This is a genomic window from Paenibacillus sp. FSL R7-0163 (assembly GCF_037969975.1).
Taxonomy (GTDB): domain Bacteria; phylum Bacillota; class Bacilli; order Paenibacillales; family Paenibacillaceae; genus Paenibacillus_AQ; species Paenibacillus_AQ odorifer.
Genome location: NZ_CP150224.1, coordinates 3,460,287 through 3,517,957 on the forward strand (window position 1 = coordinate 3,460,287; position 57,671 = coordinate 3,517,957).

General features: G+C 44.3%; 51 protein-coding genes and 1 pseudogene (2 of these 52 cut by a window edge). 5 read left to right on the forward strand and 47 right to left on the reverse strand.

The genetic code is table 11. The features are described from left to right. The 30 genes and pseudogenes from NST45_RS15490 to NST45_RS15635 form a co-directional block, all read right to left on the reverse strand. Positions 1-563: the 5' portion of a GNAT family protein gene (locus tag NST45_RS15490; protein WP_051491425.1), read on the reverse strand. Its footprint begins 40 nt before the window's first position; only the first 563 of its 603 coding nucleotides appear in the window; it begins with the start codon at positions 561-563; its stop codon lies beyond the left edge, outside the window. An 81-nt stretch (positions 564-644) separates the two neighbouring features. Further along, complete coding sequence (locus NST45_RS15495; protein ID WP_076212743.1) at positions 645-1,379, reverse strand: metallophosphoesterase family protein; 735 nt, start codon at positions 1,377-1,379, stop codon at positions 645-647. A 598-nt stretch (positions 1,380-1,977) separates the two neighbouring features. Then, entirely contained in the window at positions 1,978-2,502 is a 525-nt protein-coding gene (locus NST45_RS15500) for a hypothetical protein (protein WP_036685952.1), read from the reverse strand. A 175-nt stretch (positions 2,503-2,677) separates the two neighbouring features. Then, positions 2,678-3,100 (reverse strand): Rrf2 family transcriptional regulator, encoded by a 423-nt coding sequence (locus NST45_RS15505; protein WP_036685950.1) that lies wholly within the window; start codon positions 3,098-3,100, stop codon positions 2,678-2,680. 348 nt (positions 3,101-3,448) lie between these two features. Beyond that, entirely contained in the window at positions 3,449-4,276 is an 828-nt protein-coding gene (locus tag NST45_RS15510) for a hypothetical protein (RefSeq protein ID WP_051491424.1), read from the reverse strand. Between the two features lie 377 nt (positions 4,277-4,653). Next, positions 4,654-5,259: pseudogene (locus NST45_RS15515) on the reverse strand (4'-phosphopantetheinyl transferase superfamily protein); the annotation flags it as partial. Between the two features lie 41 nt (positions 5,260-5,300). Then, entirely contained in the window at positions 5,301-6,725 is a 1,425-nt protein-coding gene (locus tag NST45_RS15520; RefSeq protein WP_036685945.1) for a radical SAM protein, read from the reverse strand. Positions 6,726-6,743: 18 nt separating this feature from the next. Continuing rightward, positions 6,744-7,487, reverse strand: coding sequence for a hypothetical protein (locus NST45_RS15525; RefSeq protein ID WP_036685943.1), 744 nt, complete (start codon positions 7,485-7,487; stop codon positions 6,744-6,746). Positions 7,488-7,508: 21 nt separating this feature from the next. Continuing rightward, positions 7,509-8,681, reverse strand: coding sequence for an FAD-binding oxidoreductase (locus NST45_RS15530; protein WP_076100684.1), 1,173 nt, complete (start codon positions 8,679-8,681; stop codon positions 7,509-7,511). Next, complete coding sequence (locus NST45_RS15535) at positions 8,678-9,685, reverse strand: hypothetical protein (RefSeq protein ID WP_076272862.1); 1,008 nt, start codon at positions 9,683-9,685, stop codon at positions 8,678-8,680. Before NST45_RS15535 ends, NST45_RS15530 begins: the two co-directional genes overlap by 4 nt. Next, a complete protein-coding gene (locus NST45_RS15540; protein WP_162164283.1) occupies positions 9,678-9,938 on the reverse strand; it encodes an acyl carrier protein in 261 nt (86 codons plus the stop codon). The genes NST45_RS15535 and NST45_RS15540 overlap by 8 nt, the downstream gene beginning before the upstream one ends. Before the next feature lie 18 nt (positions 9,939-9,956). Further along, positions 9,957-13,298 carry a non-ribosomal peptide synthetase gene (locus NST45_RS15545; RefSeq protein ID WP_076100688.1) on the reverse strand — a complete coding sequence of 1,114 codons (3,342 nt, stop codon included), beginning with the start codon at positions 13,296-13,298 and terminating at the stop codon, positions 9,957-9,959. A 38-nt stretch (positions 13,299-13,336) separates the two neighbouring features. Continuing rightward, positions 13,337-13,624, reverse strand: a complete 288-nt coding sequence (locus tag NST45_RS15550) for a hypothetical protein (protein WP_036685933.1) — start codon at positions 13,622-13,624, stop codon at positions 13,337-13,339. A 5-nt stretch (positions 13,625-13,629) separates the two neighbouring features. After that, positions 13,630-15,294: a carbamoyltransferase C-terminal domain-containing protein gene (locus NST45_RS15555; protein ID WP_076100690.1), complete on the reverse strand. Its 1,665-nt coding sequence runs from the start codon at positions 15,292-15,294 to the stop codon at positions 13,630-13,632. Further along, the gene (gene uvrA, locus NST45_RS15560; protein ID WP_076100692.1) at positions 15,288-17,873 is read right to left on the reverse strand and encodes an excinuclease ABC subunit UvrA; all 2,586 of its coding nucleotides are present in this window, start codon (positions 17,871-17,873) and stop codon (positions 15,288-15,290) included. The genes NST45_RS15555 and uvrA overlap by 7 nt, the downstream gene beginning before the upstream one ends. Further along, positions 17,866-19,599, reverse strand: coding sequence for a hypothetical protein (locus NST45_RS15565; RefSeq protein WP_339823117.1), 1,734 nt, complete (start codon positions 19,597-19,599; stop codon positions 17,866-17,868). The genes uvrA and NST45_RS15565 overlap by 8 nt, the downstream gene beginning before the upstream one ends. An 11-nt stretch (positions 19,600-19,610) precedes the next feature. Then, positions 19,611-20,804 (reverse strand): glycosyltransferase, encoded by a 1,194-nt coding sequence (locus tag NST45_RS15570; protein ID WP_076100695.1) that lies wholly within the window; start codon positions 20,802-20,804, stop codon positions 19,611-19,613. Positions 20,805-20,806: 2 nt separating this feature from the next. Further along, positions 20,807-21,073, reverse strand: coding sequence for an acyl carrier protein (locus NST45_RS15575; RefSeq protein WP_036685924.1), 267 nt, complete (start codon positions 21,071-21,073; stop codon positions 20,807-20,809). Between the two features lie 14 nt (positions 21,074-21,087). After that, complete coding sequence (locus NST45_RS15580; RefSeq protein WP_076100697.1) at positions 21,088-22,257, reverse strand: peptidase U32 family protein; 1,170 nt, start codon at positions 22,255-22,257, stop codon at positions 21,088-21,090. A gap of 3 nt (positions 22,258-22,260) precedes the next feature. Continuing rightward, entirely contained in the window at positions 22,261-23,457 is a 1,197-nt protein-coding gene (locus NST45_RS15585; protein WP_036685920.1) for a nucleotide disphospho-sugar-binding domain-containing protein, read from the reverse strand. After that, positions 23,454-24,368, reverse strand: coding sequence for an NAD(P)-dependent oxidoreductase (locus tag NST45_RS15590; RefSeq protein WP_038570110.1), 915 nt, complete (start codon positions 24,366-24,368; stop codon positions 23,454-23,456). Before NST45_RS15590 ends, NST45_RS15585 begins: the two co-directional genes overlap by 4 nt. Positions 24,369-24,376: 8 nt before the next feature. Beyond that, on the reverse strand, positions 24,377-25,858 hold the full coding sequence (locus tag NST45_RS15595; protein ID WP_076100701.1) for a class I adenylate-forming enzyme family protein: 1,482 nt from the start codon (positions 25,856-25,858) through the stop codon (positions 24,377-24,379). A 12-nt stretch (positions 25,859-25,870) separates the two neighbouring features. Continuing rightward, entirely contained in the window at positions 25,871-26,665 is a 795-nt protein-coding gene (locus tag NST45_RS15600) for an ABC-2 family transporter protein (protein ID WP_036685913.1), read from the reverse strand. A 5-nt stretch (positions 26,666-26,670) separates the two neighbouring features. Further along, positions 26,671-27,462 carry an ABC-2 family transporter protein gene (locus NST45_RS15605; RefSeq protein ID WP_036685911.1) on the reverse strand — a complete coding sequence of 264 codons (792 nt, stop codon included), beginning with the start codon at positions 27,460-27,462 and terminating at the stop codon, positions 26,671-26,673. Then, complete coding sequence (locus tag NST45_RS15610; RefSeq protein WP_036685909.1) at positions 27,459-28,466, reverse strand: ATP-binding cassette domain-containing protein; 1,008 nt, start codon at positions 28,464-28,466, stop codon at positions 27,459-27,461. Before NST45_RS15610 ends, NST45_RS15605 begins: the two co-directional genes overlap by 4 nt. Next, a complete protein-coding gene (locus tag NST45_RS15615) occupies positions 28,463-29,611 on the reverse strand; it encodes a DegT/DnrJ/EryC1/StrS family aminotransferase (protein WP_052096964.1) in 1,149 nt (382 codons plus the stop codon). The genes NST45_RS15610 and NST45_RS15615 overlap by 4 nt, the downstream gene beginning before the upstream one ends. 12 nt (positions 29,612-29,623) lie before the next feature. After that, positions 29,624-30,481, reverse strand: a complete 858-nt coding sequence (locus tag NST45_RS15620) for a hypothetical protein (protein WP_076100702.1) — start codon at positions 30,479-30,481, stop codon at positions 29,624-29,626. Between the two features lie 26 nt (positions 30,482-30,507). Beyond that, a complete protein-coding gene (locus tag NST45_RS15625; protein WP_036685905.1) occupies positions 30,508-31,203 on the reverse strand; it encodes a hypothetical protein in 696 nt (231 codons plus the stop codon). After that, the gene (locus NST45_RS15630; protein ID WP_038570091.1) at positions 31,200-32,402 is read right to left on the reverse strand and encodes an electron transfer flavoprotein subunit alpha; all 1,203 of its coding nucleotides are present in this window, start codon (positions 32,400-32,402) and stop codon (positions 31,200-31,202) included. The genes NST45_RS15625 and NST45_RS15630 overlap by 4 nt, the downstream gene beginning before the upstream one ends. Then, entirely contained in the window at positions 32,399-33,202 is an 804-nt protein-coding gene (locus tag NST45_RS15635; RefSeq protein ID WP_249267739.1) for an electron transfer flavoprotein subunit beta/FixA family protein, read from the reverse strand. Before NST45_RS15635 ends, NST45_RS15630 begins: the two co-directional genes overlap by 4 nt. Positions 33,203-33,423: 221 nt before the next feature. Here NST45_RS15635 and NST45_RS15640 point away from each other — a divergent pair, with 221 nt between their 5' ends. Continuing rightward, complete coding sequence (locus NST45_RS15640) at positions 33,424-34,410, forward strand: hypothetical protein (RefSeq protein ID WP_076100704.1); 987 nt, start codon at positions 33,424-33,426, stop codon at positions 34,408-34,410. Between the two features lie 33 nt (positions 34,411-34,443). After that, the gene (locus NST45_RS15645; RefSeq protein WP_036685899.1) at positions 34,444-35,532 is read left to right on the forward strand and encodes a hypothetical protein; all 1,089 of its coding nucleotides are present in this window, start codon (positions 34,444-34,446) and stop codon (positions 35,530-35,532) included. A gap of 195 nt (positions 35,533-35,727) precedes the next feature. Here NST45_RS15645 and map read toward each other — a convergent pair whose 3' ends face one another. The 6 genes from map to NST45_RS15675 form a co-directional block, all read right to left on the reverse strand. Beyond that, the gene (gene map / locus NST45_RS15650) at positions 35,728-36,474 is read right to left on the reverse strand and encodes a type I methionyl aminopeptidase (RefSeq protein WP_076100706.1); all 747 of its coding nucleotides are present in this window, start codon (positions 36,472-36,474) and stop codon (positions 35,728-35,730) included. Positions 36,475-36,506: 32 nt separating this feature from the next. After that, on the reverse strand, positions 36,507-37,493 hold the full coding sequence (locus NST45_RS15655; protein ID WP_141118534.1) for a hypothetical protein: 987 nt from the start codon (positions 37,491-37,493) through the stop codon (positions 36,507-36,509). 168 nt (positions 37,494-37,661) lie between these two features. After that, positions 37,662-38,288: an SGNH/GDSL hydrolase family protein gene (locus tag NST45_RS15660; RefSeq protein ID WP_076100709.1), complete on the reverse strand. Its 627-nt coding sequence runs from the start codon at positions 38,286-38,288 to the stop codon at positions 37,662-37,664. 164 nt (positions 38,289-38,452) lie between these two features. Beyond that, positions 38,453-39,631 carry an NAD(P)/FAD-dependent oxidoreductase gene (locus NST45_RS15665; RefSeq protein ID WP_036685891.1) on the reverse strand — a complete coding sequence of 393 codons (1,179 nt, stop codon included), beginning with the start codon at positions 39,629-39,631 and terminating at the stop codon, positions 38,453-38,455. 40 nt (positions 39,632-39,671) lie between these two features. Beyond that, positions 39,672-40,115, reverse strand: coding sequence for a DUF1641 domain-containing protein (locus NST45_RS15670; RefSeq protein ID WP_036685888.1), 444 nt, complete (start codon positions 40,113-40,115; stop codon positions 39,672-39,674). A 200-nt stretch (positions 40,116-40,315) separates the two neighbouring features. Then, positions 40,316-41,158: a DUF2785 domain-containing protein gene (locus NST45_RS15675; RefSeq protein ID WP_339826178.1), complete on the reverse strand. Its 843-nt coding sequence runs from the start codon at positions 41,156-41,158 to the stop codon at positions 40,316-40,318. A gap of 221 nt (positions 41,159-41,379) precedes the next feature. On the opposite strand from NST45_RS15675, the gene NST45_RS15680 reads away from it, so the two are divergent. Then, positions 41,380-41,997, forward strand: a complete 618-nt coding sequence (locus tag NST45_RS15680) for a nitroreductase family protein (protein ID WP_036685885.1) — start codon at positions 41,380-41,382, stop codon at positions 41,995-41,997. A 110-nt stretch (positions 41,998-42,107) separates the two neighbouring features. Here the strand turns inward: NST45_RS15680 and NST45_RS15685 are convergent, their stop codons facing one another. The 7 genes from NST45_RS15685 to NST45_RS15715 form a co-directional block, all read right to left on the reverse strand. After that, positions 42,108-42,728 (reverse strand): hypothetical protein, encoded by a 621-nt coding sequence (locus tag NST45_RS15685; protein WP_339823125.1) that lies wholly within the window; start codon positions 42,726-42,728, stop codon positions 42,108-42,110. 3 nt (positions 42,729-42,731) lie between these two features. Beyond that, positions 42,732-43,616, reverse strand: a complete 885-nt coding sequence (locus NST45_RS15690) for an EFR1 family ferrodoxin (protein ID WP_036685883.1) — start codon at positions 43,614-43,616, stop codon at positions 42,732-42,734. A 567-nt stretch (positions 43,617-44,183) separates the two neighbouring features. Further along, on the reverse strand, positions 44,184-45,326 hold the full coding sequence (dnaN, locus tag NST45_RS15695) for a DNA polymerase III subunit beta (RefSeq protein ID WP_036685882.1): 1,143 nt from the start codon (positions 45,324-45,326) through the stop codon (positions 44,184-44,186). Then, positions 45,327-45,662 carry a hypothetical protein gene (locus NST45_RS15700; protein ID WP_235219526.1) on the reverse strand — a complete coding sequence of 112 codons (336 nt, stop codon included), beginning with the start codon at positions 45,660-45,662 and terminating at the stop codon, positions 45,327-45,329. 812 nt (positions 45,663-46,474) lie between these two features. Further along, the gene (locus NST45_RS15705) at positions 46,475-46,960 is read right to left on the reverse strand and encodes a DUF3888 domain-containing protein (RefSeq protein ID WP_036685880.1); all 486 of its coding nucleotides are present in this window, start codon (positions 46,958-46,960) and stop codon (positions 46,475-46,477) included. Between the two features lie 60 nt (positions 46,961-47,020). Then, entirely contained in the window at positions 47,021-47,953 is a 933-nt protein-coding gene (locus NST45_RS15710; RefSeq protein WP_235219525.1) for a phosphotransferase, read from the reverse strand. Positions 47,954-47,979: 26 nt separating this feature from the next. Continuing rightward, the gene (locus NST45_RS15715; protein WP_339823132.1) at positions 47,980-48,141 is read right to left on the reverse strand and encodes a hypothetical protein; all 162 of its coding nucleotides are present in this window, start codon (positions 48,139-48,141) and stop codon (positions 47,980-47,982) included. Positions 48,142-48,315: 174 nt separating this feature from the next. Between NST45_RS15715 and NST45_RS15720 the strand changes: the two genes are divergently transcribed. Next, positions 48,316-49,530 (forward strand): MFS transporter, encoded by a 1,215-nt coding sequence (locus NST45_RS15720; protein ID WP_038574369.1) that lies wholly within the window; start codon positions 48,316-48,318, stop codon positions 49,528-49,530. A 75-nt stretch (positions 49,531-49,605) separates the two neighbouring features. Here the strand turns inward: NST45_RS15720 and NST45_RS15725 are convergent, their stop codons facing one another. Then, positions 49,606-50,316, reverse strand: coding sequence for an SAM-dependent methyltransferase (locus tag NST45_RS15725; protein WP_038570073.1), 711 nt, complete (start codon positions 50,314-50,316; stop codon positions 49,606-49,608). Between the two features lie 388 nt (positions 50,317-50,704). Beyond that, the gene (locus NST45_RS15730; protein ID WP_076100718.1) at positions 50,705-51,598 is read right to left on the reverse strand and encodes a LysR family transcriptional regulator; all 894 of its coding nucleotides are present in this window, start codon (positions 51,596-51,598) and stop codon (positions 50,705-50,707) included. Positions 51,599-51,729: 131 nt separating this feature from the next. Here NST45_RS15730 and NST45_RS15735 point away from each other — a divergent pair, with 131 nt between their 5' ends. Further along, the gene (locus NST45_RS15735; protein WP_076105479.1) at positions 51,730-52,470 is read left to right on the forward strand and encodes an SDR family NAD(P)-dependent oxidoreductase; all 741 of its coding nucleotides are present in this window, start codon (positions 51,730-51,732) and stop codon (positions 52,468-52,470) included. 503 nt (positions 52,471-52,973) lie between these two features. Here the strand turns inward: NST45_RS15735 and NST45_RS15740 are convergent. Together NST45_RS15740 and NST45_RS15745 are read right to left on the reverse strand one after the other, a co-directional pair. Next, a complete protein-coding gene (locus tag NST45_RS15740) occupies positions 52,974-56,594 on the reverse strand; it encodes a X2-like carbohydrate binding domain-containing protein (RefSeq protein WP_339826185.1) in 3,621 nt (1,206 codons plus the stop codon). Between the two features lie 351 nt (positions 56,595-56,945). Next, positions 56,946-57,671: the 3' portion of a DUF6612 family protein gene (locus tag NST45_RS15745; protein ID WP_076100723.1), read on the reverse strand. It continues 33 nt past the right edge of the window; only the last 726 of its 759 coding nucleotides appear in the window; the start codon falls outside the window, past its right edge; the stop codon is at positions 56,946-56,948.

Genomic DNA, 57,671 nt, shown 5'->3' on the forward strand with positions numbered 1-57,671 from the left:
AAATATTCCTCTGCCAAAATGCTGTAAATCTCCAGATCCACCAGCCCTTTACCTGACCATACATGCGCCTGCCTTAACGTGCCTTCTTTCGTAAAGCCATTTTTCAAAAGCACCCGCTTCGATCGTTCATTAAAGGGCATAACCTCAGCTTGAATTCGATTGACTTCTGCAGTCTCAAATAAATATTTCACCACTAACTGAATGGCCTGAGCTGCAATCCCTTTGCCCCAATAAGGTTCCGCCAAAAAGTAACCGATCGTCACCATATCCACCTTTTGATTAAAATCCATAACTTCGATGATACCTAGCAGTATGTAAGGGTTATTTTTGAGGAAAATCCCCCATTTCACTCTCACCCCTTTGGTAAAATCACGTTCGAAATGACCGATCATATTCTTGACTGTATCTTTATTATGTTTCGGAATAATCCCACAGTACTCAAACACTTGATCATTGCTATATATCCCAAATACCTCATTAAGGTTGCTGACTTCAATCTTTTTCAGTAATAATTGCTCGGATTCCAAAGTAGGGAATTGCTCAAATACGTGACTAAGCTTCAATTTGTTCCCTCCATTACTTTTTGATGGCTTGGATTAAGGTTGCAGTTTGATTTTTTGTTTCCTTTATTATCCTTTCCTTTATTATCCCCGGACACTTCCCCTGTACTGCGCGGTTCTAAGCTCACGAATATAAGGCTCTGTAGCTGGCATATCTGCCTCAACGGCCTGTTGAACGGCTAACTCGATGTCATAAGGCACTCTTACAAATTGCATATTTAAAGGAGCTGCTGACCCTCCCATGTATTCTCCCTCCATAATCACATAAGATGCCTGGGTTAAATCAAGCGGATTCCCCACACTGCCTACATTAAATAAAGTCTTGCCTTCTAAATGTTGAATAAAAGCATTATGAATATCCCCGTAACCTACGATATCCGCTTGTCGTTTCTCCTGGCAGAGATCAGAATAATCAAACAAAGATAATCGCTTTTCATAATCATCCCAAGGTTGAACACGTTCATACAGGCTTCGTGGCGAAGCATGAAATAATCGCACAAATTTACCACTTATCATAAACTCAATCGAAAACGGCAACGTGCTTAAATAATCAAGACGTTCTTGACCTAATAACCCGCGGCACCACCGAGCCATCTCAAAATCAACATCCTGATTCATTAAATCATCCCAGTTCCCCATAACACTGATTTCACAATTCTTTTTTATGATATCAACGGCTAGATCTGAGTTCGGTCCTTTTCCAACAATATCGCCTAAACAAAAGACTCTGCTGATTCCCCGCTGCTGGATGTCATCTAAAACGGCCGTAAGGGCCGGTATATTTCCATGAATGTCTGAGATTATTGCAATTTGCTCCACTGTAGAACCTCCGTATATATTGATCTTTAAAAAAGTTACTTATCCTAATTCTAATTGTACTGCATCAGCGACTGTGGCTCATTTATAGGGCTTTTTTGCTTCTCATTTTGCTACTTTGGATGATTTCAGCCAAATCTGAGGCATTTATACCGTACATTTCATCATTCCAGCCACTTCAGCCCATTTCTGCGGCATTTATACCGTACATTCCACCATTCCAGCCACTTCAGCCCATTTTAACGGCATTTATACCGTACATTCCACCATTCCAGCAACTTCAGCCCATTTCTACGGCATTTATACCGTACATTTCACCATTTCAGCTACTTCCGCACATTTCAACGGCATTTATACCGTACATTTCACCATTTCAGCTACTTCAGCCCATTTCTAAGGCATTTATACCGTACATTCCACCATTCCAGCCACTTCAGCCCATTTCTACGGCATTTATACCGTACATTCCACCATTCCAGCTACTTCAGCCCATTTCAACGGCATTTATACCGTACATTTCACGAGTCCAGCCACTTCCGCACATTTCAACGGCATTTATACCGTACATTTCACCATTTCAGCTATCTTGTTCTAGTCCCACTTAATCTTTTGTAAACTTTATGGATTGTAAAATATCCTCTATCCTCTTCATGTCTTCTTTATGTACTTCATCCACACTGTAAGGGAACTGCACCATAAATGACATTTCCGGTTCCTCAATAACGTAATAGATAGCTTTCCCTTTACTCCCTTCCTCTTCGAATACTTCAGTTTCGTACTTTATGGACTCTAACTCGCCTAAACTAGCTTTACTTTTTGTCAGCTCCGCCCCGTTGTTGTAATTCGTTTGGGCATCCCCGAGCCATTTGTTGACAAGCTCCATATCCTTAGGCTTAAATCCAAAGAGCATTACTCCTGGACCTTTAAGTCCCTCAGCAGGTTTATAATCAGTCGTAGAGACTATCAACCATAATGGCGCTCCATACTTCTCAGTTACAACCCAATGATCCGGATAGTTAAAGGTGATTCCAAAATTCGCATCCTCGTATTTAGTGGTATCCCTTGATTCATTACATCCGGTAATCATTACCATAATTAGTAGTATAGGCAGTAATTTCTTTAACATTCTTTAGCTCTCCCTCAATGTATGTATGTATATTATCTTTAATCCGGCTTCTAAATACAGATTCTATATTCCCTCTTACTTCCCTTCTTTGTCCATAAACCTAATTAAGCAAAAAAAGACCAGAATCACGTTTTCACATGTTCTGGCCTTCCTTCTAAGCTATGATATGGAGTAATCATAATTCAGGCATTTCATTCACAATCTGCTCCAATGTAACCTCCTGGAGAACATTCTCCATTGCTTTTTGGGCGAGTGAGAACACAGGTACAATTGCACTGGCTATATTCTTACCAACAGGACAATCGGGATTAGGATGCTCATGGACAGAAAACAACGAGTCCTCTTCCACCGCATTAACTGCCTTATAAATCTCCAGCAGCGTAATCTCGGATGCGCTACGTGTAAGCGAAGCGCCTGCGACTCCGGGGCGGGCATTTACTAGTCCTGCTTTTTGCAGCATACTCGTAAGCCGACGGATAACTACAGGGTTTGTGTTTACGCTACCAGCTATCCACTCCGAAGTGCTTTTGCCTTCTTTATTGCTGTCAATCAACGTTAATATATGAATGGCTACCGCAAATCGGGTGCTAATATTCATAGAAATCTCTCCTTCTGCCTTGCTGCAAAACATCATTCAGATGCAACTATAATAGTTACATTTCATGCGTTTGTCAAACTTTTGAGGATATGAACAACTTAAAATCTATCAATATTCTCCATATAGATTAGGATGGTATATTTTCATGAAAAAAGATCGCTGGGCAATATTTTTAATAATAACAGTTGTCTTTGAATTTATTAATATAACTTACAGTTTAATATTCGAACAATCCATAGAATGGTTTTCTTTGATTATATTAATTCTCTTTGTTTCTTTAATTGTTAAGTCTAATATAAGTAAAAACAAAAAAATGATTAAATACAACTGCCAAATGGCACTCGTATCCTAAGTATCTTTTCCTATGTGATCGAATTCCTTTAGAATCTCAGCCACCTGGGCAGCATATTTTTTACTCAGACGCGATTTGCCAAGATTACTCTTCACAATCTTAATGATTCGGGCATCTCGGCTCTTTGCAAATCTCTCCAGCATAACAAAGCCTTCTTCAGGCTCATTCGCCACAAATACACTCAAGCTGTATTCAAGTCCCTTAGATAATACACGAAAATGCTCAGCGTCCTCATGTTGCGCTCCCCCACCATCTATACTCTCCATGATTCGGGCAGCCAACTGAAGACAATATAGCGTATTTTCTTTCTTTTTTAAAAGAGGAGGATGCGCTAATGCCGCTACAAAAGCCCGTTGTTCAAGCCTGTTCGCACCTTTCTCCCACATGTCGATCAGCTGTCTAAGTAGGGTGAAATCATCCTCCCCTATACTTTGCAGCGCCATAGCAGATGCTTCACGTACCCTCCATCGCGAGTCATTCATAGCTGTCTTAATGATGTTTTGAATCACTACTTGCTGCTCTTCTCCACCGTAACTGTAATAAGCACCGAACGCCCTAATCGCACAAAACGGCAGAAACTCACGGGGATCATTCACCCCAGCTTCAGCTTCAGTAATATTAGTCCAAGAGACGAGCAGCTCCCAGCCTGTATCTGTTAGATTAGGATGCGCGAATTGTTTGGCGAAATGGTCTGAGAGCTCCAAATTCACTCGTGGTCCTGGGAGTTTACTCTCCTGCATCATCAAATCATTAAGCTGTACCCACAGCTCCTTATCGTTTACCCATTGCTGAAACGGCACTTCAATCATCTTTTGCTCAGCCATCTCTGGTCCCTCCGATAGTTATCTTCAGATTCGAACGATTCCTTGCATCGCGTATGCGAGTTTCCTGTTCCATCAATATTTGATCAAATCTCCAGCATTAATCACTCATGGACATTTTACATCACATCAATGGCTTATGCATATAACCGATGAGGGAATATTAACACCTTGGCAGAAAACTTCAAATCTAGATAAAGCGAAAACGTGCAAGACAAAAAGCAACTTATCTGTAGATAAGCCGCTTCTCTGTAACAAGTTCAATATCACCTAGGCTTAGATCGTTAAAAAGCATCCAATAGTTGCATGCAATCCTGGTGAAATTGGCATTGGTTTACCACTGAAACCTCCCCGGGAAATAAGGGGTTTTGCGCACATACGGCTAATTTATATTTCTCATCAATATGATACTGCTTAAAGTGATACAATCCGATTGCGTCATGGTTCTCCAATTGAATTCCGTTGTTTAAACGAAACGAAAACGAGTTCAATGGAAGAGATAATCCCTTCCCTATCGCTTTGATATAGCTTTCTTTAAGTGTCCAAAGGTCAAAGAACAGACTCATCCGGCCCATCTCTTCACATTCCGTCAATTGGACATATTCATCTTGCGAAAAAAAACGCTTAGCAATATTAAGATCGGCTTGCTGAATCTGCTCAATGTCAATACCGATCGGCAATTCATCCAATGCGCAAACCACCCATTCTCCTGAATGCGAAATGTTAAACTCTACAGTACCCCCCCTTTTTTTTAGGGAGGGTTTTCCGTAGACATTTGTAACAAACTCGATATCGCGGTTGTTCACTTTTAACCGTTTATTTAAGCTTACACGAACCAGCAATTCAGCAATAAGAGAATGCTGCAACGCTTCCACTCTTTTAAAGCGTTTAAGCCGCTCTCTCTTTTGTTGGGGGATGCGCCACATTAATGTTTCTAACGCAGGTTCAGATATTAGCTCAGCCACCTTCACCCCGAAAATCTCCATCGCTCATCGCTACTCCTTCAGCTCATAAGTACTTGCGAATCCTATTCATGAAAGGACAACACGTCATTCTCTATAAAAGCAGCTTTCTCTACAATTTTCCGCTTATAATTCCTTACTTTTGCATCATCTTTCTCTCCTTGAAGTGCAAAAAAACTATCCCGTGTTTCATCAGAAATTCCCCAGAATTTTTGCATCACCAAGGAAGTATGCATGTAGCTTTCTTCACCATCTTTATAAATTCCAAAATCAAAAAGCTGTTCCTTCACCTGTTCATATAGCTGTGTGCCAACATAAGGAACATTGATATTTATCACATAATTATCAGCCTTTAAGGCTTTAAAAAAAGGTAACATCTCTATATAATCTTGGTCATTGAATCCAGGGCATCCCAGTAAAATATAGGCTGTCCGTTTGATTCCCGCCTCCGCTGCCATGCGGAAAGCTTCCTCGACTTCCGTCAATCTAATTCCTTTATTCACCACTTGCAGCATCCTTTGGTTGGCCATTTCCACACCAAATTTCAAATGCACGCACCCCGACTGCTTCATCTTATCAAGGATATTCTGTCTCACACAAATGTCCACGCGCGCCTCTGCCCACCAGTGAAACTCAGGGTACTCCTCTTTTAGTTCAATCAGCAATCTAAGCATTTCTGAGGTGCGTTTGCCTAAGCCCGGCAGAAAGATCATATCTGAGAAATAAAATCCAAATACATGCATATGTTCAATGCGGTAGCGGATTTCGCTAACAAAACGTTCGGGAGACATAAAGGAGACATTGCAGCCGCGCAGCGAGGGCTGATAACAGAATGTACAGCGTTTGGGGCACCCGCGCATAGACATAATGTAGTCCCAGTCTTCCGGCTTATTTTTCTGCGCTAAATATGAATCTGTCAGTATCGGAAGATCGTTTAATTGCTGGGCCCATTTAACAGGCAGCATTCCCCTTGCATTCCCCTCTACTACAGAAACCGCAAGATCCTCGCCTTCTCCAACAATGATCGTATCCAAATCAGCCGTGTCCTTCAGCTTGGCATGTTTAAGCAAATGTCCATAACCAATACAGGTAACCTTATCTCCCCATCTCTTCTTTATCTCTTTTGCAAGGTATGCACAGGACTGAGTACTTCCAAGCTCGACAGTAGGCATTAGAACATCGCCAACACCAATAAACACATAATCAGGCTGAAAGCGCTCTAGCTCATTTATTACCATATCAAAGCTTTCATGCCCCCGAGTACAACGTTCCTGCATAAGCCAGCTGTTCATAGTCATACTGTACCGCTCTGTATAATCATGATCATCTGGAGCATTATCGCCATTAATTAACGTGACTGCATGACCCCTACGATGCAATATCTCCGCTATGTAATGCATAGCAGGACTGATCCTATTGTTTTTCGACTCAATAAGCCGGTAAAACGGGGGAATAACACAGGCTACTCTTTTACTCTGACGATCTGCCATTGATTTCGGCCTCCATTGTTAAATTTTAGTGAAACTGAGGTCTGAATCTGAGACGATGGAAGAACCGACTTTGGCAGCGGAACCGGGAAGTGTTCCAAATCTGGCACCCAAAAAACTGGCAGAGAATTGGGGCATCCAGCCATGCACATTAAAGCAGCCATTTCGGTCAAAACCGGCAATTAACATTCCCGAACGGTCGTATCTCCCTCTTGGAAGCCAAATCCAGTATTCCGAATCCGGGGTATTACCTGTCAAGAATCTCACTCTAGCCACGAAAAGAAGATACCTTTCCAAACTAAAGTTAAGATCCCCGCTGTCTTCCACTAAGTGTGCAACCTCTAGCCCTGTGTGTTTCATTAATGAAGGCGACAGTGCAGCCGATGTTCGAATCCAGCAATCTTCCTGCTCCGTTGCGGCTGTCACAAGTGGATCTTTTAAGGCCCAGCTTGAAATTCTTGTAAGCTCACCAATCTGTTCCCGTGTAATTCCCTTGGGAAAGCACAAAATAATTTCTCCATTTTCTCTCGATGAACGAATCTCTTCGCTTGTAAAAGGACAAGGCGATAGTTCGAATTTTCTGCCAATGATCTGATCTACCCCCATCCCACGATACCAGGATTCAAGCTCCAGACGCAGCATTTCGGGATCATCCGGTGAATGCTCAAGGTTTGCGGTAAACCGTTTGAGATCCGTCCGCTGAAGCACATTTGCGTTTAGCATATTATCTATAAGCTTTAACATTTGGTTCTTAGAGTTCTCCATTTCAATAAACCTCCTATACTTCTAAATCTTGTAGTATTCATTAATTTTTCTGCCTGCTGCAGTTAGCCAGCGATTGGACCGCAATGATGATATGTCTAATGTTTGTGCCGAATTCCCGGCTATTTCTTCACTGATTAGGAGTCCGGCGGCCGGGCTGTGCATAAAACCATGTCCGCTGAATCCTGACGCATGGTAAAACCCTTGGATTTTGTTATCAGCGCCCAGCACCGGATGGGAGTCCGGCGTGTCATCATAATACCCTCCCCAGCAGGATTTGATGGTTGCTTCCTGGAGACGAGGCAGCCGACGAAGAGCAGCTTCCAGATGTTTATATTCCCATTCCGGGTCTGAGTAGCTATAATCCGGATCTTCGCATCCCCCTGCAACAAAGGGCTTATTTAAGCCCGTTAACAGACCGCCTGTCTCCTTATGTAAGCCCAGCCCTTCCCCGGGGAACACAATAACGGGAAAATCGGCGGGCAGCCATGGGAGCACATCTGTAACCAACAACTGCTGATGGCAGGGGATTACCGGCAACTCAATTCCGGCTTTAGCAGCCACAAATTTGGACCAGGGGCCCGTAGCATTTACAACAACTCGCGAAGTTATCGCTCCTTCTGACGTTACCACTTGCTGTATCGCGGAACCGTCAGTAATAAAGTCCGTTACAGCGACTCCAGGATAATATTTGACACCCAGATCTCTGGAGAGCCGAATATACGTGCTTGTAATCTTATTGGGGTCGATCAATCCATCCTGCTTATTGTAAGTTGCACCGGTTACATCCTCTAGAACCAGCATCGGCAGCTTCTTTTGAATCTGCTTAGGCTCCATCCATTCCGTTTGCACACCCAACCTTTGCTGCAAAAGCATCGCATCATAAAACTCAGAAAGATTATCTTGTGCCGTGAAAATAAACATATATCCGCACTGGTCCATTTCATCCTGAACAAGGTTATACGAATCAAGCTGCTCCAGCAATCGAAAACTTAACTTGGACAATTCAATATTTATCTCCGTTGTAAACTGACTTCGCATCCCGCCTGCGCAGATAGATGTGGTTGCTCCGCCTAAACTTTCGCTTTTCTCAAGCACTACCACATCAGTTATTCCTTTTTTGGCTAAATAGTAGGCTGTACACGCCCCGACTGCCCCAGATCCAATAATAACAACTTCACATTTATCGGGTATCACCGAGAATTCTCCTTTTCTTCTATTTTGCTGGTTACAGTACTAAACTCTTTCAAAAGCGCTGACAGAAGCGCGCGCTCTTGCACATCGATACTCTCCACTGTGCGTGCAGCGATCCGCAACAGGTTAAGGTCAGGCTCAAGATGATATTTCACCAAAATGTTTCTGAGAATAAGAGTGGTTTCGTATATATCCTCATAGCCTTTCATAATGAAATCAGAAAGGTTATATCCACATTGAGATAAATATCCAAGCCTGTTAACCATGCATTTTTTGTGCTCCCAGAGTAAATGAAACGGACGAACACAATAGAAAATTTCGTTACGCGCCAACCTATCTAAATAGTCTAGCAGCGCTCCATACACCTTCATTCCCCAACACGAACCTCCATCTGTTCCCGGGCAGGTTACCATGGTTTCTGGCTGGCGTGAATAGTAATAATCCGCTAGGCTTGCGATCAGTGTAGTTGGCTCAAAATGAATCTTATCAGCTTCATTTAGCCGGACAGAGCGAATCGAACGCCGTTCGAATGCATGAGCGCGCAGCGATGATATGATCTGATCGGCGGGAAGCTCATGAAACTCGAAGATTTTATCGTAATCCGAGCCAGCAATACTAAATGTATGACTAAGATCATCATAGCCGTAAATCATAAAATTCCTTTCGAAATGAACCTTATTAAAATAGTGCTTACCTTCTATATAAAATTCATCCAAGCTTACTTCGACATACTCCTTCTCAGCCAGACAATCCAAGATCTGTTTTACAGCAACACGTTCAGGACCAAGCCTGATCTCTTTCAAATTCAGATAGGGGAAATGCCCCAAAGATTGCTCGGGTGACAGAAATTCAAGATCCATCACATCCATATTCGCTCCAAGATATAAATGAATATAATGGTTATGCAGCCAATCCATCTTTCTAGAGCAGACTTCCACTACACTGAGCAGATGAGAGCTGTTCATGCTGCTGTTCACCATAGGGTACTTGATCGGCAGGTTAGGCATCTGTGGCACATCCTTCACCATTTTTACTCCAGAGATATGCCGTTAAATCTCCAACCGTAGGAAAATGTCCTGCTACCAAAAGGTAAGGATCAAAGTCCAATTGCAACGCCCGCTCAACTTCAACAATAAATTTGATGTAAGTAAGCGAATCCATTTCCAGATCTGTGAACACACTTTCGGGCTCCAAGGAAATATCACACTTTACAAATAGGCGCAGCAATACCTCCACCCGCTGTTGTATTTGGTCCATCATATCCTCCCTGTCCATCATTTATCTCTGGCCTAATGTTCCTTCGCCTACTTGCAAAATTTCTTCCAACGACATTCCTAATTGAGATAACACTGATTTCATCAGCTGCCCCTGGGCTGCAGCAGAGGACGGTTCAGCAAGCATGTCCGCCATTCTTGCAATCGTAAATTCGCCTAGGTACAACTCCATAATGGTTATATTTGTATTGAATCTTTTGTTGACAATACTAACTAGCTTTAGAGCTAATAACGAATGGCCGCCCAGATCAAAAAAATTCTCGGCAATGCCGATCGCACGACCCTCCAAACTCAACAACTCTTGCCAGATAGATTCTATCTCTGCCTGAAACTCATTTTTAGGAAGTAGAGCGCTGCTCGCTTCTTTAAATCTCACATCAGGCAGCGGAAGCGCCTGGCGATCAACCTTACCATTTCGATTTAACGGAAATCTCTCAAGTCTCATAAAGATGCCAGGAATCATATAGGCCGGCAAATAAGCTCTCGCATAGTTTCGCAGCTCCGCAGCGGCAATCTCTTCATCGCTCACATAATAGGCAATCATAAGCTGCCCCCCGTTATTCTGCTTGAGCGGATGGACAAGAATCTCTTTGATCCGGTTGTAACGGCGAAATACGGCCTCGATTTCACCCAGCTCTATCCGCGCACCGTTGAGCTTGATTTGTTGATCTGTTCTTCCCCCATAAATAATCGTGCCGTCTTCGAGGAATTTGCCCATGTCTCCTGTGCGGTACAGACGTTCAGCAGCAGGATGTCTGGAGTAAGGATTGGGTACAAAACTGCGGTTGGTCAGCTCTTCATTTCCGATGTATCCTAGGCCCACTCCTATTCCACCAATGCATATTTCTCCGTAAACCCCAACGGGAACCGGCAGAAGATATTTATCCAGAATGTAAATTCGGAGATTGGAAATCGGTTTGCCGATCGGAACACTTGAATGGCCTCGGCTCTCCGCACAGTCCCAGCAGGTTACATCAATGGCCGCCTCAGCGGGCCCGTACAAGTTGAACAAATGCGCAGCGGATTTTGAGAAAAAAGAATCACGTAATGTGGTACTCAGCTCTTCTCCACTGCAAATGACATTTTTAAGTGAAATGCAGCTTTCTATTGGAAAGGAGTCCATAAACTGCTGCAGTAACGCCGGAACAAAATGAATCGTCGTAATATGCCTCTCGACAATCACATTCCCAATATATTCAGGATCATGCGGTTTATCCGGTCGGGCTAATACCAATTCCGCTCCATGCAGTAATGGCCACAGCAGCTCCCATACTGCCACATCAAAAGTGAGCGGTGTCTTCTGCAGCACTTTATCGGTCTCATCCAAACCAAACTGCTGCTGCATCCAAAGAAGCCGGTTGTATAATCCCTCATAGCTGTTCATCGCGCCCTTCGGGGTTCCGGTTGAACCGGAAGTATAGATAACATAGGCTAAATCGCTGGGTTCGACCGGCTCATTGTGCACAATTTCACACCTTAAGTCAGCTGAATAAGAGCTAATCCCGACGAGGACCACCTTATGCATCGGTTTAAACAGAGCCGCATATTGTTCCTGGGTGATGATCAGTGCACACGACGACTCACAAATCATATGGGCCAGACGTTTGGAGGGTAGCTGTGGATCAAGCGGCATAAATGCCCCGCCGCATTTAATTACCGCCAGAATTGAGGTGACTAGCTCAACAGATCTCTCCAAGCCCAACCCAACAAGGCTGCCACGCCCGATCCCCAATTGTATCAGCCTCGAAGCAAGCATATCTGAGGCCAGATCAAGCTCCTCATAACTCATGTTGTCTTCTTCGCTCAAAAATACAGCCCGCAGATGACTATGCTTCGCAGCTTGTTTTTTGATCTGGCTTATGAACCTTCGGCTGTCCAGACAGCCGAAATCCGTACAAGTATCATTCCATTCGTAGATCACTTTATTGATTTCTTCCGCGGTCAAAAACATGTGGCTGCTAACCGTAGCCTCCGGTCGCTGCAGCAGCTGCTGGAGAATGTTAATGTAGTGGTAATGGAATTGCCTCAATGAGGCCGCGTACCATTTATCATTGTTGTATTCGTAAAATAATTGCACTCCGCTTCCGGTATCATTAAGCCCAATCGTCAGGTCAAAGGCCGAAGAGCTTTTATCTGCCTTTAACGCTTCAACAGTTAGGTTGGATAACTCCAAATCCGTTTTGCCGCTCTGCACATAAGTAAACATCGTTTGAAACAGCGGATTTTCCCCTGGCCTGCGATCTGGATGCATAATACTGACCAGCTTGTCGAAAGAGACTTGTTGATAGGCAATGCCCTCATTAATTGTTTCTTTCTCTTTATTCAATACTTCAAAGAAGCTGTCTTCAGTCTGCACATTGGTGGTGAGTGGCAAAGTATTGGCAAAAAAACCGATAAGATTCCTTACTTCAATGCGGTTACGGTTAGCCATGGTTGAGCCGATAATCAGGTTAGACTGGCCGGTATATCTAAACATCAGGACCCGGTAGGCTGCGAGCATAACGTTATAGACCGTGAATTCGGGGTGACGTTTTATAAAATCCAGCATTTCATTATAGGCATCCTGCGGCAACTCTCCCCCATAATTGCACTCCGAATCGGTTGGCCCAGCAGCTTCAGGCATTGCCGCAAGGTTTAAATCAAGCCGTGTATCTGACGAAGCTAACTTGTTGCTCCAATAATCCATTAGTGTTGGATTGCCGGCATTTGCAATATATTTTTGTTCCCAGACCGCATAAGCAGAATACTGTACCGGCAATTCAGGCAAGCGTGCCACCCTGCCTTCTTCCAAAGCGTTGTAGATCTCCCTGAATTCATTTGTAAAAATATCCAGAGACAACGCATCTGAAATGCTGTGATGGAAACGAAATATCAGTAAATGCTCGGTTGGGCTCATCTGCACCAGTACCGTCTCAAATAAAGAGCCTCCATTTAATTCGAACGGTTTATTAATCTCCATTGCCAACCAATCGAGCGCCTGTTTCTCCATCTCTGACTCAAGACAATCCAACCGCTCAATCCTGACCGCTGCGGGCTGTGGAACCGTCTTTTGGTAAGGCTCCCCGTCTTTTTCGTAAAATACAGTGTCTAAAATTCGATGCCTTTCCTTCAATATACCCAGACATTCAGTCAAGTGTTTATAATTCAGACAACCCTTCAAGCGGTATTGTATCGTCATATTGTAAGCGGAGCTGGCAGGGTTCAATTGATGCAAAAACCATAATCTGCGCTGAGCGCCGCTCAGCGGAATATCGGTTAAATCGGAATCAGCACGGATAGGAGGGAGACTTCTATGCATTCGCTCGGCCTGCAGCAGCGCTTCCCAATTTGATAAACCTCGAGTCATACTTCATCCTCCCGATTCTTGGAATTAAAAATCATGCATCAGGAAATTGCCTTATCATTGAGCAACACTTTAAGACAGTTAATAATCGTCAAGGGAGACTCAAAGGTCTCTGGAGTGAGACAGTTGTCTGGAATCTGAACCCGGAAGACCTCCTCCAAATCGTACAGAAGATATAAAGCCCGGAACGAATTAACTCCCCATTCGGTTAAAGTTCTGTTCAAATCAGCAGCCTGCAGCGTCTCTTTCTGCTCTACTGAGGGTAAGGCTCCATTTTTGCGGATTAGTTCCATCACTGTCGCTTGGATATATTCCTCATCTCTGTTCATAACGGTCAAATCCCCTCGTTTTTTTCGATTAAGAAATTGCCGACCGCCAGCGCATCCATAGCGGAGGTATAGAAGGTTTTGATGGCGTCGTATGGAGTCTCACACACCGGTTCTCCTCGTGTGTTAAGCGATGTGTTCATTATCAGCGGAATTCCAGACAACTTATAATGCTCGGCAATAAGCTGATGCCAGACCGGATTCACCTCGCTTCGGACCGTTTGCGGTCTGGTAGATCCATCTACATGCACGATGGCAGGAACAGCCTGCCTTCTCTCTTCTTTGACTGTGTAGGCTTTCAGCATATACGGCGAATACTGCGCCTCCTCCACCAACCAATCCGCATGTTCATCCATAATACTTGGCGCCAGCGGTCTCCAGGATTCTCTGAATTTGATTTTTTGATTGACTTTTACATATGAATCATAACTTGCAGGACTGGCTGTTATGGAACGATTGCCCAATGCCCTTGGCCCCATCTCGGCTGCGCCTTGGAACCAGCCAATGACTTTACCTCTATCAATCAGTTCTGCCGTCTGCCGGCAAATATCGGATGAATAGTTATACTTCAAACCAAGCTTGTTTAATACCTCCGATATATGGTTGTCATCATAGGAAATTCCCCAGTAAGGAGTCTTCAGTCTGCCCTTTACAGGGAGAACGGAACGTTCTTTAGAGGCAATCATGGCAGCTCCGATACAGCCCCCAGCATCATTGGTTGCCGGTAATACGAAGATTTCATCGAAAATTCCGAGGCGTTCCAGCCTTCCATTCGTCGTACAATTGAGAGCAACACCTCCGCCTATCACCAAATTTTTACTGTTGCCTTGCCGGATGGTCTGCTGGCAAAGATGCACAATAGTGTCTTCCAGCGCCTGCTGCGCCGATGCGGCAATATCTTTGTGCTTCTTGCTGTATTCGACCGTATAATTGAGCCCGCCATACAGTGTATTATTGCTATAGATACGCTTTGGAGGATCACCGAATTTACGGTACATTTCCTTCATCCATATTCGGGTCAGCTTGTTATACTTATCCTCCAAACCAAGCGAACTATCAGGTTCTCCGATAGGAATCTCGTACCCGTCTACCGTCAACCGTACAGAAAAGTCATAGACTGACTCTCCATAAGAGGCTAATCCCATCAGCTTTCCTTCTCCCGATGCTCCAAGCTGTAAATAATCACTGACGATGGAATAAAAAAATCCAAGCGATTGTGAAATCCCGTATTCTTGCTTAACCTCAATATGCTCATTCTTCCCATAGGCTACTGTGGTTGAAATATCGTCACCTTGTCCGTCCATGACCAAAATCACCGCATCATCGAACCCGGATAAATAGTAGGCACTTGCCGCATGGCATAAATGGTGGCTGACCGAAATGATAGTGGGCATTTTTTTGCCTGATAATACCGGGTGCTTCTTGAATTTCTCCAATATCCCCAATTCTTCCGCTTTTTGCGGGTCCCATGATAAAGCAATCAGATCGACATCTTCAAAAGCAACGCCCGCTTGTGACAGACAATTGAGGAGCGACAAAACCGGGGGCTCTCCGTAAGCATGTTTTTTTCGGCAAAAACGCTCCTCCTCAGCATAGGCCACCAAAACGCCATCATGAACCAAACATGCCGCTGAATCATGTCCTAGCCCACCGCTTAAACCAAGAATTAACACGTATACTCCCCCTCTAAGTTTTGTTGATATTGATTGAGAAGCTGATTTACAATTCGACCTGTTTTGGAATTCTTGATTTCCGCGATGTTCTCTGGTGTGCTTTCACCCAAGACTTGTCCCCCCTCCAGGCCTCCCTCCGGCCCAATGTCAATAATCCAGTCCGCCATGACTAAGACATCGGTATTATGTTCTATCACAACGACAGAATTACCCGAGTCGACCAACTGCCCAAGCATATCAATCAGCTTAATCACATCATGCGGATGCAGGCCTGTTGTTGGTTCATCAAGCAAGTACAAGGTGTGGTGTCTACTGCTTTTGGAGAGCTCTCTGGCCAACTTTACCCGTTGTGCCTCCCCGCCGGACAAAGTGGTTGCCGGCTGGCCCAGAATTAAATAATCCAGTCCAATACGGCACATCACATCCAGCTTGTTATATACGGATGGTTCATCCGCGAACAGTTCCATCCCTTCTTTTACAGAGCAAGCCAATACATCTGAAATGCTATGGTTTTTATACTTTACATCCAGAATCTCCGGCTTAAATCGTTTGGTCCGGCATACAGGACATGGGGTCTCAACCGACGGTAGGAATTGCAAATTCACTTGCACAAGCCCTGCTCCCTGACAGCGTTCGCATCGGCCGCCGGGGACGTTGCAAGAAAAGTGTTTGGCCTGGAGATTACGCATTTTCGCTTCAGGCAGCGCAGCAAAAATATTCCTTATCGCCGTGTACACATCTGTGTAAGTTGCCGCGTTTGATCTTGCAGTCTGACCGATAGGGGATTGATCAAAGCTAATGACCTTATGCACATTCTCCCAGCCCTTAACATCTGCATAGGCATCAGTCTCGGTGCTTTGGGTAAAATGAAGCTGTGCGGATCGAGCCAGGACGTCGAACATAAGAGTCGATTTCCCCGACCCTGATACCCCGGTCAGCACAACGAGCTTGCCCAACGGGATATTCACACTTACATCCTTAAGGTTATGGCGATTGGCATTTGTAATCTCAATGCATTTCCCGTTCCCTCTGCGGCGCTGTTCAGGAAGAACCACCGTATCTTTACCAGCGAAATACTGCCCGGTCCATGATCTGCTGCACTGAATCAGCTGCTGCACGGAGCCAGCCGCAACCACTTCTCCCCCTTGCTTGCCCGCACCCGGTCCGATATCAATAAGGTAATCGGCCGCCCGCATAACATCCGGGTCATGCTCGATAACTAGAACCGTATTTCCAAGATCACGCAACTGCCGGAGCACCCGGAGCAGACCTTCGGTATCTATCGGGTGAAGGCCAATTGTCGGTTCATCGAGAATATACAAAACTCCTGTTAAGCTAGCTCCGATTAATGAGACGAGCTTAAGCCTCTGCATTTCTCCCAGAGATAAAGAAACGGTGGAGCGGTCCAAGCTTAAGTAGCCGACACCCACTTCAATCAAGCGAGCCAGCTTTTTTTCCATTTCGGAAACGATGTTCATAAGCGGATCCTGACTTCCCCCTAGCTGTTGAGCGGACACTTTACGCAACCAGCCAAGCAAATGGAAGAGCGGCATTGCAGATGCTTCGGTGATACTTTTCCCGGCTAGCGTAACCGCTCGACTGTCTGCGTTCAGCTTCGTACCGTGACAATCCGAACACTCTTGCAGATGAAAGAATTTTTCAATCTTCTCTCGATAGTCCGATTCGTGTCCACGTTCCTTGTATCTGCGTTCCAGGTTGGTCAGAATCCCCTCGAATCTTCCCTCTGCAGCATAAGTTGGAGGGGTCTTCCCAGAAAAATGCCTGATAAATCGCTGGCTGTATACACCGAAATACAGCAGATCCCGTTCGACCGTGCCCAAATCTCTCAAGGGTTTATCAGGATCAAACACAAATCCGTAATAGTTACCGGCTGCAACCAAATTATCGGCCATTAACTGTGCTCCATGAGGATTGCTCCCCTTAAGTGCACACTGCTTCAAGCTGAGGCTGTCATCGAAAATTTCTTGTAAATTCGGTTTTCGTTCAACCCCCAAGCCCATACAAACCGGACATGCGCCTTCAGGTTTATTGAAAGAGAAATGGGACATGGTCAATGCTCTAAGCTCATGGCTGCACTCTGGGCACACGGCTTTGCCCTCATCGGAATAGGACATAGGAAGATCTTGAATCTCTGTTTCGATCGACTCATAGTTTTCCTGCCAGATGTCAGCACTACTTGAACCCTTGACTTGGCTTCCGCAATTAGGACAAGCTCTTTCTCCGCTTTTGGTAAACAATATACGAAGCAAGGTGTACAAATCCGTTGTAGTTCCAACGGTTGACCGGGGATTTCGGTTAGTGTGGCGCTGGTCAATACAGATGGAAGGCGACAACCCTTCAATAGAATCAACCTTAGGTTTGTGGATAAAATCACTTATCATACCGAGCGAATCCATGTATTGCCTCTGACATTCCTGCTGCAAGGTATTCATGGCAAGCGTTGATTTGCCGGAACCAGACAATCCAGTTAACACCACTAGTTTGTTTCGGGGGATAGACAGAGATATATTTTTCAGATTGTTTTCTCTCGCACCTTGAATTTTAATCCAGTCATTCAATGTGATCGGCTCCTTCATGAGACATCGTCATATGCTGCCGTATGAATGTTATCCATTCGGTCTTCGCTTCAGAAATGTTCATCAGCTCACTGAAGCATGATTCATGGTTAAAAGCTACTAACAGATTTCCTTGCATCTTTGATGCTGGTTTTCGTTTTTTGCCGCTCCATATTTCTCCTTCAAAAAAACAATAGCTATCTTCATCAGTTATACAAACCCCGCCTTGAGACTGGTGGCTTTGATTTAACCAGACATACACCAACACTGTAAGGGAAGCCGGATCGGCGGTACCGTGACGTATTACTTGGTCTGCAGTCATCAGTCGGTCGTGTTCCCGAAATATGGATTTCTTCTTCAATAAATCCACATACTCAAAAAAATGCTGTTTCGTATTATAATCGCTCAGAAACTGACGAATAAGCGGACTATTCATAGATGCCAGAACATAAGCCTGCGGTTTTGTTACTAATAGTGTCTGATAAGCATATTTGGCGTACGTATATACAGAATCCGGCAGATTGCAGCTGTATCTCAGCATCGTTTGACGCAGCAACCGATGAAGTTGCAGCGGGTCAGCGCATTCTTTTAAACTGGGCATTGGGCATTCATCCATATAGCTAATTCCCGTTGTTAGCGGACGTGAGAATTTAAACACAATGCCATCCTTGAACCAGTTATTTAATCGCTCCACCGTCCGGCCTGATAAATTCGAACTTCCGGCAGCAGACCAATACTCCCTCTCATTGAACAGCTTGCTGATTTCGGTCTGATAATAGTAAGTACCTGCATTTAATTTAACAATCCGGTCTGTGAAAAACAGGTATGCCTCTCCAGTGATGGAGACGAGCAAACAATCGTAATTAACTAAACGGAGCTGGACGATATCCGAAGCCGCCAAGCCGCATAATCGGAGCACCGCAAAATAAAATGACATAAGCGGCGTACAATTAGCGGTTAATGGAAAGTGATCTTCAGCCAAGGTCAACAGTTCATCATAACTAAACGTTGGAGCAGTAAATTTGCTTGACCAGCTGCTGTTACGATCAGGCCGCTCAATCTGGAAATTGATATTTTCACTTGCAAAATGATATAAGGACTCCAGCGTCCCTAGAGCGGTTGGCTGAAACAGCAATGCTGCCAGATCAGCTACGCGCAAAGACAGCATATTGGATAGAATGGCCGCACATTCCAATTCAGAGTGCACTTCCCGGGAACGTATATTTCGTGGAATTGCCCGAGCGTATAAATTCGCCGGCAGAGGATCGTTGCTGTTTCTAACAATCTCCAATTCCGCTTTATTGGTCCACCAGAAGAGATCAGTCATGGAATAAGTATCGTAATGAATTAGATCGGCTTCGGCCGAACCAAACGGTAGCCAGCTTTTCTCGATCGTTACAACCTTCCATTCTTTTTTGTCTTCAACATAGCGCATAGTATAAATATGCTCATCCTTTAGCTGGTCAAACTGTTCATAAGTAAAGGTCAAAGTACAAGCAGCAACAATTTCAGCAAGACTTATTCTGACATTTCGTACGTTAAATTCTATGCAAGTCGGAACTGTTTTTTGTAAATACCCATGGAACCATGCCCGCTGTGATTCAGCTTCCATTTCATCTTCGAAATACTGGGTCTCCAGCCAAAGTTCAATATCTCCTGTTGTTAAAGCACGATGAAGACAGTCGAGCAATGTAACGGAAATGGCGGATGTATCCAATGTCTTATCCACACTTCTTCACCTCACCTTGCTGACATTTCGGATTGCAGCATATTCTCCAGATACAGTTCGAATTTTTCAGGCTGGGCCTCCGTTATAAATTCCTGCGCGGCAGCTTTAGAGGCTGCAGAAATGGATTCGTAGAGTATCCTGTCCGTCAGCAGCCGTTGCAAAGTCTCCACCCATATGGCAGTATCCTGTTCGGGAATAACCGGCATTGTATGTCCTGTTGCTTCATCCTTGTAAGTTTCCGTAATCGGCGTCACCGGAAGATTATAGTCAACCTTGCATTTCGATTGCATGAGGCCGCCTTGGTCGCTTGCAATAACAGGAATACCTCTTAGCATCGCTTCAATTACTGTCTGCCCAAAAGCTTCAGCGCAGATGGAAGGATGAAGCCACACTCGTACCTGTTCAAAAATCAAATTCATCTCGCGCTCCGGTTCAAGCAGTGTCACATTAGGCAGAGCACGTAAAGCGGATTGTTCCTCCTGCTTCAAATCGCCCCATGTAATTACCGCAGCAAAAGGATAGTCCGGAAAAGCTTGAGCCAGCTTCAGAAAAATGGATAAACCCTTTATCTCTGTAGGGTTGCATATCGCGATGTATCCTCTGTTGAAATTATGAAAGGTTGGAAAAATACCATCCCCATAAATTGGGAAACGTAGCGAAACAGCATTGGTATAACCACCCCATTCGGTGATATTATGAGCTACGAAATCACTGTCACCAATAAAGCCGGAGACCTGGGCAAGTTCCTGTCGGAGCAGCGGATTTTCGATCCAGCTATGCGGCCCAAAAGGGAGAGTGATCACATCATGACAAATCACAACCAATTTTGTTGCGCTTCCAGCCACGAGCTTTATTCCCGCAGCAACCATGGTGTGGTAAGCCATATTCACAAGAACCACGTCCGGATTGCCTTTTTTCATCAAATCCCCTGCTGTTCTGTATAACAGCATAACACTCGTGGTGAAATGGCATTCTACACCATTTACTGTCCCCTGAAGACTATGCGCGGAACGAATAATATTGTTTACCCCATGCTCCTGCAGCTGTTCCTCCACCTGTAACAGAGAATCTTCCTGGTCTACCAGATGGACTACTCTACATTGATGTCCCCTGGCAGCCAGGGACTCGAATACTGCACGGTTAGCCTTGACGGCCCCTTGATAATAGGCAAAATAAGCACCTTCAGAAAGAAACAAAAGATTCATCGTCAGCTGCTCACCCTTTCCGACTGTCCCTCAATATATGCCGTCAATTTTCCGGTATCATTTAATAGTTCCAGTGCCAGGTCATCATCTTCAATGACGATTCCAAGCTGTTGTTCAATCTTAACGATAATCTGCAAAGCAATCAGTGAATCCATATGGAACGCTTCAAGTAAATCCGCTTGCGCATCCAGTTCCTCCATTGTAACCTCCTTGCTCAAGACCTCTGAAAAAATAGCGGCCAGCTTACCCAGAATCTCCTTGTTCTGCATGCTTATATCTCCTCTCAGAAAACCTTTGGTTGCCGCTCTGCCGTATCTTGTACCAGCTGCTGCAGCATGTTTAAGCTCTTGGTCCGGGCGGAAGGATCAGGAAACGAAAGGGCTTCAACGGCAAATTGATCACAATACCCGCATACCGCACAATCCAGTGACCGGCAATCGACTTCTTTGAAAAAATCAATAAAACCTTGCAGCTTAGAATTGTCAATATAAACATCCAATAAGGTCAGGGCACGGATGCTCTGGCGGCTCTGCTGCGTTTGCCGGGAAAAAACCGCCTTTTCTCGTGTAACCGCACCGGCCGTTCTGCGATGGTTGGTGTGAACGATGTTCAAAATATCAGCCAAGTTCCCCGGATACTGCCTATCATGATAGGCTTTTGCCGCCTGCAACAGCCAGACAGTAGATTTTGACCGGTCCGTCAGCTTAAAACGGTGTATGCCTATCTTCTCATATTCCGCCAAATCCTCCGGCCTGATCCAGCGCGCCTTCATGATATTCCCTGGATCATTAAATTTCTCGTAAGTGCATTTGACGGAGCAATAATCCATAAAGCTTTGGTTATCCGTTCCACGGTTGGATGAGCCATGGCTCATTACATTGTCATGATAGACCTGCATTGGACATTCATAGAGACAGGTCTGATTGACAATGACCTGGATTTCACATTCAACGCTGTTCTGTATACGTTCAAGCAGCCTGAAATCTCTGGCTATGTTTTCTCTTACTGTGATCTCTTTGACGCCCATTGAATCAAAGTATCTTGCCCGTTCCACACTTTCGACCACCGCAAAGGAGGACAAGCTCACTTTGATCTCAGGATGTCTTCTCCTGCAAATGTCCACAAGCAGCTGATTGGCTAAGGTGATCCAGTCCACACCTATTTCAGCGGCCCAATCCATTTGATCTACAATTTGTCGGTAGCCTTCATCCTCATATTCCCTGTTGCCGAGACAGGAACTGTTCATCAAATAGTTAAACTCTTTGTTGTACATATGGGCCCGCTTAACCGCTTGTTCAATATCGCTCCGCGTACTTATCGGCATTGCCGCAGCCGATCTTCCGCTTCCACAGCCCTCCTGAGAAGAACCACCGAAGAAGCAGCTGATATATTCGTATCCGCCCAGCTCGTCAATAAGCTGGATATCGCCGTTATATGGAACAGATATCTTCATAAATTACACCTGCCAGCTATTTTTTTGTGCCAGTGCGATCAATGCAGCACAGCAATTCTCAGTTCCGCTTAAAGTCCTCAGCTTGGACTTATAATGCCCGCGAAGCTCAGCCAAATTATCGTTCAACGCTGTCTCAACAATCTTACGGATACGGCTTGGTCTGAATGCTTGAACGGGTAGCTTATAAGTGAGACCAAGATTTTGGAGCTGCGTACAATTATAGTCCCGTTCAAAATGTTGACCGGGAACGGTTATGCTCGGAAGTCCATGCAACATTGTCGTAAGCATAGTATCTTGTCCGCCATGAAAGATTACCAGAGCTGCTTCCGGCATAATTTCAGCAGCCGGGATAAACCAATGGAATTGAATATTGTCGGTATGGTCAGGAAGCACCTTAAGCTCATAATGAAATCCGCATAAACAGGCAACACGGTAGGGTTGCTTGTCAAAGATCTCTTTGACCAGCTCAATATAAATTAAAGGGGGAATGGCACTAACGCTTAAATAAATAAAAATTAGCGGCTTGCCCTGCCAGTCCGGATGCCACTGCAGATTTGAAGATTGTCTTGCCTCCAAATCCAGAATGTAACCGGCGAAATCGCACTCCTTCAACGCAGCCAGCTCCGGCTCCAGTTCCGGTAGTGTCGGTGCCATTTTAATTGTTGCTCTTGAAAATAATAATTCAGCCAGATTGGAAACAGAATCCAGTGAATAATCCGCCAACACCTCATTAAAAGCGGCGATAGCTTTGGCAGATCCCGGATACTGTAGGTTGGCCGGGAAGGCTGGATGGCTTGGCCAGCTCGCAATCATCAAAGCGGGAATCTGGGCCACGGCAGCTGAAATGGAAGCACTCGGACGAGACTCGGCAAATATGGCGTTGGGTTTAAAAGCCTGTATCGCCTTCAGTTCAGCCTCAACCGCTTGACGAATAAAGCCCGATTCTGCCATCCCTGTCCACTCTACATAATCGGCAGCACTGCGAACATCTCCGGAATTCCCTGAAGGAAGCGGAATCGGATAGTCATAAACCTGAAAGCCGTTGGCTCGGACAAAGTCAGCAAGCTTGCCGCCAATCACAAAGCTGACCGTGCAACCTTGGCTTTGCAGAACCTTGGCAATGCCCAGCGTTTTGCTCACTGATCCTACAGAACCGGAGCTAGGGGGGCTTGGAAGAAGCATAATTCTTGGCGGACTCACAAACTATTCACCTCGCTTCTATTGGACATTTCTTCGATTAAATAAGGAATCGCATGGGCGTAAGTAGGGTATGCCAGCCGTACATCGGCATTCTTTTTTATCTTTTCGTTTCCCATACGTACGGAAAGGGCGCGTAAACCATGTATACTTAGTCTGATACGATCAGTGACAGCCTCAGGAGAAATCCATTGTATTTCAGACAGTTGAGCATATTTCCGAACCTCTTTTATCAATTCCTCCTGTGTTAGAGGAAGATCATCACTCACGTTATAAATCTCTTGAACAGCAAGATTACTCCAGGCCAACTGCATCATTGAAATAACATCATCAATATGCACTTTAGATGAATAACTGCGCCCGTTCCCCAGCATCTGAGTGCAGCGCATTAATTGCCGGATATAATTATGCTCAAGCGGGCCGTACACTTCAGCGATCCTGAGAATGATATAAGAAAATTTCGCATGGGTGCAGTATTGCTGGACCAGCCGCTCCATTTCGAGTGTAATTCTTCCAAATGGATGAACGGGATGGCACAGTGCAGATTCATCGGCCACACAAACGTTGTCGCTTCCATATACAGCCCCATTGCTTGCCACAATGAACTTGCCATACGTTCCGCTGCGCAAAAGTTGGTCCAGCAGATTCCGCGTCCCCTCTACATACAGCTGCCTCATCCGGGACACAGAACCAGAATGTTTGCCGGCAAGATGATAGACGACATCAATATCCTCCCCTATGCCATCCATCGTTTCAGGGTTCAGAACGTCGCCTACCCACAGTTCCATACCCAATTCTGCAAGTGTTTCGCCAACGCCTTTTTCCTTCGGCAATACAAGCCCTCTGACAGCATGTCCCTGTTCCAGTAAACTGCTTGTTAACCTGCTCCCGATAAAACCGCTGCAACCTGTCACAAGAAACCTCATGGCGTCAGGATGTGACTGGCTGCTTGATTCTGATTTCTCAACTTCTTCCCATAGCGACCCTTGGGAATGTTATCCGTCCACTTGATTACTCTCGGCACCTTATATGCCGCAAGTCTCGCTGAACAGAATCTGATAATATCATCGGCTGATACCTGGGCATCCAGCGGCACGATCTCCGCAATCAGCTTGCTGCCATAGTATTTATCGGAAACACCATATACAAGTGCTTCTTTAATGCCGTTATGGAGCAGCAGGACTTGTTCAATCTCTGCCGGATTTACCAAATGTCCGCCGACATTGATGTTATCAGAAAGCCGCCCCGACAAATACAGATACCCAGCCTCATCCAACCTTCCCAGATCACCCGTACGTACCCAACCCTGTTGAAAGACCTCTGCCTGCAACTCGGGCTGCCCGTAATACCCGCACGATATATGAGCGCCGCTGACCCATATCTCTCCTTCCTCTCCATGAGCAACCTCGTGCCCCTCCGGGTCAAGCAGCCGAATAGAAACTCCCAGATGTGGCTGTCCCACCGAATCTCTGATCAGTTCTTGCTCATTTGAAGGATTATAGGCAATTGCCCCACCTTCGGATGAACAGAACAATGAACGGATAGACTTGCCCGACAGCTTATAAAAGTCCTTAAAAGTCGCTGCGTCCAGATGAGCAGAGCAGCTGATGCACAGTCTCACTTTATCCCAAGCTACACTTGACGATGACACGACTGACTCATTAAGCAAGGCATACATATAGGGAACCGCAAAAAGAATCGTTACCTCTTTGCGATTGATCTGCTCGCAAATTCTAGCAGGCATTGTTCCCTTCGACATGATTAATGTAGCACCGGCACAGAGGGCCGGTAGGACTACAGTGGTTAGCGTCGCGGGCAGCCACGGCGAAATCGGTGTGAACAGCTTGTCGTTTGCAGTAATTTCAAGCCCTCTACAGATGGCCATTACATTATTGTAGATGGCCCGATGGCTAAACTGTACGCATTTAGGCGGTCCAGTCGTTCCTGAGGTATAAAAATTCAAAGCAATATCTTCATCAGACTGCTTATCTGCCTGTAAAAAAAGCGTTGCAGTCCTAAAAATAAACATCGGTACTCTGAGTACGAGCTCAAGCTGACTGCTGCCCTCCGAATCAATTGGATCGCAAATTAAATACTGACAATGGCTTGACGAGTGCATTCTCTCCAGTTCCGGTAAGTTATTCACAGGTTCAAATGGGATCGGAACGGCTCCCGTATGCCAGCATGCAAGCCACAGCATGATAAAAGCAGATTTGTCTGCAACGGCTAAGGCAACTCTGTGCCCGGGCCGGATCCCCACGAGATCCAGCTTCTCACTACTGTGCTCCAGTTCCTGCCGTAGCTCTTCATAAGTGATCGTTGATCCTTCATAATCAATGGCCGTAAGCCCTGGATTATTCGAGCAATTGAAATAAATCAAATCCAATATGGAAGAAGTGTTCACTTAGAATCCTCCTCAGCTAGAAGCACTTGCATATTTTTTCACTGCTCGTTTAAAAAACGCACTGGCTAACATTAGCAAAACCGCAGCTAGCAAGCTGCCTCCGAATAAATAGGACAGGCTTACCCTGCCCACTAATGCTTCTGCAGGAATGGAAACGATAAAGGCGACAGGAACGATCCAGGTAAGCGCCAATTGGATTGGTTTCTGATATACATTGACCGGAAATCTACCCATCTGCATGATACTGTCGAATATACTCAACATCGGACTTCCGGCATACCAAAACGCCAAAGAGCTTAATAACAGCAGTATTGAGTACAACAGCAGTAAAGCATTGCAAATGGCCCATACAAACATCAGACAAGTGGATATTCCTATCGCTTCTTGCATTTGAGAAACGCCCAGCACCATCACCGCTACTCCCACCATAACATCAAACAGATTAAGCGGAGACCAGTATCTCGTGCTCACATAAAACTGGGTCTCAATCGGTTTGAGCAGCGTTAAATCAAATCCTCCAGTCCATAGCTCTCCTTCCATCCCGGCTAATGAGCCAAGGCTTGGACCAACAAATAGATTTTTCATTGCCAAAATAAAATAGTACACGCCCGATAATGCCAGCGTATCCGCAAAAGTCCAACTGTTAAGCGAATTTGTGTTGGAAAAGAGGATCGCGATCCCGCCAATCGTCCCGGTTAAATTAATTGCGGTATACAAAATTTTGATTAGAAAGTCACCGCGGAATGACGCTTCCTTTAGAAGCGCTGTAGAGAAAAACAATCTCAGCAAACGCATATATCTCAGCATGTTCCCTACCCTCCCACGGCCATGTATGCACGAATCCCTTTTTTCCACACTAAACGGTTACATAATATGATAACGACCGCCCAAACGAATTGAACAATTATGCCAAAAACAAGCTGTGAATGATCCAACTTTCCAAGGGAAAACTCTATCGGAAAGCTGATCATATATTGAAAAGGCAAATAATCCGAGATATCCTGCATAAATCCCGGAAGCAACGACGAAGGCGCTACCTGTCCGGCCAGCAAAAATACCAGGGTGTCATTAATAGAAAGTAAGGACTTGATTTTATTGGTGAAAAATGCAAACAGGGAAAGTGTATAGGCCAGCATAAATCTGATTATTTGAGCCATGAGAAGAAGATAAACGGCCACCAGCAAGTCCAGACCGGATATAGCCAGTCTGAAGTTCAAAAAAATGGCAGCCACACCGGCAACAAATATAACAAAAGGCATACAGACGATTTTGACAGCCAAATCTGATGCAACCACATCGTAAAAAGGCGATATCGGCCTCAATAATACAATCGACATCTTGCCGCCATAGATTTGATCGCCGACCGTCCAGTGTGATGTAGGGTAGGTCAGCTGGTTCACAAGAATTAACAGAATATAATACCTCACAAAATCCTGCTGAGTGAACCCGGTTATGCTTCCATCTCCCGCAGCAACGGTCCAAACAAACATATAGATGATAGGTCCCATCATCCAACCAAGCGTCAATGTCCAGAAGAAACCTTTCTCAGCCATAAACCCGAACATAGTCCTACGTATCAGCGCAAAGCCTCCGCGAAAATTCAAAGGAGCCTCCCCTCTCGATACACTTCATCAATTACCGAATCGATTGGAGCATCATTGATTGTTACATTTCCAATGCAATAGCTATTAAAGATTTCTGAAACAATCTCAGGTACAGCTTCCTTCTGAATCTTAAACAATACGTAGCTTTCCGCAAGCTCCATGACCTGCAAGCTGTCAGTAAACTTCTCCTTTAGCTCTTCAATTGTGCCCGTTACGTCTTCATCCATAAAACTGACTTTGAGAATGCGGTAGGGAGCTATTTTACCGCTCAGCTGCTCCAGAGATCCGTCGTATAACAGCTTGCCTTGATTGATCAGCACAACCCGTTTACAAAGGGAAGAAATATCCTCCATATAGTGACTGGTAAGCAGGATGGTTGTCTCATGTTTTTGGTTATACTCCTTGATAAAACTGCGAAGCCGCAGCTGCATGCTAACATCCAGCCCCAAAGTAGGCTCATCCAAAAACAATACACGTGGCTGATGTAACAACGCTGCTGTTAATTCACACTTGGAGCGTTCTCCCAAAGAGAGATTACGTGCCTGATTCTTAAGCAGATGCCCTATATCCAGTAGTTCTTTTAGCTCGTTGAGTCTTTGTTTAAAATCAGCATCAGAGACTCCGTATATTTCCTTCATCACAAAGAAAGAGTCCTCGACCGTAATATCCCAGGTTAACGTCGATTTGTTCCCCATTACCATACTGATGTTGCGCAGAAACTTATGTTGGCGTTCCCACGGTTTGAAGCCATAGACGGAAATGTTGCCTGATGTCGGATACAGGATACCGGAGAGCATCTTCAGCGTGGTTGTCTTTCCCGCGCCGTTAGGTCCGATGAACCCGACAATTTCTCCCGGCTCAACCCTGAGGTCGATACCTTTTACCGCCTCAACTTCGTTGTATTCCATTTTGATCAGACTTTTGAACGCATGCTTTAACCCATGTTCTCTTACAGGGACGCGATAGACCTTTCTCAGATTATCAATAATAATGCCCTCGTTCATTGCTGCCCCCTTAACTCTGCGACCACACTTAAGAATACAGCCAAAACATAATCGATCTGCTGATCAGTCAAATTGGGATAAATCGGCAAGCAGATATGACGCCGACAATAATCATCCGCTAGCGGATATTCCCCACTGAACTGTAGGGAAGCAGCGATCGGCTGCCTATGAAGCGGCGTTGCATATACCTCCCCTTGGAGCGAAACGCCTTTCTCCTTGAGTCTGTCCTTCAAATCGGAACTGTCAACGTCTAAAGGCACTATAACAATGTACTTATACCAACTGCATCTGTCCTGCGGCATCACAATCTCGAAATCAGGAAGATTTTTCGTAAAGAAGGAAGTATAACGGTTGGCGATCGCTTCCCGTTGTTCAATGATCGCGTCGAGCCGCTCAAACTGGGTAAGCGCTATCGTTGCTGTGATATCACTCATTCGATAATTGTTGCCAAGCGAGGTGTGGTAAGTCTCCCAAGGCTGGGGCTTGCCATGATTGCGGAACATTCTTAGCTTCTCAGCCATTGAATGATCGTTTGTGACAATGATCCCTCCTTCCCCCGAGGTAATGATTTTCGTGGCAAAAAAGGAATAACTTCCGGCAATTCCGAAAGCTCCCGCACCTTTTCCGGCCATCCTGCTGCCATGTGCATGAGCGGCATCTTCAAATAACCAGAGCCCCTGCTCATCGCACCATTGCCTGATTTCTTCAATCTCCGGTGTAACAATTCCGCCAATATGTACGATAATAACCCCTCGGGTACGACTCGTGGCCTGCTTCTTTATTTCAGCCAGCGACACCGAAAATGTACGGGGATCAATATCAACAAGGCGAACATGCCCTCCGGCAAACAGGACACTGGAAGCCGTGGCAATAAACGTATTTGCCGGAACCAGCACTTCCTGCCCCTTTACTTCGAGCACTCTCATTACCGCTTCAATCGCACTTGTACCCGAATTAACCGCAATGGCATGAGTAACTCCTACATACCGGGCAAAACGTTCCTCCAGCTCCTGTACATACCTACCCTGACTCAACGCTCCTCTCGACAGACAATCATCAATTCGCTCCATAATGATACGCCGCTCCTGCTCAGAAAATGCAATATCGAGTGCGGGTACATCCATAACACCTTGTGTCAACTGCATGACGAACCTCCTCTACCAGTCATAGACTACAGTTTTCCCTTCAAAAAAGCCTTCCGCCGCTTGCCTGATAAATTGCTCCATATGTTCCGCATGAATATGTTGGGCAATTAGGCTGGTTACTTCAAGCTCTTGCTTCCCAATTCTGCGAGAGATTTCCTGAATACGGTCATGCGTTATGGATTCCTTAAGTATTCCAGGTCTTGTCAGATCAATAAATTGTATGTGCTGGTCTGGTGGATCGTTTTTTAAAGCCGAATGCCGTTGAACCTGCGAGAGCAGGTCCGAATCAAGTGCAACAATGGCTCTCTCCTCGCAGTCCCACACACCGCTATTTAACCCGGCCCAAATCTCATCCTTTGCCTCCTTCTTTTCAACAATGAAGCTCAAATCTTCATCCTGCTCAAGCAACCTTAATAAAAGCTTTCCTAGCAGTCCCATTCCCCACAGTTCCACCGTTTTAATGCCTTCATCTGCCAGCTCTTCACACACATTTAGTGCCACACAAAACATAGGAACAAACGCAGCTGTCACAGGGTCTAAGTCGTTGGAAATAAAGATCTGACCATCCACCCCACTGTGCAGAGGGACACATACATCCTTTGTATAATGAGGAGAAAACACAAGAGCTTGGCCTACGCGATGCTCTGCTCCAAGCCCCGCTTTAGTCACTACTCCGACACTGGAGTAAGGATAATGCCCTGGTAAATGGCATGCCCCATGAAAAAGCTGCAAGCAGGATGGGTCCTTTACCGTTCCCGTTAAAGTAAAACGATTGGTAATGAACAATTCATTAGGACCCGGTTCCGCCTTGCGAGCAGCGGTGAAGTGTACACTAGGCTGAAGCCCCGATTCAGTGAACTTATTGTACATAGCCGAAATAACCGTCTCCTTACTGTTTATATATGGTCAGGTATCCAGGTATAACGTCCGCCCACCATAGGCGAGTGGAAATTCGGCATCCAGCCATGTGCTGTAAACTCGCCAGCCGAGTCGAAACCAACCACAAGCATCGCCTTTCCTTCATATTTGCCGTTGGTAATCCACATCTTTGTCCTTATATCCGGTGTTTGTCCTGTCAGATGCCTCATGCGGGCGACAAATACCAGATACCGCTCCAGACTCATTCCCAATTTTCCGGTTTTCTTGTATGTACGCTGTATTTCCACAGCCGTCCGATCCAGCATATCCGGTTCGGTTGTCCGCGGAACGGTGAACCAGAAATCCTCAATTTCCGGAGTTGCTGCGACCAGTTCACTCTCCAGCGCCCAATTGCGGATATTAAACAAGCAGCCTAATTGCTTGCGACTGACGCCTTGGGGAACACATAAAATGATCTCGTTTCTTCGGTCCGCTTCTTCTAATTCTTCTCTCGTAAACTGCGGCATCCGAAGTGAAAATTTTCGCTGGATGATATATTCGATTCCTAATGTTCTGTACCAATTCTCCATCTCGCTCCGGATGTATTCCGGAGAATATGTGTCGTGGACATCGCTTTGAAACCTGAACATATCCTCCTTCTGAAGCAAGTGCTCATCGAGCATGACGCCAATCGTATGCAGCGTTTGTTGTCTTAATAGCTCCTTCTCAATCATCGCCCAACCTCCTGTACTGTGTTCAATGCCGACAATATTTCAGGTATGACTGTAAAAAGATCGCCTACGATCCCATATGTGGAGTAATCAAAGATAGGTGCATTGCGATCCGTATTTATTGCAATTATCGTCTCCGAATGATGCATCCCAACCTTATGCTGCACTGCCCCAGACACTCCGCAGGCGATGTACAGTTTGGGCTTGACCATTTTACCTGTCAGTCCGACTTGATGCATACTATCCATCCATCCACATTCTACAAGCGGTCTGGTAACCGCTACTTTCCCCCCAAGCGCATCGGCGAGCGCATAGATTAAACGAAGATTGTCTGCGTTTTGAATGCCTCTCCCGGCAGCAACAATAATTTCTGTAGTCTCGATGTTCTCCTTGCCCGCGGCTTCTTCAATTACTCCCATAAACTGCAGGACTGAGGAAGAGCAAGAATACAGGGAGCTTAGATCAACAATCTTGCCCTGCGCGACGTGTGCGGTCTCAGCAGCGGAATAAAAATTGGTTTTTACAGTTGCCATTTGCGGCCGTCTTGCCGGTATTTTTATCTCAGCGAATTGCTCGCCCATTTGCGTCGGTCTGGTAATAATAAAATCCCCGTGATCCGGTCCCATCTTCAAATCGATGCAATCGGCGCATAGCCCCGTCCGCAGGCGAACTGCGACTCTGGGGAAAATAGACCTCCCCCATGCGGTAGCCATACCTAGTACGACAGACGGTCTTTGATCCCGGAGCACCGCAGAAATCAAATTATAATGAATATCTTCGGCGTAACGCTGTATTCCCGGTTTGTTCACCATCCACACCTCATCTACTCCCCACTGAAGCAGACGCTGGGCTAGGTCTTCTATACGCTCTCCGACCACCAAAGCGTAAATGCGCTGGGCTCTCATAGCCTGCAGCTGTTTTGCTGCGGTAACCAGTTCCGGAAAATATGAAGAGAGAGCGCCTTCAGCATGTTCCACAACAAGGCAAATACCCTCATGCTCAGGGTACGGTTGTCTGGTCTCCTGTGCCCTGTCTTTCATTATAATGGCTTGGTTAGGACAGCAAGACGTGCAGACTGAGCAATAAGTACATGCCGCAACGTCGATACGCAAGCCCTCATCCTCATCCTTGATTGCAGCGGCGGGACAGCGTTTTAAACACAGGAGGCAATATGTGCATTGTTCCTGATCAATCCTAATCATCCATTTCTAACCTCGCTGATTTTGCTGATTATCGGCTCCAATACCCGTAGATATTCATCGCTTTCTAGCAAAATCCCCTTTCTTTCGGAGTGCTGTTCGTACACTGAAACTACTTCAGTAGCCGAGCCTGCCAAACCAACCGTCTGTGGGTCAAGGCCAAGGTCATGACAGGACCATACCAGAATATCCTTGGTTCTGGCATGCAATTTGGCAGCAATTGTTAGCGGTTTCAACTCAGAGACGGCTGTCATTCCACCAATACTCAATACTGCCGGAAGCCGGCAAGACTGTCTGGTTGTTACCCCTTCGTCATGCTGGCGGTGGAACAATACCTCATCGGTCGAAATATCCTCAAACCGTGTTACATTTATCGCGTGGGGGATATCTAGATACTCGCCGATTCCCGGACTTACCTGACCGGTATCACTGTCGGTTGAATGGCTGCCGGTCAGAACCAGATCACATCCACCAAGCTTCTCAACAGCACGAGCCAGTACCAGCGATGTCGCCAATGTATCCGAACCGGCAAAAGAAGCGTCGCTGAGCAGGACTGCCTCATCGATTCCATAACCCATAAACTCCTGCAGAGCCGTTTTACAACCGGGAGGGGCCATGGAAATAAGAGTTACATTAGCATTACAGCTATTCTTCAGCTCCAATGCCACATGGATGGCTTGCCGGTCCGGATAGTTTAGCTCAAAGGTTGCCTTCGGTGGCGGTGAGGCCGAGATCTTACGGCCATCAGCAATGCCACGCACATCGCCTTTGTTCACGTGTGCAATAAACTTTAAACAAACCACTATTCGCAATATATCGCTCCTCCCATCACATTCTGCTGCTTTTTTATCAGAGAAACGTATGTCAAAATGTTTCCAAAAGTACTATTCTTCGCCAGATTACCATTTCCCTTTATTATCATAATATGATTATCATCACATAATTGGAATGAACAATTATTATAGTATAATAATGTCATTTATTTCATTTTCATTTACATATAAGGGGAATATGGAGGTGTAAATTGAGTAAAATTACTTTACCCGTTTCCGATCCACTAATAAATACTTCCAACGCCTATGGGACTTTGTTTTCTATTATTTCTTCGGATAACCGCATATGGCCCTGGGTTTATTCCAACTTCATTCAGCTGAGATATGTAACGGATTGGGAAACTTACTTTTTTGACAATCATGAGCTTCTTGTTGATTATTGCCCATTTCTCAATAAGTTCATATTGCCTAGAACCATCATTTCCAAGTGGTCTTCCTTTACGGATTTTGTAGTAGACTCTATCAACGGCGATTGCTATGTATGGTGCCATCTCGACCGGTACTTTATATCTGCATTTCAGGAGTTCGGCCAAGAGCACCGTTTTCACGAGACATTAATTTACGGCTACGATCTTGATCGCCAAACAGTCTGCATTCGGGACAATATTACGGGCGGTAAATTTATGACCGCTCAATGCACCTTTTCCGAACTGGAATCCGCCTTTGACTATCTGTCCGGGGAAGAAAATTTTATTACGCGTGTAACTTTGCTTAGCAAAATCGATGCAGAATTTGATTTAAACGTCGAACAGATTGTCGACAGCTTGCAGCGATATCTATCCTCCAAGCGCTCATTCGATTTTATTAACCATACCACTACCAGCATCTATGGACAAAGTGTTTACCAACACCTCATTTATCAAATGGAGCATCCTAAAGAAGATGACCCTGAGCTTGACATTAGAGCCTATCATTTGCTGTGGGAGCATAAGAAGCTTATGGTTTTAAGACTTAAATATCTCCAACAAATAAAACTCCTGCTGCAAAGCGACCGATGGATTGAGCGTTGTACTGAGCTTGAAGAACGCTCTCTTCTGAACAGAAATATGGTGCTTCGGTATAATCTGTCCATGGACCCCAAGGTGCTAGACGCACTCAAACATTCTCTGTTGACCATACAAACAGACGAAACCAAATTATTGGGCGAAATAATAAGCGCGCTCGGCTCCAAGGGATGAATTGGAGAATTAGCAGCAGTTGGAGGGACAATTATGCAGACGTTGCAGACGTTAGAAATGGAATATTACTATAATTCTGCAGGGGAGCCTATTGCAGAGGTACAGTCACTGGGAAACTGCTATACCCGTAATATTTTTTTCATGCTAAAGAGGTATGTCAATGATTCTAGCGTATTGTACAAGATGTTTTTAGATGATTTTAATCTGAAATTAGTTACCCATACTGACAGTGACCAGTTTGAATTAAGCTTGAACGAGATCAAAGATCCCGAGGATTATATAACAGTCGCTAATAAACATACTTTTAGCAACAATGCAGAGGCAGCCATCCAGACGATAGAGACACTGTTAGCAAATAACGAAGTCGTATTTGTCAATACGTTAATGAAACGAGTCCCCTTTTATAGAACATTTGAATTAAACCCGGCTCTGGAAACAGATCATATTGTGGATGGGCATATATTTTTGATCCTAGGGCAGACGGCAACTGATTTTTATTTCTTGGACAATTATATAAATTACAACAAAGAGTATTTCAAGCCTTATCCGCATAACAAAAATATCGGTCAAGATGCCAAAACTTCGTTTATGGATGCCTACAATCGGCAGTTTTCCTGTTTCACAGTACATCCTAATCAAGATGAGCTTGCTGAATTGCCAGCCCGAGCCTCGCTCATTTTAAGAACCGCACTATCGAATTATTATAAGCCGCCCTCTTGTACCGAAGGCCGCCTGGAATATATCGGACGATCAGCCATCCAGGAACTGAACAATCTGTTTGCAAGTGGACGTTTCATCCTCAATACAAAGATTTCAAACCGCCCCCATGACCTTTACTCTTTAACCCGGACGACGCTCACCCGTCATTCAGATAGGAAAAAAGTATTGCTGTTGCTGCTGAATTCCTTAGCAAATCCTAATGCTCTCAGCGATGTCATTCATTGTGCTCGGCAAAGCATCGAACAATGGGAACTTTTAAGGAATGTTATGACCAGGCAGTATATCATGAATGAATTTACACTTACTGACCAGATGGAAGAATACATGGCCTATGTCCTTCATGCGGAAGACCTGTTTTATCATTCCATTGAAAAAAACATCGATAATTTATGCCAAATATAGGATATAAGCGTAACGCCTCATCCTAGAAAAAAAGAGACTTGTCAAATAGACAGGTCTCTTTAAAGTATTTACCGCATTGCCACTTATCACGGCTAATAACAACTTCGCTAACGACATGGAAGGAACGGAGGGTCCGGGTAAGGCTTTTGCTCATATCCCCCTCCATCCTCCACCCCTTTAAGTCGCTATTCGGGCTTACACACTAGTCAGAATAATAGGCTCACCTTTAGTCACGATAATCGTATGTTCAAACTGCGCTACCCGACCGTTATCTACAACACTTAGCGTCCAGCCATCCGATTGCTGCTCAACATAGTCCGCTCCAGTCGAGAGGAAAGGCTCTACTGTAATTACTTGTCCTTCCTTCAGTACTGTGGTCACTCTTGGATTATAGAAGGGTAGAATTTCAAAAGGCTTCTCATGCAGTGATTTGCCAATTCCGTGGCTGCACAGATTACGCACCACTCTATACCCGCGTTTCCGAGCTTCTAATTCCATCATTCTGCCGATCTCGTTAACCTTCATCCCTGCCCGCAGATGATTGATTACACTCATCATGGTTTCCTCAGTACTCCGGCATAAACGCAGAATATCATCGTTATAGGGCGGCAGTTGAAAAGAAACGCCAGCATCCCCATAATACCCATTCAGCTCAGCAGAGACATCAATGTTGATCAAATCGCCAGCATTAATCACTCTCGGACCCGGAATACCATGAGCAACCTCTTCGTTCACACTGATGCAGGTGCTGCCCGGGAAATTATAAGTTATCTTCGGGGCTGAGGATGCTCCGAAGCTTTCCAGAATCTCAGCTCCAATAAGATCCAACTCCGCAGTCGTCATCCCAGGGGTTACTTTCTTTTTCATCTCGGCGATGGTGTGGCCCACCACTTTTCCAATAGCTTTTAACCCTTCTAAATCTTGTACCGTATCACTTGTCATCCAACACACATTCCTCTCACTTCATGAATTAATCAATTGTCCAGCCTCTGAAATGCACTCCCTACCCACTGAAAAGTATCTTCCACTTGTTTGCCTGCTGCGTTATCGTAGTAACTTCTCTTGAAGCTATGCTCATCAACTTTATCCAGCTTTATGGAATACCGCTCAGGACTGCTGATAAACAGCTGATTTTCAGGTTTAATAGGCAGTTCTTCTATCACGTTATTTCTTCTGAGTGTAAAAAGCTTATAGAAATAACCGTTACTCGTTCCATATTGTCCGATCGTAAAATCGGGATCACCATCTCCATTATAATCCTCAAACTGAAGCTGGAAAAAATCATTAAAGGTCTGGGCAAATTGATCATTTAACGGATAGCTACTCAGCGTTTTCCCTTGTTCATCAGTCACAACTAGTCTAAATCGGCCACTCCAGTTTCTTCCCGTTAACGGACTGGGTGTAGTCCAATCTTCGCTATATGTCCCCTCTAGCAGTTGCAGATTTAAAAATCCCGCTCTGCCTGTGACCGGAGACAGTTCATTATGTGATAGGGTTACTGGACCTGTTACCTCGACAGAAGTCTCCACAGGGTCTGCCTGTTCAATGTTCTCCGTATCGATTGTTCCATAAATGAGCTTTCTTAACTGGTCAGAGTTTTTCACAGGAATCGTGTAGCCCTGACTGCTGTTCTCCGCTGTAGTAAACATCCCTTCATGTCCAAGTTGATCTCCAAGCGCTATGTAATAGTCTTCCGAATAGCCGTCCCCATAAACAAGCTTCATTTCAAATTCCGGACCCCAATCCAGATCATCAGAAAATTTTTTACTCTTGTTCATAGCCTCCGCAAGCGTCTTGATCAAAACAGAATCCTTTAGCGTTAAGCTCTCTGAGTGCAAAGGACGATCCGCTTGTTTCTGATCACTAGTTGCCACGGGTGTCAACGACACGCCTTCGATCCATCTGGCATTGATGAAGCCCAAATCACTTTTACATCCGCTTAACACTACGACCAATAACAAAGGTGCTATCCATATTAACCGCCTAATGCGAATCGCCTCCAATACATAAGCATATTCCAATTATAACAGTGTCTATAAATATATAAAAACGACTTTACTAACACGCGATTAAAAAAAGACTACAACCTGCTTATTAAAGCGTGGTTCTAGTCTTAAAATGACAATTGATTAGATTGCTCCCATCGTTTTGAGCCAAGCATCCGCAATAAGTGCATGACCTGCAGGAGTAGGATGTACTCCATCATATGCCCAGTAAGCCGGTTCTGCTTTTACGGAGGCCGCTGCAAAAAGTCCATCTAGCGGAACCAGCGGCGCCCCATATTCACGTGCCAGCTCGCGGACAATATGAATTTTAGGATCAAGATCCTGACGCCAAGTTCTACGATCTTCCGGTACAGGCAAAACAAAAGGCTCTATAAGAACTAATTTAGCATCCAAAGATTTCTGAGTGCGTTTAATCAGGTCCCGATATGAAGCTTCAAACTGCTCGGGAGTGGTTTCTTCACCAGAATCAAAACGGCGCCAAGTGTCGTTAATTCCAATATAAATGGACACCCAAGTCGGCTTCAAATCCAGGCAATCCTTATCCCAACGCCCCTGTAAATCAACAATACGGTTGCCACCAATGCCACGGTTAATAAAAGTAAGATTCTTCTCTGGATATAAATACCCCAGACGAGCGGCGACCATCATTGCATAACCCACTCCAAGCGATGAAGCGTCTTCATGATTACGTCCCCAGTCTGTTATGCTGTCACCTTGAAACAGAATGACATCGTTTTGTTGGAATATCATAAATGAAATCCTCCTCTAACTACCTCTGTTAATATAACCCAATCTATTATATCAAATACAATGAATACAGCCTACTACGAAACATCAATAATGCAAACATTTCACTAAAAAAACAATAACAAAAACCCCGCTCAGATTCGAGCAGGGTTTAGGGTTAAACTATATTAGTAAGCTAGGCTGAACAATCCTTTAATGTGGGACAAGTAACGAATATTACTTGCTTCCTTCATCAGAGTTGCAGGCAAGCCTTTTAACGGAGTAGAACTTGCACCAACGATGGCTACACCGTCTTTACGGCCTAAGCTAGCAAGCGTACCAGAGTTGATTGGGCTAAAGCTTTCAAACGATTTATTTTTCAAGAAGGCATACAGATTGTATCCGATCAATTCACCCATTTGCCAAGCGATTTGAGCAGTTGGAGGGTATGGACGTCCATCTTCTGCAAAGACCACCGCGCTGTCACCAGCAACGAATACATCTTTGTGGGAAGTGGATTGCAAGAACTCATTCACCGTTGCACGACCGCGGTTAACTTCAAGACCGGATTCGCCGATGAGTGGATTTCCTTGTACGCCACCAGTCCATACAAACGTGTTAGCAATAATTTTTTGACCGTCTTTCAAGTCAATCGCATTGCCTTCTACATTCGTAACAGGAAGACCTGTCAAGAATTGTACACCACGTTTTTCCAAGCTTGCTACAGCACGTTCGATCAATGCATCTGGCAATACTGGAAGGATTTTAGGACCTGCTTCAACGAGCATAAGCTTAATTTCTTTAGGATCAACGCCATATTTTTTAGTAAGTGTAGGCAATACATCCGCGATTTCACCAACAAGCTCAACGCCGGTTAAGCCGCCGCCACCGATCAGGATGTTTGCATCTGCTTCATTTTTCGATTTCGCATATTCACGAATACGATCTTCAATATGTTGATGAATTTTGTTAGCATCTGCAGCTGATTTCAATACCATACTGTATTGTTCAAGCCCTGGAATGCCAAAATAAGCTGTAGTGCTGCCAAGACCTACAACAAGCGCATCATAAGTAAGTGTCACACCATCAGAAAGAACAATTTGTTTGTTCTCCACAGAAAATGAATTAACCTTCGCGATTTTCAGGTCAATATCTTTACCTGCGAAAAGCTTAGTTAGAGGCATAGCAACAGCACCCTCTGCAACACTACCTGCTGCAAGACGATGCAATTCTGTGATGATTTGGTGGGTAGGATACTGATTAACTACAGTAATTTTAGCTTCATCTTTTTTGAGATACTTGCGTACGGTTAAGGCGCTTAGTAGACCACCATAACCTGCTCCTAGAATGACAATATGTTTAGACATGATGTTTCCTCCGTCCCTTACGAATAAGATATGAAAATGATTATTTCTGCTTACTGCGTTCTCCAGCAACTTGAAGGTATGCATTTACGAAACGGAAAAGCTTTTGTGCTTGTGGATCTTTCAACAACTTCATAAGACCAAAAAGACCAATAACTTCGTTACTTTCATTCGCACGATCTTTTGCTTCGATCACTGTAGCTGCCATATTCTTCGCGGAATGCACTACAGGTTCAGCAAGTTCTTTAATTGCACTTACCGTATCACTTTTCAAGACATCATCCGCTGCGACAGTTTGCACAAAGTCATAGGACTTTGTAAGCACGCCAACAAGCTCAGTTAATTTTGGCAGCTGTTCCACCAAGACTGTTAATGATTCCTGAACTTCTGGTTTCAAGAGCTGCTCTAGAACATCCATTTGTTCCTTGCTAACAGCTACTTTTGGTGATTCTTGTTCAGGTTGTGTTTGAGTGATTGATTCTGACATATCCAAATCTCCTCTGCAATAAGCTTTGCTGCTTAATAGTAATGAAAAACATAAGAACTTTTAACGCCATATTTCTATTATAGCACTTATCAAGTTATAAATGTCACAAAGTTTTTGAATTTCCATAAAATTTTGTGATTTTTATTACATTATAATAAATTATTTAAATTACCAGTGTTAATTAAAACCGTTTGAGTGAATTAATGTACAAATTCATTCAAATTCTTCTCAGTTTTCAACAAAACATCCACAATGTCCATATTCTTCTCTATTAGAAGTAACCTGAAATAAAGAGAACGCAGGAAGTTCTTTGTATTTATTCGAGTAACATACTGGCTGTGGCTTCTAGGCCAACTGCCACATTGCGCCAAGTTGAGAATCCACTCGGTTATAGACTGCTGTGGAAGTAAATGATGATCGATGATTGTAACTATAATAGTAGCAATCCGTTCATCTTCTTCCTCCCTGAATATGTATTGATCGTTATAAAGCATCTTTTGAACAACTGTCAGAACCTCTTCCCGCACCTCGGCATCACTCTCCGAGCATAAAACCAGCTCATCCAAGGCGTCTGCGCCATGGGCTGCTGCGTGTGCCCAGCCTTCTTTTTCCATATAACCTCTTAAATCCCGTTCTTCCTTATAATAACGAATTAAACCCTGCTTCACCTTTGTAAATTCAGAGCTATCCAATATAGCCTTTTCCCTATGCCGCTGGAGAATAAGAGCAACAACCAATACAGAAAATGTTCTTGTATACACCGTCTGATCTTCTTTGTTCCCAATGTGATAAAATAGATGCTGCTCGTCAAGGAGTATCCACAGCAGTTCACGAAGCTCCGCATCATTAAACCAATGTTTCTCATTAATCCATTTGTAGAATGTGGAATAAATCAATTCATCACGCAGCACAGGCTCGGGATCTCCTAAATGCTCAAGCATCAACTTCACATAATCCTTTATGTCCTGTCCACTTCTAAGCTCGTAGTCATTCTCTTCGATTCTTTGTAAATCTATCATCAATCGTTCTCTACTATTAATCAATTTATCCACCCTTTCATTCACCGTGTTTTTACATATCCTAATATCCTAATTTATGTCCTATTTTTTGACAACAGGGTATTCAAGATTAACTTCAATAAATTTTATCATTGACGAATTTTATAGGCTGTGTTATTTTTAGTTAGTAACATTTAGTTAGTACATTTACAAATATCAGGTGTTTATATTTTACAACCGAATACATACACAACGGAGGAATACTTATGAGCGCTTTTACAGACTTGATTCAGTCCCGCAGATCCGCTATGAATTTTGTGGAAGGGGTCACCATCCCTCAAAATGAATTAGAGGAAATGTTCTCTTACGCCAGATTGGCACCATCGGCCTATAATCTACAGCATACAAATTACAAAGTGATATCTAACGAGAGCTTAAAAGAAGAAATTCGCGAAGCGGCTTACGGCCAATATAAAATCCATACTGCTTCAGCAGTTATTGTAGTGCTAGGAGATAAGCATGCTTATCAGCAGGCTCCAGAAATCTATGGCGGGCTTAAAGCTTTAGGAGCGATGTCACAAGAGGAATATGATGAGCAAATAGAGATGATTAACAATGCTTACATTGATAAGGATGCTTTTCAAAGAGATGAAGCAATACGTAATGCCTCTCTCTCGGCCATGCACTTTATGCTGATCGCCAAAGATAAAGGCTGGGATACCTGCCCGATGATCGGCTTCGATGCTGATGTTATCCAATCCACCTTGAATCTGCCGGATCATATGGTACCTGTTATGCTGATCACGATCGGCAAAGACAAAAAACATAAAATCAGACCCCGCGGCTACCGTAAGCCAGTCAACGAATTCGTTGAGTTCATCTGATTATAGATACAGCAAAACGTTCCATCCGAGGCAAGTAGCGGGTGGAACGTTTTTTAATTGAAACTCATCATGAAGATAGTCGACCATGCGCTCGTTATACAGAAGAAGTTTTACTTCGCATATTGTAAAATGGCAATCGCTGCTCGTTCCCGTCGTTCGGAGTCATCACAAATCAAAGCTTCTTTCAAAATATTAAGCGCCTTAGAGAGCATCTCCTCATCCAATTGCAGCGGACTATTCACTTCTTGTTCATTAGCAGAAACACCTGTAATCCACAGATCCAAGCGAGCACTTGGTTTTGGACCCTTATATTGTACAACCGGTGCACTTTGGTTAAATAACTCCCGCACGCCTGTGTTTAGTTCAGAAATCGGCAGACTTTTTAACCACGTTACACCACGCCGATGGCATGTACCCTCGTCAACATTATCATTTAACTCGTTGTAAAAATAATCTCCGAGGTCTCCGAGATGTACCCAATCTCCATCGGCCACCAGCACATAATCTCCATCTTGCATCGTATGTACAAATAGCTGAAGGGCTTGCAGATGTTGCATAAGCTCCGGCTCACTATATTGGTAAGTACCGAATAATCGATCACGAAGTTCCTCTATGCTTAGATTCTCCAGATCCCCTATTCCGGGGTAGCCGATACTCACATAATTATCCTCCAAAAATGTGCTGATCCGCTCAATCCCCAGTAGCTTAGATCCCATCCGAAACAGATTCATATGTCATTCCTCCAAATACTTAATAAAATGCTTATAGTAGCCCTTGGATTTGGGAGTAACAAACCGTCCATCATTCGCAGAATCCTTCATTAGTTTATGAAGATTCGGACCTCCAGTATAGGGATCTACTACGCTAGTCTTCAGTCGTGTCGCTTGGATTGCCTTCTGAGGACAAGAATAAACACAACGCATACATAATAAACAATTTTGACTGAAAACAATTCCTTCTACGCCGCTACTAATATTGGATGTTGGACAGTTGCTGACACATTTTAAACATAGTGTGCAAGCGTCCGTTGTACGCAATCCTTTGGCGAAGTATTTTCCCCCTTGGTGTTCCTCACAATAATATACTGTTCTCAGAACCCGCTCCAACACAGGGTGAATCGGCAGATTTCGTGGTGTTCGGTTTACGATTTCCTCTGCAAACAATTCCACCTTACGCTGTGCGGCTTGGTACAACTGCTTATTCAACCTGTCATCATATTTGATATAAAAATTACATGGCATCGCCAAAATGGAATTGTGAAAAGGGATATATCCCTTCCCACGCAAAGAACGAAGAACCGTATTCGAAGCACCGTTATTGATATAGTGTGGAGAGGATGCCGTTTTGAATACAAATGCCGGGGTTCCATTACATTCAGGCAGCTGATCTGCAAAATGTTCAACAAAACCGGAAGCGCCAAAGCCTAGAACCGGATGACCAATACCTATAAGATCATAAGCTTCATATTCTACAGAACGAGTGCCTTTAATAATATCTTCCACTCTAAACAAATCTACGTCTTGCCCTTTACTTCTTAGCCTTTCAGCAAATTGCTTAGCAATAATCTCCGTATTGCCAGTACCTGAGAAATAAAATATGGCCGTCTTTGCATTATGCATTCCATCCCCTCCCAGATCAAATATACCTCATTCCCGTCTGGGAAAGCTGTGATGCTGAAGTGGGTTTGGGCTATTTCGGACTCAGTTGCTCTTATTTCCATAATTTCGCTCGTTTTGCCACACTATCGGACTCAGTTGCAGCTATTCGCTCAAATGTACTCCTTTTCTGAGTAAATCAAGGGCAATAGGTGCTATACAGTCCGAAACCTTCGCAAAATGAACCCATATGCTGAAATAGCTGCAGTACGGTCCGCTACGATCTAGATCGAGCAAAAGGTAACTGGTTTCGAGACGTAGGCGGATAGATTGTGCTATAGGTAACTAATTTCGTGCACGGAGTAGATAGGTTGAGCTATAGGTAGCTAATTCCGCACGGTGTAGATAGGTTGAGCAATAGGCAGCTAATTCCGCGCACGGAGTAGATAAGTTGAGTCATAGACAGTTAGTTTAAGCACTGGTTAGCACGTTTAGGAGCAGATTTGGCAGGTGGCGTTCTTTTCAGCAATTGCTCGGACTCAGTTGCAGCTATTCGCTCAAATGTACTCAAATACTGCAATTAACATATCCTCAATCATGCGTCCTCACAGGAGTAATTAAAAAAAGTGTGGACGAAGATGCGTCTACAGGCAGGATCACCAGCGGTCTTTCTTTTCCCGCGAACCTTATTCTAAGCGTCTCACTATCTATCGCCCGAAGGATGTCCCTGAAATATTTTCCGTTAAAGGCTACTCGAAAATGATCACCCTCTAGATGATCCAAAGGAATCTCTTCTTTTACATCCCCAATTTCTGCAGTCTTGGACACTAAACTTAGCGTGTTAGAAGGAAGTACGCTGAGCATAACACTCTCACCAGCCAATATAGAAATACGTTCAACCACATGTAACAAACGGTCTGTCTTAACAATCACTTCGGAGAGATACGCTTTTGGGATTAAATTATTGACAGAGGGATAAGTTCCTTCTAGAAGGGCAGACTGAACCCTCAATCCATTAGAAATAAATCTGATCTGCTTGGGGCCTATTTCTAAATCGGTGCTGCTGTCTGCATCATCGCTTAATATTTTTAAAAGATCCTCCAGGCTGCTGCCCGGGATTACAACATCTAAAGGAATTGCACCGTAATCTTCTATGCTTTCAACAATATGCTGGGCGAAGCGGATGCCATCAGTGGCGACTACACGAATATTTCGCTTATCTATTTGAAGCAAAACTCCTGTGAGCACAGGTCTGGTTTCCGATGAAGAGACCGCAAAAACCACTCTTTTAAATATTTGCTTCAGGAGAGTGTTCTTCATGCTTATCTTTTGAATGTTTGGATGATCTATGTATTGGATTCTTGGAAACTCTGCCGCATCCATTCCACATAAACGAAATTGAGTGTTCCCTGATTGAATGTTTAGAATCAATGCCTCTTCGATTTCCAGCCTAATTAGTCCAGGATCAAGCTTACGAATGATCTCATAAAAATAACGCGCGGGAACTACGATCTCACCTGTGTTGTGCACAACCATCGAATCCATCTTCACAGGGAGCTTATATTCAATGGTCATTCTTATATTGCTGGCTGTTAATATCAGACCCTGAGTTTGCGCCTGAATAAGTATTCCTGAAAGAACACGTGAGGAACTATTCGCGGATATGGCTTTTAATGCTGCCTGTAATGCGGTACTAAGAGAATCTTTTGATACATGGATTAGCAAAGACTTCACCTAACTCTCCTTAGATTCCTTTACAAAATGCGCCTCAATAATGTTCCGAAATACTTGAGAGCGAGATGCGTTCTGATCCGCACAAGCCTGCTCTATCTCCTGCCAAACGTCCTCAGATAACGTCAAAGATACCTTTTTAGTTACACCAGTGCTTTTTCTACCCGCACCCTCCCGAAGACCTCCCCTTGTAAAAAGAAACCCCAACTGCCCATCTTTAGTAGCTACACCTACTTTAACTTTATCCTCGTTGTTACTTGCGCTATCGCTAGTGACTTTATCTTTAATTTCGCTAAAATTGCTCCTCTTGTGTACGCCTTCGAATTTATGATCACCCAATCCCTCGCACCTCCGTATTTGAATTTAGTAACTCAAATCAATACATTCACTAATTTCATAATACCATAATCGCCATTAATCCACCACAAGTCTAACCACAAAAAAAACACCCCAAAGATCGGAGTGTGTGTGGTGGGCTGGGCATGAGTTGGGTATGCGTTGGGTATGAGTTGGGTATTGCAACGTTAACCCATGGATTTTTTATTTTGCTTAAATTTTTTTGTGAATGTATGAGTTAATTGCACTTTATACAACTATAAACAATACATTGTGCTGCCCGAGCGAAATAAGTGTATTCTCTGCAACTAAATTCAACGATATTAACAAATTAGTGTGAAAAGACTTCTTTTAACTGCACCAAATGCAACTAAAAGTGACTAAGCTTCTTATCTCCTGCAAATAAGTGTATAAACTGCAACTATCCCGTTTACCCGCTCCCGGACACACGCACTCACCCTCATCACGCCACTAGCCCAACCTTCATTCCCTCTCACACACCCTCATCATGCCACTAGCCCAACCTCTATCCCCTCACATACACACCCTCATCACGTCACTAGCCCATCCTTCATCCCCTCTCACTGCCCCTCATCATGCCGCTAACCAAACCTTATTCCCCTCTCACTCACCCTCATCACGCCACTAGCCCAACCTTCCTCCCCTCTCACTCACCATCTCCTAAGACTCCCTTCCCTACTCAACCCATTACCTTTACCGCAGAACTCCCTACTCATGTAAAAATAGCTCGCCTCATAACTCAACGCGCGGCACATATTAACATCTACTCTTCCGCCCGCCTTACCTAAACTACACTATCTCAGGATGTTCTGATAATTTGGTGGGAAGTCTGACTTTTGGGGGTCTTTTAGATGCTTGAACGATTCAAGCTTCACCTTAGGACCAGGAGAGATCCTAAAAGTCATGGTATCTTCTCCAACTGAAATATGTGGACCTACTGTAGGATATACGTTAAGTGTAATCAAGAAATCAAACCCACGGAAACCATTGAGCCGCTTCACCTCAGTCACATCCACAAAGTAAGGATAAACCATTGGCGATTCTCGCAGAAGCGGTGAATAAATATCTGCAATTTTTTTCTCAATATGGGGTAAAAGTAATAACATCAGAATGTCTTGAAACTTAAGTTCGCGAGAATCTTGATCTGGCAGTTGAAGTCCCGAATCAGACCTGGAGGGCGTTATAGATTGAGGTTGAATTAACCTATTAGCGGAGCAAGGTTGTGGCGTCAGAACAAGCATCACTGCGACAAGAAGGGGAGCAATCCAGCTTTTTTTCATCACAATAGCCTCCTTAGGGAACTTTATATAAATTCCCCAAAGAGACCCTATTTTTATACGTTAAATCTCAATCCTGTCAAAAAGAAAGGGTTCTCCCTTAAGATAATTTTTCAGGATCGCTAGCGCATAGGGCTGTTCTGCTTTTAGACCCTCAGTTTCCCTAGGATCGGATACGTGATGGCAATAATTTTCGATCATAACCATGACCGTAAAATTCTCTAAAGTCTGAACCCACTCCCCATCGAGCTTGGCGATACTTTCGTACCCCTTAATGACCCCTTCTCTTTGCAATGGATACAGTCCAAGAAGGGTATGTGCCACGTCATAAAGATAATAACCCCAACCACATCTTCCAAAATCAATCGGCCGAGGTTCGCCCTCTTTAAATATGATGTTGCCTTGATGTAAATCTCCATGGATAACGCCATAAGACCTTCTGTTCTTATTTTTATGCTGCTTGCTTAACCAGTTGTATAATTTTTCAGCTGCCGACTGATACAGCACAAACTCATCATCCGTAAGAAAACAATGATAATGCAGCTTTAAACGAAGCATTGCTTTTCGAAAGCTATGCTCATCCCAAACAGGACGATTAAAGCCAGAGGGTAACTCCAGCTCCTGTGCCGCCTTATGTAGCTTGGCTAATAGAACGCCTTCTTTGTAAATTTGTTCTTCGGTAAGTCTTTCATTCGCATGTTCCCCTTCAACCCAACGCATTAAAGAGGCATACACACCTTCTCCATTTCCCTGTTCCACTCTGAACGTTACAGCACCTGTGCGATCGTGAACACCTTTTGGCAGGGGGACATCAATTTTGCTCTTCAAAAGCTCCAGCCACGCGATTTCGGAGTTGATTTCCTCTTTAGATCTCCCCGAATGAAGGCGCAGTAAAAAAGTTCCCTCTTTATTAGTTTCGATTACAAAGGTACAGGTATCCGATAGCTGGTTAAAACGAATCTGCGTCCAATCCAGGTCAAAGTTCTGAAGCGCCATTAAAGCTGCCTGCTTATAATTTTTTCTCATCGCAAAGGAAGGAACACTTCAGCCTCATCGGGCCAGGAAGGGTTCGCAATTTGATAGAATTCTATATCCAATCCAAGATCATTACTCTGCAAACTGTTATTAAATTCTTGCTTCATTTCCGGCAATTCAAGTACTTGGACTTGGCCTTCAACATTCATAAATAACCATCCCTTCAATGATCTATAAAAATGAAAACTATCTGAAAAAATATTTATCTTGAAAATATTTTCAGAAAACTAAATAATAGAAAAGCAATACTTACATGTCGGATCTATCATCTTAACCAAGGTGGAGCTTCATTACAGGCAGAAGAAAGGTTGAACATCGGCATCATGAATGCAATTCCAAACCTCAACAAGGCACAAACACGCAAAGAACGAGCAGGGAAAGAGCCCTTTCCCATCTCTATACTTTCTCTTACGGTAGGCGCTTTTGCGATTGGTATGACTGAGTTTGTTATTATGGGTATTTTACCAAATGTCGCCAACGATTTACAGGTTAGTATTTCGACTGCTGGCCAACTCATTACAATGTACGCACTTGGAGTGGCCGTTGGCGCACCCATCCTGACCATTCTCACGCAACGCATTCCGCAAAAGAAACTGTTATGTCTTCTCATGATTCTTTTTATACTGGGCAACGGAATCTCTGTGTTTGCACCCAACTATACCGTTCTCATGGTAGCTCGTATAATTACAGCTTTAACTCATGGTACTTTTTTTGGGGTTGGCGCAGTCATCGCATCCAATCTTGTACAACCCAATAAGCGGGCCGGAGCCGTATCTATTATGATGGCAGGTTTAACGATAGCCAATATTGTCGGAGTTCCTCTAGGGACATTTATTGGACAAAGTATGGGCTGGCGGGCCTCATTTGCAGCGATTGCTGTCATGGGAGTCGCCGCTCTGATCGGCATCCTCATTTTTATTCCAAAGCTTAAACAAGAGAAACCAGCGAGTGTTATCCAGCAGATTGCTGCGCTGGCTAATCCAAAGCTGCTGCTATTCTTATTGATCGGGGCGTTAGGGAACGCCAGCTTGTTCACCGTGTTCACATATATTACTCCACTGCTTGAAGAAGTGACTGGTTTTGCTGAACATAGTGTGACTTGGATTCTAGTCTTATTCGGCTGTGGGGTGACCATCGGGAACATCGTTGGCGGAAAGCTTGCGGATTGGAAGCTGATGCCTTCTATCGTGGGACTTTATTTTGCAGTCAGTATGATTCTAACGATCTTTTCCTTCACGATGCATAGCCCAATAGCTGCGGTAATCACAATATTTTTCTGGGGTATGGTGTCCTTTGCGGTCATGCCGGGTCTGCAAATACGGATTATGAGTCTGGCTCAGGCAGCCCCTGCACTTGCCTCAACGACCAGCCACTCCGCCGGGAATCTCGGTAACGCAACGGGTGCCTTTATTGGCGGTTGGGTCATTTCTCATTTAGCGATCACTTCGCTTCCTTGGGTCGGTGCGGTTCTAGTGGGTCTTGGTCTGGTATTAGGCATAGCTTGTTTTGTAGCAGAACGGAAAGAAACTGTAGCGTAAGCTTTATAGATATTTATACAAAAAACGAGGGCGCTCCCAAAGTCATCATGGCTTGAGGCACCCTCGTTTTATATTTCAGAGGAACAATTCTGCTCTTCTAATCTTCAACATCTGCTTTGCACCTTTTTGAAATTCATAAGGAACCTCTAGTTCCTCTGCAGTAAATCCTTGCCTCACCAAATCATCAATAAGGCGGTCTAAATGCTCATACCTTTTACAAGAAAGGTCGACTAGTGGAAAGATTCGAAGCTCGCCTCTCGTCACCCGCATTAGTTTCTTAATAGTCTTTAGATGAAATCCATAGTCCAGCCGATCGCTGTACATAAATAGAAAGTGAGCAGATAATGTCAGATCAAATGCTTCATCCGCAAATGGCAGATCCGGAAGTACCACAGGAACATAACGCTCCGGGGTTTGTCTTCGATCTTTAGTGCTGGCGGTTAAAGCTGCGTTCCTAGCTTCGGTCAGGCCCTCGATTGATTTAAAGTAGTTCCAAACGAAGTTATCCTGTACTTTTTCCATTCCGGACATCGCATGCGCAATATCTTGAACCCCTTTGTCTGCCAGCTCATCTTCAGAGTAATAGTAAGCAATATCGGCAGCCGTTACAGCACCACCCAACTGATTCGCTATTGCTGTAAAAGAACAAGCACCCGCAGGACAATCCAGAATTCTCTGGCCGATGAGATCTGATTCCAGCAGATCAAACATACGTAAATATTCCTCATAGGTCCTGCCAATAAAAACAATTCTCTCCAAATCAAGCTTTCCCTTTGCTCCGCTCATCTCAGCTCACCTTTCCTCTTCTAGGCTCATTTACACTTCTACTTCTGTTTTAATATACGAATAAGGTAATCAATTAGAATCCCCAAAATCAAAAACGTTCCAAAATGAATAATATAAGTTGGGAATCTGACGCTGATTAACGCACTATTGGTTCCCCATCTCGGATTATTTACATCAACCATGAAGCTTTCAAAAGGTTCTGTAAAGATCAGTGTATCTATAATAGGGTTCAATCGTACAAGAATAATATTCGAGATCCCCACTCCCAGATAGTCACTCAGACAGATGATGATACTTATAATCGAAAGCCAGAAACTGAATTTCCTCCTAAAAAACATCAAACACCGCCCTTTCTATTTTTTCTATTTCTTAACAATTCGTTTAAAATTCAAAATATCCTTGTCACGGTTAGTTCCTGTTTTAAAAAATGATACAATCTGGAGCTCGCTAGCTTAAGCGGATAATCTGAAAGTTTACACAGGATCCCACAGGTCATATCAATAACCTTTCCCTCCAGCTTCCGTACTATAGTTCCTGCTGGGGCTGGATTCAGCACAATCTCAGGCACAAGAGCCACGCCTAAACCACTTCCCACAAAATATTTCAGCGCCGTCATGCTCCCAATCTCCATAGTATTTAGTGGCGGCCCACCTGATTCCTGCAGCACACTTTCTAATTTTTTGCGATAAGGACAATTCGCTGCCGTAATCAATAAGCGATGAGCCTGTATATCCTCTGGGGTGATACTCTCCTTGGATGCTAGCGGATGCTCTTCTGGCAAAAGTAACACAAATTCCTCTGCAAATAAGGGTTCAAAATAAAGCTCCTTGCCGAGCTCAGGCGCCGAGCACACAGCCATATCAATTTCACCACGCAGGAGTAGTTCACTAAGTGCTGCGGTTCCCGCAATATCCACGGAGACTTTCACTTTAGGAAACTGTGCCATAAACTCACTTAAAAGCTGCGGCAAACGATAGCTCGCCGTCGGGTCCGTTACCCCTAATCGCACGTTGCCAGCTTCCCCTATTTTTAAATCAGCCAAACGGCTCTCTAGTCGTTCCATATCTTTAACGATATGTAAGCTCTCTTCATAAAACAATCTGCCTGCTTCTGTTAAGCTGATTTGCTTACCCCGCTCAAGCAATTGACATCCCAGATCAGATTCAAGCCTTTGCATCTGCATCGTAACTGTAGATTGGGCATAGTTCAATTCTTCTGCGGCACGATTAAAGCTTCCGGAAGTTACGATTGTTTGAAAGGTTTTTATTGTTTTTAGATCCATCCTAGTGTCCTCCAGTGTTCAATTCAAATAAATTGAACCAAACCTTCATTATATTCAATTATACGAAATCCACTTTTCTCTATAGAATACTTTATATCAACAACATACGCCAACTTAAGGAGTGCATGAGGATGGATCTCAACAATAAAGTCGCATTAGTAACTGGTGGAGGGACTGGAATTGGCAAAGCTGTAAGCTTGGAACTATCCAAACGCGGGGCTCACGTCGTAGTGAACTATTCTAGATCTGAGGATGAAGCCATTGAAACCGTAAAGACAATTCTGAATCAAGGGGGGCAGGCTATAGCAATACAAGCCAACGTTTCTAAAGATCAAGAAGTGCAGAGTATGGTGGATTCGATTATTCAGCATTTCGGGACAATAGATCTGCTAGTGAATAATGCCAGTATAACTAAACATATTGCTCTCGGAGATCTGGAAAAGGCAACCGAGGAAGTATGGGATGAGCTATATGATGTAAATGTGAAAGGAATGTTTTTCTGCGCCAGAGCGGTTGCACCATATATGAATCATAAAAATTCAGGAGCCATCATCAATCTCGGCAGTATCGCTGGACAGACAGGCTTAGGCTCCTCCCTTCCTTATGCCGTCTCCAAAGCGGCTGTCCACGGTCTTACGAAATCGCTGGCACACGCGCTGGCTCCAAATATTAGAGTTAACTGTGTAGCACCGGGCGCCGTTGCTACTAGATGGTGGGCTGGACGAGAAGAACAGATGTATAAACTAGCCCCTAATCTGCTGCTTCAGCATATTTCAACCCCCGAAGATATCGCCCAGTTCGTCTGCGCTGCGCTAGAACAGGAAGCAATGACTGGACAGATCATTACCATAGATAGCGGACAAACATTGTAACAGTCAAAACAGCTAATGGTATGTCAGAACTACTTTTAAGTATCATTAGCTGGTTCTTACGTACCGTACAGGAGGAAGTGAAGCGTTGATAGAATAATTGGGGAATTTCTCCCTAAAATTCTGAGTTTTCTGGTCATCCAACCAATAATTAGGGAAAACCTCCCTAATTATTAGCTAATTTACTGGCAAATAACGAATTCGCCTGATTTTTAGGGAGGTATTTCCTGATTTCGTTCATTTAAAGCAAATATCGGCTGTTTTCAGGGAGGTTTTCCCTAATTACTATATAGCCAACACTGTAGGAACCATAAATGCATCCGACATACCACATGCCTTCTCATAGCACGTACCACATGCCTTATAGAACGTTGCCACATAGTAGTACACGCCTCTTAGAACGCACGTAGTACACCACAGCCTGAGGGTTAAAGTAAGAAGCTGCCCCAAAGTAGAATTTTCTACTTTTAGGACAGCCTTTTCAGCATAACTATTGGTGAAGATTCTTAATTAGGTTCACTACCCCAGATCAGATTACCCGAGATGTAGGCTGGCGCTTTTGTCCAATCTACAAAATTGGTATCAACCGCATTAAAGGAGTAATCTCCGGTTTGAGTGTAATTTGACCAATCCTCTTTAGCCACTCGCACTTGGATATCGATGCTCGCACCCGCAGCAAGTGAACCTGCTGCACTCGAGAATCCAAGCTCCAGATAATAATCCGCATCTGCTTTAGCCGTTGGCAGCTTCACAAACGTGCCCGTTACATTCGCGCTTCCAGCCTGTGACCAATCGCAGAAGAAGCTTTGTGCCTGCTCACCGTCAATTGTGTAATAATATCTTAATTTCACATCAGAAAGTGCAACAGCACTTGTGCTTGTATTCACCAGCTTAAACTTTGGATTTAGTGTATTTCCGGAAGCAGACACTGTACCGTTATACATCTGCACTTTCAGTGCTGCTGTAGGAGCTACTGACGTATCTGAGATGGTGACAACCAAGGATTGTGCGGCTCCTGCACTAAACTCAAAGGTCAGCGTTGTCGTTCCTACGCCTTGAGTTGCCAGATACTCCTTCTTGAGAGTGACTGTTGATCCACTTACCGTATAATCCGTTCCGGCTACGAGGGTTGCCGTTCCGTTCTTGATCGTGCTCAGCGTATTTCCGTTCAACGTCATAGTTACTACAACGTCTGCTTGATTTGCTGTTTTCTTATCAAAACCTGCGCTGCTTGGGGTGATGGCCGAGTTGGATACTGGTGTTGTAGTATCCGTTACCGCTACCGCCAAAGATTGTGTAGCTCCAGCGCTAAAGCTAAACGTCAGTGTAGTCGTTCCTACCGCTTGTGTCGCTAAATACGCTTTTTTAATCGTCACTGTTGATCCACTTACCGTATAATCCGTTCCGGCTACAAGGATTGCCGTTCCGTTCTTGATCGTGCTCAGCGTATTTCCGTTCAACGTCATAGTTACTGCAACGTCTGCTTGATTTGCTGTTTTCTTATCAAAACCTGCGCTGCTTGGGGTGATGGTCGAGTTAGATACTGGTGTTGTAGTATCCGTTACCGTTACCGCCAAGGATTGTGTGGCTCCAGCGCTAAAGCTAAACGTCAGCGTAGTCGTTCCTACCGCTTGTGTCGCTAAATACGCTTTTTTAATCGTCACTGTTGATCCACTTACCGTATAATCCGTTCCGGCTACAAGGGTTGCCGTTCCGTTCTTGATCGTGCTCAGTGTATTTCCGTTCAACGTCATAGTTACTGCAACGTCTGCTTGATTCGCTGTTTTCTTATCAAAGCTTGCAGTTATTGGCGTAATGGTCGAGCCTGTAGCTGGTGGATTTACAGGATCAGCATACAAGGTGCCTCGGCCATTCGTACCGAGATATACACGTCCATAGATTCTTGGATCCCCAGTAATCGCCATATTGATCTTAGCGTATTGGTGAGCATCGTCATTAATACGTACCCAAGTTGCGCCAACATCATCGGAACGGAAAACGCCCCTTACACCATCAATCTTCGCTACGGTGTACAATGCCATATAAGTTTGGCCCGGAGCAGCCTTACCATAACCAATAAGATCAGCTTCTTCTACATTCGTTAACTTCGTGAAGCTCGCACCTGAATTAGTGGAGTGCCATAGACCATATTTATTCTCAACCGTATTCCCTCCGGCGAACCAAATGTCGCCTTCAACACCTGGAACTGCCTTCATACTGATTTGGGCTTCATTCGGCTGTAATCCAGCCACATTATTGGTCGGGAAGCCCGAAGCTGCGGTGGCAGTAAATGTAGCTCCACCATCCACACTTACATAGAAAGTTCCTGCATAGAATCCATAATATTTGTTAGGATTCACGCGATCAGACGCTATCTTCGCCCCTGCCGGTAATCCTGCACTTGCTGTCCAAGAATTGCCTGAGGTTTTGGAATAATACACCCCAATATCTGAGGTGCTCCACAGAATGGAATTACCACTTGCAGAGACTGCCACTTGTCCATGGCCCACCGTTGTTTTGGTTCCATTTGAAGGCTCGGAGTTTGGCATATACCAGTTCACTCCACCATCGTTAGAGATACCAATGGACTTCATGCTTGGCGTTTTTTCTTTATCTGCACTGCCTACCCGCACCATATAGGACGGACTCAATTCAGCGTAGTCAATACTCATCGTTGTTGCCCATGAAGGACTGGTCTGGAATTTGGTTGGTGCTACCGACAAATCCTCATGACGGAAACCAGAAACGTCACCAAGTGCAGTGATCAAATGCGAAGTTCCAGTTGGCGGGCTAATTAGACCCAGCACTGCAGTTTCCTCCACACCTTTTGCCATGACTGAGATATTTACCTTGCCTCCGGTATCCCATGAGGTCAAATTGTTCGAGCCATAAATTGTTGCTCCAGTGCCGTACATCATTCGATTCGAGTTAAATGGATCAATTTCCAAATCACCCATCATCCAGCCTAACTTCGGTGAAGGATCCAGGGATGTAGAAGTGGTTCCATGATCGAGCCATGGAGCGGCGGTGATATCCATGCTGAACTTATAAGTCCGTTCTGGATAATTGCCCCAATCCCAAATGCGACTCCAAGTAGCGCCACCGTTGGTACTGCGGAAAATGACTTCATCAGGCCACCAAGCGTTTAAGCTGGATACCATCAATGTATTAGGGTGCTGAGCATCCAGCGCCAATCCACCAAAGCCGTACCAATTATCTGTACCAGTCGTAGGACTGATATTGGTCCAAGCCCCACTAGTTTTGTTGTATTTCCATACTTCACCCTTACTACCATCATACGGTCCTACACCATTACTATAAGTAATATAGAGATCGCCTGTGGATGACAGCTCGCCGTGATGTGGCAAGAAACCCGTAGGTTGTCCAGCCAGAGCTGTCCAGGTTACTCCACCATCTGTACTCCGATATACGCTGCTAGCCGTGTCGGCTACACCAACATAGATCGTTTGAGTTGCGTTGCCAAGTGTACCTGTACTCTTATCGAAAGTGATCCAAGACAATCCGACAAGATCATTCCCATAATCAAGTGTCGGATTCTGAATATACGTGCCTACATTTGGAAAAGAGGTTACCTTTGACCAAGTTACACCTGAGTCAATACTTTTCCAGAGACCGTTACCACTTCTAGCTCCAAAGTAGAGAATGTTGTTCTTATTGGGGTCGATGACTAGGCGTTCACCAGCGGAACGGCCCGGCATATTGCCACCTACTTTAAAAGGCAGTGGTGTGGTTTGCCAGGTGTTCCCCCGGTCATTAGAGCGCATAATCTGGCCATTATTATCCCAATGATTAGTATACGTACCCGTTGCCATGTAGACTTTATTAGGATCAATTGGGTCTGTAGCCAGAGCATCTACGCCATTCTTGTTCCAATCCACCCAGCCTACCGAGTCACTAATTGAGACCCAACTGGATGTAGCTTGATTCCAGCGATAGGCACCGCCAATATCTGTTCTGGCATAAATCAGATTCGGTTCAGTTTGATTAAAAATAATTCCGGGTACAAAGCCCCCGCCAGCTCCCGTTACAACGCTTTTCCAGGTGTAAGGTTCACTTGAGGCTGCATGGGTAGTAGCTGGGAATGCAGAGAATAAAGAGCCTACCATCGCGCCAAGCAGGACCAAAAGTCCTGTTTTCCGGATACGGTTACGAATCACGTTTTACGCCTCCTACGATATAATTGGTTTGTTTATGCCTTCTTCTTACTCTATATCCCTGCTCCTCCCTCCCCCTTAATCCATACCTTTAGAACTTAGAATCCATTTTCTGATAACGCTTTCATTATAATGGTAAGGTTTTTCATTATCGAGAGAAAATGGTTATATTTTGCAGAAGATTGTCTCTAAAAATCGTACCATTTTCACACTTCAGGATACAATTTCACTAAATTTTGATCAAAAATAATTCTGTTGATAAAGAAAACCTCCGGAATAAATCCCAGAGGCTTTCTAATATAACTATTCTTCACTAGTATCTGCAGGCATAACAATCTCTTTTATACCATTAAAATTGCTGATAATTGTTTGCAAAGTGAGCACTGATTCTGAATCTAAGTTTTCTGATTTTAATGAAGTGAATATTTCCACTTCCACTTTTTGCGGCAAATGTGTAGTTTTATCCAGCGTATATCTTAGTTTAATTTTGTCTGTTAAATTCTGTTTCATCAATTTGAGTGTTTCCTTACTCGCATCATTAGACGATATCTCCATCGAAAGTATGTATTCTTGTTCCTCTTCAGTAACAACGATCTCCTGAGAATCTATCTGGTACGTGTCTATATAATCGTACGGATCAATAAATCTTTGTACCATTTGTTTTTCTTTCACTGGAATATAATCGTCTTGCTTGATAAATAAATCATCCATTACCTTTGTATGATATTCAGTATCCGATATGTACTCTTCTCGTTCCTTCCCTTCCGCAGTCTCCGATTTTAGATATACGGTATAAGGATTTCTAACATAGTCGACATGAAATGAGACAGCGCTCGACCAATGTTTATCTTCACTTTTTTCCGATTTGCTTGATGTTTCTTCTTGTTTCTCCATTTCTATAGTGTAGCTCTCCTGCTTAGCCAGTTCACTCCGAGACATGCTGAGCAGCTCCTCTGCACGCTTATCTCCCTCTCCTTCAGCACCCGATTTAATGTTCGTTGCACAACCTGTCAAACCTAACATACAAAT

Excerpts from the sequence above, each read along its gene's own strand:
- NST45_RS15500 (WP_036685952.1), bottom strand. The coding sequence starts at position 2,502 with ATGTTAAAGAAATTACTGCCTATACTACTAATTATGGTAATGATTACC.
- NST45_RS15505 (WP_036685950.1), bottom strand. The coding sequence starts at position 3,100 with ATGAATATTAGCACCCGATTTGCGGTAGCCATTCATATATTAACGTTG.
- NST45_RS15510 (WP_051491424.1), bottom strand. The coding sequence starts at position 4,276 with ATGGCTGAGCAAAAGATGATTGAAGTGCCGTTTCAGCAATGGGTAAAC.
- NST45_RS15520 (WP_036685945.1), bottom strand. The coding sequence starts at position 6,725 with ATGGCAGATCGTCAGAGTAAAAGAGTAGCCTGTGTTATTCCCCCGTTT.
- NST45_RS15525 (WP_036685943.1), bottom strand. The coding sequence starts at position 7,487 with ATGGAGAACTCTAAGAACCAAATGTTAAAGCTTATAGATAATATGCTA.
- NST45_RS15535 (WP_076272862.1), bottom strand. The coding sequence starts at position 9,685 with ATGCCTAACCTGCCGATCAAGTACCCTATGGTGAACAGCAGCATGAAC.
- NST45_RS15540 (WP_162164283.1), bottom strand. The coding sequence starts at position 9,938 with ATGATGGACCAAATACAACAGCGGGTGGAGGTATTGCTGCGCCTATTT.
- NST45_RS15545 (WP_076100688.1), bottom strand. The coding sequence starts at position 13,298 with ATGACTCGAGGTTTATCAAATTGGGAAGCGCTGCTGCAGGCCGAGCGA.
- NST45_RS15550 (WP_036685933.1), bottom strand. The coding sequence starts at position 13,624 with ATGAACAGAGATGAGGAATATATCCAAGCGACAGTGATGGAACTAATC.
- NST45_RS15570 (WP_076100695.1), bottom strand. The coding sequence starts at position 20,804 with ATGAATCTTTTGTTTCTTTCTGAAGGTGCTTATTTTGCCTATTATCAA.
- NST45_RS15575 (WP_036685924.1), bottom strand. The coding sequence starts at position 21,073 with ATGCAGAACAAGGAGATTCTGGGTAAGCTGGCCGCTATTTTTTCAGAG.
- NST45_RS15580 (WP_076100697.1), bottom strand. The coding sequence starts at position 22,257 with ATGAAGATATCTGTTCCATATAACGGCGATATCCAGCTTATTGACGAG.
- NST45_RS15600 (WP_036685913.1), bottom strand. The coding sequence starts at position 26,665 with ATGCTGAGATATATGCGTTTGCTGAGATTGTTTTTCTCTACAGCGCTT.
- NST45_RS15610 (WP_036685909.1), bottom strand. The coding sequence starts at position 28,466 with ATGAACGAGGGCATTATTATTGATAATCTGAGAAAGGTCTATCGCGTC.
- NST45_RS15615 (WP_052096964.1), bottom strand. The coding sequence starts at position 29,611 with ATGCAGTTGACACAAGGTGTTATGGATGTACCCGCACTCGATATTGCA.
- NST45_RS15620 (WP_076100702.1), bottom strand. The coding sequence starts at position 30,481 with ATGTACAATAAGTTCACTGAATCGGGGCTTCAGCCTAGTGTACACTTC.
- NST45_RS15625 (WP_036685905.1), bottom strand. The coding sequence starts at position 31,203 with ATGATTGAGAAGGAGCTATTAAGACAACAAACGCTGCATACGATTGGC.
- NST45_RS15630 (WP_038570091.1), bottom strand. The coding sequence starts at position 32,402 with ATGATTAGGATTGATCAGGAACAATGCACATATTGCCTCCTGTGTTTA.
- NST45_RS15645 (WP_036685899.1), top strand. The coding sequence starts at position 34,444 with ATGCAGACGTTGCAGACGTTAGAAATGGAATATTACTATAATTCTGCA.
- map (WP_076100706.1), bottom strand. The coding sequence starts at position 36,474 with ATGACAAGTGATACGGTACAAGATTTAGAAGGGTTAAAAGCTATTGGA.
- NST45_RS15660 (WP_076100709.1), bottom strand. The coding sequence starts at position 38,288 with ATGATATTCCAACAAAACGATGTCATTCTGTTTCAAGGTGACAGCATA.
- NST45_RS15665 (WP_036685891.1), bottom strand. The coding sequence starts at position 39,631 with ATGTCTAAACATATTGTCATTCTAGGAGCAGGTTATGGTGGTCTACTA.
- NST45_RS15670 (WP_036685888.1), bottom strand. The coding sequence starts at position 40,115 with ATGTCAGAATCAATCACTCAAACACAACCTGAACAAGAATCACCAAAA.
- NST45_RS15680 (WP_036685885.1), top strand. The coding sequence starts at position 41,380 with ATGAGCGCTTTTACAGACTTGATTCAGTCCCGCAGATCCGCTATGAAT.
- NST45_RS15685 (WP_339823125.1), bottom strand. The coding sequence starts at position 42,728 with ATGAATCTGTTTCGGATGGGATCTAAGCTACTGGGGATTGAGCGGATC.
- NST45_RS15690 (WP_036685883.1), bottom strand. The coding sequence starts at position 43,616 with ATGCATAATGCAAAGACGGCCATATTTTATTTCTCAGGTACTGGCAAT.
- NST45_RS15705 (WP_036685880.1), bottom strand. The coding sequence starts at position 46,960 with ATGAAAAAAAGCTGGATTGCTCCCCTTCTTGTCGCAGTGATGCTTGTT.
- NST45_RS15710 (WP_235219525.1), bottom strand. The coding sequence starts at position 47,953 with ATGGCGCTTCAGAACTTTGACCTGGATTGGACGCAGATTCGTTTTAAC.
- NST45_RS15715 (WP_339823132.1), bottom strand. The coding sequence starts at position 48,141 with ATGAATGTTGAAGGCCAAGTCCAAGTACTTGAATTGCCGGAAATGAAG.
- NST45_RS15720 (WP_038574369.1), top strand. The coding sequence starts at position 48,316 with ATGAATGCAATTCCAAACCTCAACAAGGCACAAACACGCAAAGAACGA.
- NST45_RS15725 (WP_038570073.1), bottom strand. The coding sequence starts at position 50,316 with ATGAGCGGAGCAAAGGGAAAGCTTGATTTGGAGAGAATTGTTTTTATT.
- NST45_RS15730 (WP_076100718.1), bottom strand. The coding sequence starts at position 51,598 with ATGGATCTAAAAACAATAAAAACCTTTCAAACAATCGTAACTTCCGGA.
- NST45_RS15735 (WP_076105479.1), top strand. The coding sequence starts at position 51,730 with ATGGATCTCAACAATAAAGTCGCATTAGTAACTGGTGGAGGGACTGGA.
- NST45_RS15740 (WP_339826185.1), bottom strand. The coding sequence starts at position 56,594 with ATGGTAGGCTCTTTATTCTCTGCATTCCCAGCTACTACCCATGCAGCC.